At 73.1% G+C, this 57,671-nt stretch carries 43 protein-coding genes (1 of these 43 running past the window's edge); 19 read left to right on the top strand and 24 right to left on the bottom strand.

The genetic code is table 11. From position 1 onward, the window contains the following. The 3 genes from ACIA8F_RS09630 to ACIA8F_RS09620 all read right to left on the bottom strand — a co-directional run. Positions 1 to 95, bottom strand: partial view of a 4'-phosphopantetheinyl transferase family protein gene (locus tag ACIA8F_RS09630; RefSeq protein ID WP_399377724.1) — the beginning only. The gene continues 514 nt to the left of window position 1, outside the view; only the first 95 of its 609 coding nucleotides appear in the window; the start codon lies at positions 93 to 95; its stop codon lies beyond the left edge, outside the window. 16 nt (positions 96 to 111) lie between these two features. Then, positions 112 to 342: an acyl carrier protein gene (locus ACIA8F_RS09625; protein ID WP_399377723.1), complete on the bottom strand. Its 231-nt coding sequence runs from the start codon at positions 340 to 342 to the stop codon at positions 112 to 114. Positions 343 to 424: 82 nt separating this feature from the next. Beyond that, complete coding sequence (locus ACIA8F_RS09620) at positions 425 to 1,288, bottom strand: hypothetical protein (RefSeq protein ID WP_399377722.1); 864 nt, start codon at positions 1,286 to 1,288, stop codon at positions 425 to 427. A gap of 507 nt (positions 1,289 to 1,795) precedes the next feature. Between ACIA8F_RS09620 and ACIA8F_RS09615 the strand changes: the two genes are divergently transcribed. The 3 genes from ACIA8F_RS09615 to ACIA8F_RS09605 are packed head-to-tail and all read left to right on the top strand — an operon-like array spanning position 1,796 to position 7,247. Next, on the top strand, positions 1,796 to 2,926 hold the full coding sequence (locus tag ACIA8F_RS09615) for a phytanoyl-CoA dioxygenase family protein (RefSeq protein WP_399377721.1): 1,131 nt from the start codon (positions 1,796 to 1,798) through the stop codon (positions 2,924 to 2,926). Further along, positions 2,908 to 5,955, top strand: a complete 3,048-nt coding sequence (locus ACIA8F_RS09610; protein WP_399377720.1) for a DUF6271 family protein — start codon at positions 2,908 to 2,910, stop codon at positions 5,953 to 5,955. The genes ACIA8F_RS09615 and ACIA8F_RS09610 overlap by 19 nt, the downstream gene beginning before the upstream one ends. Continuing rightward, the gene (locus ACIA8F_RS09605; protein WP_399377719.1) at positions 5,952 to 7,247 is read left to right on the top strand and encodes an MFS transporter; all 1,296 of its coding nucleotides are present in this window, start codon (positions 5,952 to 5,954) and stop codon (positions 7,245 to 7,247) included. The genes ACIA8F_RS09610 and ACIA8F_RS09605 overlap by 4 nt, the downstream gene beginning before the upstream one ends. A gap of 25 nt (positions 7,248 to 7,272) precedes the next feature. On the opposite strand, the gene ACIA8F_RS09600 is transcribed toward ACIA8F_RS09605, so the two are convergent. From ACIA8F_RS09600 to ACIA8F_RS09565, 8 genes are all read right to left on the bottom strand, one after another. Beyond that, entirely contained in the window at positions 7,273 to 8,559 is a 1,287-nt protein-coding gene (locus ACIA8F_RS09600; protein ID WP_399377718.1) for an ABC transporter substrate-binding protein, read from the bottom strand. Between the two features lie 183 nt (positions 8,560 to 8,742). Then, positions 8,743 to 11,181 carry a glycoside hydrolase family 3 C-terminal domain-containing protein gene (locus ACIA8F_RS09595; RefSeq protein WP_399377717.1) on the bottom strand — a complete coding sequence of 813 codons (2,439 nt, stop codon included), beginning with the start codon at positions 11,179 to 11,181 and terminating at the stop codon, positions 8,743 to 8,745. A 146-nt stretch (positions 11,182 to 11,327) separates the two neighbouring features. Then, complete coding sequence (locus ACIA8F_RS09590) at positions 11,328 to 13,502, bottom strand: discoidin domain-containing protein (RefSeq protein WP_399377716.1); 2,175 nt, start codon at positions 13,500 to 13,502, stop codon at positions 11,328 to 11,330. A gap of 278 nt (positions 13,503 to 13,780) precedes the next feature. Continuing rightward, positions 13,781 to 15,985, bottom strand: a complete 2,205-nt coding sequence (locus tag ACIA8F_RS09585) for a discoidin domain-containing protein (RefSeq protein ID WP_399377715.1) — start codon at positions 15,983 to 15,985, stop codon at positions 13,781 to 13,783. 1,970 nt (positions 15,986 to 17,955) lie between these two features. Further along, complete coding sequence (locus tag ACIA8F_RS09580) at positions 17,956 to 19,332, bottom strand: GH1 family beta-glucosidase (protein WP_399377714.1); 1,377 nt, start codon at positions 19,330 to 19,332, stop codon at positions 17,956 to 17,958. An 11-nt stretch (positions 19,333 to 19,343) separates the two neighbouring features. Then, positions 19,344 to 20,183, bottom strand: coding sequence for a carbohydrate ABC transporter permease (locus ACIA8F_RS09575; RefSeq protein ID WP_399377865.1), 840 nt, complete (start codon positions 20,181 to 20,183; stop codon positions 19,344 to 19,346). A gap of 31 nt (positions 20,184 to 20,214) precedes the next feature. Further along, positions 20,215 to 21,210: a carbohydrate ABC transporter permease gene (locus ACIA8F_RS09570; protein WP_399377713.1), complete on the bottom strand. Its 996-nt coding sequence runs from the start codon at positions 21,208 to 21,210 to the stop codon at positions 20,215 to 20,217. A 14-nt stretch (positions 21,211 to 21,224) separates the two neighbouring features. After that, entirely contained in the window at positions 21,225 to 22,544 is a 1,320-nt protein-coding gene (locus tag ACIA8F_RS09565; RefSeq protein WP_399377712.1) for an ABC transporter substrate-binding protein, read from the bottom strand. Positions 22,545 to 22,728: 184 nt separating this feature from the next. Between ACIA8F_RS09565 and ACIA8F_RS09560 the strand changes: the two genes are divergently transcribed. Continuing rightward, positions 22,729 to 24,111 (top strand): ROK family protein, encoded by a 1,383-nt coding sequence (locus ACIA8F_RS09560; protein WP_399377711.1) that lies wholly within the window; start codon positions 22,729 to 22,731, stop codon positions 24,109 to 24,111. Between the two features lie 125 nt (positions 24,112 to 24,236). Here the strand turns inward: ACIA8F_RS09560 and ACIA8F_RS09555 are convergent, their stop codons facing one another. The 4 genes from ACIA8F_RS09555 to ACIA8F_RS09540 all read right to left on the bottom strand — a co-directional run bounded on the left by ACIA8F_RS09555 (position 24,237) and on the right by ACIA8F_RS09540 (position 27,663). Beyond that, a complete protein-coding gene (locus ACIA8F_RS09555; protein ID WP_399377710.1) occupies positions 24,237 to 25,592 on the bottom strand; it encodes an ABC transporter ATP-binding protein in 1,356 nt (451 codons plus the stop codon). A 284-nt stretch (positions 25,593 to 25,876) separates the two neighbouring features. Next, a complete protein-coding gene (locus ACIA8F_RS09550; RefSeq protein WP_399377709.1) occupies positions 25,877 to 26,575 on the bottom strand; it encodes a 4'-phosphopantetheinyl transferase family protein in 699 nt (232 codons plus the stop codon). Between the two features lie 49 nt (positions 26,576 to 26,624). Next, on the bottom strand, positions 26,625 to 27,104 hold the full coding sequence (locus ACIA8F_RS09545) for an iron chaperone (RefSeq protein WP_399377708.1): 480 nt from the start codon (positions 27,102 to 27,104) through the stop codon (positions 26,625 to 26,627). 103 nt (positions 27,105 to 27,207) lie between these two features. After that, positions 27,208 to 27,663: a carboxymuconolactone decarboxylase family protein gene (locus ACIA8F_RS09540; RefSeq protein ID WP_399377707.1), complete on the bottom strand. Its 456-nt coding sequence runs from the start codon at positions 27,661 to 27,663 to the stop codon at positions 27,208 to 27,210. A gap of 202 nt (positions 27,664 to 27,865) precedes the next feature. Here ACIA8F_RS09540 and ACIA8F_RS09535 point away from each other — a divergent pair, with 202 nt between their 5' ends. Beyond that, positions 27,866 to 30,325, top strand: coding sequence for a tetratricopeptide repeat protein (locus ACIA8F_RS09535; protein WP_399377706.1), 2,460 nt, complete (start codon positions 27,866 to 27,868; stop codon positions 30,323 to 30,325). 25 nt (positions 30,326 to 30,350) lie between these two features. Here the strand turns inward: ACIA8F_RS09535 and ACIA8F_RS09530 are convergent, their stop codons facing one another. After that, a complete protein-coding gene (locus ACIA8F_RS09530; RefSeq protein WP_399377705.1) occupies positions 30,351 to 31,529 on the bottom strand; it encodes an alpha/beta hydrolase in 1,179 nt (392 codons plus the stop codon). A 231-nt stretch (positions 31,530 to 31,760) separates the two neighbouring features. On the opposite strand from ACIA8F_RS09530, the gene ACIA8F_RS09525 reads away from it, so the two are divergent. Next, the gene (locus tag ACIA8F_RS09525; protein WP_399377704.1) at positions 31,761 to 32,585 is read left to right on the top strand and encodes an inositol monophosphatase family protein; all 825 of its coding nucleotides are present in this window, start codon (positions 31,761 to 31,763) and stop codon (positions 32,583 to 32,585) included. Positions 32,586 to 32,787: 202 nt separating this feature from the next. Further along, a complete protein-coding gene (locus ACIA8F_RS09520) occupies positions 32,788 to 34,206 on the top strand; it encodes a phytoene desaturase family protein (RefSeq protein WP_399377703.1) in 1,419 nt (472 codons plus the stop codon). A gap of 188 nt (positions 34,207 to 34,394) precedes the next feature. Here ACIA8F_RS09520 and ACIA8F_RS09515 read toward each other — a convergent pair whose 3' ends face one another. Next, positions 34,395 to 35,567, bottom strand: coding sequence for an aromatic acid exporter family protein (locus ACIA8F_RS09515; protein WP_399377702.1), 1,173 nt, complete (start codon positions 35,565 to 35,567; stop codon positions 34,395 to 34,397). A gap of 46 nt (positions 35,568 to 35,613) precedes the next feature. Next, entirely contained in the window at positions 35,614 to 36,816 is a 1,203-nt protein-coding gene (locus ACIA8F_RS09510) for an anion permease (RefSeq protein WP_399377701.1), read from the bottom strand. A gap of 346 nt (positions 36,817 to 37,162) precedes the next feature. Here ACIA8F_RS09510 and ACIA8F_RS09505 point away from each other — a divergent pair, with 346 nt between their 5' ends. The 3 genes from ACIA8F_RS09505 (at position 37,163) to ACIA8F_RS09495 (ending at position 38,953) form a co-directional block, all read left to right on the top strand. Next, entirely contained in the window at positions 37,163 to 37,411 is a 249-nt protein-coding gene (locus ACIA8F_RS09505; RefSeq protein WP_399377700.1) for a hypothetical protein, read from the top strand. Positions 37,412 to 37,473: 62 nt separating this feature from the next. After that, positions 37,474 to 38,025, top strand: a complete 552-nt coding sequence (locus ACIA8F_RS09500) for an O-acetyl-ADP-ribose deacetylase (RefSeq protein ID WP_399377699.1) — start codon at positions 37,474 to 37,476, stop codon at positions 38,023 to 38,025. 100 nt (positions 38,026 to 38,125) lie between these two features. After that, a complete protein-coding gene (locus ACIA8F_RS09495; RefSeq protein WP_399377698.1) occupies positions 38,126 to 38,953 on the top strand; it encodes a CPBP family intramembrane glutamic endopeptidase in 828 nt (275 codons plus the stop codon). A gap of 68 nt (positions 38,954 to 39,021) precedes the next feature. Here ACIA8F_RS09495 and ACIA8F_RS09490 read toward each other — a convergent pair whose 3' ends face one another. Further along, positions 39,022 to 39,792 (bottom strand): maleate cis-trans isomerase, encoded by a 771-nt coding sequence (locus ACIA8F_RS09490; protein WP_399377697.1) that lies wholly within the window; start codon positions 39,790 to 39,792, stop codon positions 39,022 to 39,024. Between the two features lie 182 nt (positions 39,793 to 39,974). Here ACIA8F_RS09490 and recQ point away from each other — a divergent pair, with 182 nt between their 5' ends. The 3 genes from recQ (at position 39,975) to ACIA8F_RS09475 (ending at position 44,874) form a co-directional block, all read left to right on the top strand. Continuing rightward, positions 39,975 to 42,080, top strand: coding sequence for a DNA helicase RecQ (gene recQ / locus ACIA8F_RS09485; protein ID WP_399377696.1), 2,106 nt, complete (start codon positions 39,975 to 39,977; stop codon positions 42,078 to 42,080). A gap of 91 nt (positions 42,081 to 42,171) precedes the next feature. Next, on the top strand, positions 42,172 to 44,232 hold the full coding sequence (locus tag ACIA8F_RS09480; RefSeq protein WP_399377695.1) for a SpoIIE family protein phosphatase: 2,061 nt from the start codon (positions 42,172 to 42,174) through the stop codon (positions 44,230 to 44,232). Between the two features lie 48 nt (positions 44,233 to 44,280). Beyond that, a complete protein-coding gene (locus tag ACIA8F_RS09475) occupies positions 44,281 to 44,874 on the top strand; it encodes a GNAT family N-acetyltransferase (protein ID WP_399377694.1) in 594 nt (197 codons plus the stop codon). Between the two features lie 22 nt (positions 44,875 to 44,896). Here ACIA8F_RS09475 and ACIA8F_RS09470 read toward each other — a convergent pair whose 3' ends face one another. Beyond that, complete coding sequence (locus tag ACIA8F_RS09470; RefSeq protein ID WP_399377693.1) at positions 44,897 to 47,776, bottom strand: SpoIIE family protein phosphatase; 2,880 nt, start codon at positions 47,774 to 47,776, stop codon at positions 44,897 to 44,899. Continuing rightward, complete coding sequence (locus ACIA8F_RS09465; protein WP_399377692.1) at positions 47,773 to 48,777, bottom strand: GlxA family transcriptional regulator; 1,005 nt, start codon at positions 48,775 to 48,777, stop codon at positions 47,773 to 47,775. Before ACIA8F_RS09465 ends, ACIA8F_RS09470 begins: the two co-directional genes overlap by 4 nt. A gap of 197 nt (positions 48,778 to 48,974) precedes the next feature. On the opposite strand from ACIA8F_RS09465, the gene ACIA8F_RS09460 reads away from it, so the two are divergent. Continuing rightward, positions 48,975 to 49,622, top strand: a complete 648-nt coding sequence (locus ACIA8F_RS09460; protein WP_399377691.1) for a cysteine hydrolase family protein — start codon at positions 48,975 to 48,977, stop codon at positions 49,620 to 49,622. A 376-nt stretch (positions 49,623 to 49,998) separates the two neighbouring features. Here ACIA8F_RS09460 and ACIA8F_RS09455 read toward each other — a convergent pair whose 3' ends face one another. Next, positions 49,999 to 51,147: a glycerate kinase gene (locus tag ACIA8F_RS09455; RefSeq protein ID WP_399377690.1), complete on the bottom strand. Its 1,149-nt coding sequence runs from the start codon at positions 51,145 to 51,147 to the stop codon at positions 49,999 to 50,001. Positions 51,148 to 51,291: 144 nt separating this feature from the next. Here ACIA8F_RS09455 and ACIA8F_RS09450 point away from each other — a divergent pair, with 144 nt between their 5' ends. The 5 genes from ACIA8F_RS09450 (at position 51,292) to ACIA8F_RS09430 (ending at position 55,276) form a co-directional block, all read left to right on the top strand. After that, positions 51,292 to 53,031, top strand: a complete 1,740-nt coding sequence (locus tag ACIA8F_RS09450; RefSeq protein ID WP_399377689.1) for a BCCT family transporter — start codon at positions 51,292 to 51,294, stop codon at positions 53,029 to 53,031. Positions 53,032 to 53,102: 71 nt separating this feature from the next. Next, on the top strand, positions 53,103 to 53,603 hold the full coding sequence (locus ACIA8F_RS09445) for an NUDIX domain-containing protein (protein WP_399377688.1): 501 nt from the start codon (positions 53,103 to 53,105) through the stop codon (positions 53,601 to 53,603). 52 nt (positions 53,604 to 53,655) lie between these two features. Next, positions 53,656 to 54,084 (top strand): hypothetical protein, encoded by a 429-nt coding sequence (locus ACIA8F_RS09440; protein WP_399377687.1) that lies wholly within the window; start codon positions 53,656 to 53,658, stop codon positions 54,082 to 54,084. Between the two features lie 2 nt (positions 54,085 to 54,086). Further along, positions 54,087 to 54,731, top strand: a complete 645-nt coding sequence (locus tag ACIA8F_RS09435) for a CatB-related O-acetyltransferase (RefSeq protein ID WP_399377686.1) — start codon at positions 54,087 to 54,089, stop codon at positions 54,729 to 54,731. A gap of 92 nt (positions 54,732 to 54,823) precedes the next feature. After that, positions 54,824 to 55,276 (top strand): GNAT family N-acetyltransferase, encoded by a 453-nt coding sequence (locus tag ACIA8F_RS09430; protein WP_399377685.1) that lies wholly within the window; start codon positions 54,824 to 54,826, stop codon positions 55,274 to 55,276. 4 nt (positions 55,277 to 55,280) lie between these two features. Here ACIA8F_RS09430 and ACIA8F_RS09425 read toward each other — a convergent pair whose 3' ends face one another. Together ACIA8F_RS09425 and ACIA8F_RS09420 are read right to left on the bottom strand one after the other, a co-directional pair. Next, the gene (locus tag ACIA8F_RS09425; protein ID WP_399377684.1) at positions 55,281 to 55,784 is read right to left on the bottom strand and encodes a methylated-DNA--[protein]-cysteine S-methyltransferase; all 504 of its coding nucleotides are present in this window, start codon (positions 55,782 to 55,784) and stop codon (positions 55,281 to 55,283) included. Positions 55,785 to 55,835: 51 nt separating this feature from the next. Further along, the gene (locus ACIA8F_RS09420; protein ID WP_399377683.1) at positions 55,836 to 57,329 is read right to left on the bottom strand and encodes an AlkA N-terminal domain-containing protein; all 1,494 of its coding nucleotides are present in this window, start codon (positions 57,327 to 57,329) and stop codon (positions 55,836 to 55,838) included. Positions 57,330 to 57,671 lie beyond the last annotated feature (342 nt).

Below are 57,671 nucleotides of genomic sequence, written 5' to 3'. Positions count from 1 at the left end.
CAGGGGGCCAGCAGCGTCTCGTGCAGGCCGGGATGGGCGAGGACCTCCCGGGTGGTCGCCACCACGGCGAGACCCGTGTCCCGGCCGTCGGTCATCGGGGGTGCGGGGTCTTCAGCCGGCGGTGCTCAGGAAGCGTTCCTGAACCCGGCCGAGGGTGCGGAAGTCGTCGATGGTGACCTCCTGGAGGTCGATGGTGCTTCCGGACAGTTCCTCCAGGAGGTCGATGAACTCCAGGAAGTCCATCGAGTCGATGAGCCGTGCCTCGATGAGGTCCTCGTCGGCGTCGATGGGGCCTTCGAGGCCGGGGTTCTTCTCGTGCAGCCATGTCGCTATGCGTTCCATGGGGAGGTCGCTCCTTGCTGTTCTTGCGGATGGCGCGAGGTGACGCGGTACGGGCAGGGGATCGGGGCTCGTGCGGCTCCGCTCAGGGGCGGGTTGCGGTGCGGAGCCGGTCGAGGGCCTGTTCGGGGGTTCCGTGGGCGAGGATCATCGCGTGCACCCAGCGCTCGACGCCGAAGGCGACGCAGGCGCTGTACGCCGGGCCCTCGGAGCCCGCCCGGATGCCGAGCCGCTCGCCGAAGAAGTTGCGGTGGCGGTTCACGGAGGCGATGGCCGTGCCGTCCGGGGCGGAGAACTCGTGCTTGACGGGGTCCAGGGCCATGAGGCGGGCCCGGGAGCCGCCCTTGTCGTAGAAGGGATCGTCGGCCACCGCCCTGGTCAGTTCCAGTCCGAGCAGGTCGGCGGCTTCGAGGATGAACTCGGCTCCGTGGCCGAGGTGTTCGAGGGCGCCCTGCTTGGTCCCGAGGTACAGGACCTCGCGCATGTGGAAGCCCCACAGCCGGCGCAGCCCGTCGTAGTGGGTCTCGTTGCGGAAGCACCGCCCCGTGGCGGAGAGGCGCAGGCCCGCTTCGCCGACGTCCCTGCCCTCCAGGGAGAGCAGCAGTCCGTAACAGGTGGCGGAGGGCAGCAGGTAGCCGGTCGGGCTCAGCGGCAGTTCTCCGGGCGTCTCGCCCGCGGCGAGGGCGTCGAAGGCGTCCGGGGTGAACCGGCCCGCGGAGACGCCGAGATGGGGGAAGTTCCGGAAGAAGTCGAGCCGCGTCAGGCCCTCCGTGGAGAGCAGGGGAGGGCCGACGACCTCGGGTGCGTGGAGCCGTGCGGCCAGCCCGGTGAGCAGCTGGTCCAGGCCGTGCAGGAGTGCGGTGCGTACCGGATCCAGCGTGACCAGGCCCGCACCTGGGCTCTTCAGGCCGCCGTCCGGCAGGGCCGTGGTGGTGCTGGGTGTGCTCATGGAATCCGCTCCCTCTGTGCATGGGCGTGGGCGTCGCGGACAGTCTTCGGATGCCGACCGGACGGCTGGGACGCGTGCGTCACGGTGTCGCCGCGGACCGCGCTGCGGGTGCGGTGGCGAACGGGCCGGTCGGTGTCCCGTGGGCGGGACCGGACTGCGCAAAGGGGACACTAAGCCGTCCGTGCTCCTATTGTCTAGACCAGATTCGGCAGCCATCCGGAGCGCTTCCCCCTCAATCCGTGATCTTTGCTGCAACGCAACTCCGCTGGTTGAGAACCCATTTGGCAGAGGCTATGGTCTAAACCAATCCCGCCGAACGGTGTGGTCCTCCAACCCGCGCCACGGCTCTGTCGTCCGTCGTCCGTACACGCAGTGCCCCATCGGCTCCGCGCCGGGGCCCGCCCCGTGCTGCCCACCGGCCGGGGAAAGAACGCTCGCGGTCCCGCGCCACCCGTGCCCGCTGCCGGGCCGAGCCACCTCCCCCGACTCCCGTTCTGGAGTGACCACATGACGCCTCCCGCCCCCAGCCGACCTCGCCGCCCCCACCTCCACCGGGCGGCATCGGACCTGCCGTACTTCAGCGCGGACGGCGAGTCGTACCTGGCGCAGACGACCCTGCGGGAGATGAAGAAGTCGAGACCGCTGCGGGTCCTGTCCGAGGAGGACTTCGCCCACTGGCAGACCTACGGCTACGTCATCGTCCGCGAGGCGGTCCCGGCGCAGGCCGCGCAACGACTCCTCGACTTCACCTGGGAGTTCCAGGGCCTCGACCCCCACCGGCCGGAGAGCTGGTACGAGGAGCGGCCGATGCGCTCCGAACTGGACCGGCAGCTGCTCGTGTACGGCTTCGTGGAGGCCTACCACCACCAGCTCCTGTGGGACAACCGGCAGGCGCAGCGCGTGTACGACGCCTTCGTCGACGTGTGGGACTGCGAGGAGCTGTGGGTCACCCAGGACCGGCTGAACCTCAACCCGCCCAACGTCAGGAACCGCGACCGCGCCCTCATCGAACCCACGGAGCGCGGTTTCGACATCAACCTCCACTGGGACATCGACACCACCCTCGGGGTGCCCCCGCAGCGGGTGCAGGGGATCATCGCGCTCAACGAGACCAGAGCGGAGTCGGGGGGCTTCCAGTGCTGCCCCGAGCTGTTCCGCCGGTTCGAGGAGTGGAAGGTCGGCCGGCCCGCCGACCGGGATCCGCTGCGTCCCGACGTGGACCGGGCGGAGTACCCCGTGGTGCGGCCCGACCTGCACCCCGGCGACCTGCTGATCTGGAACGGCCTGCTCGCCCACGGGGTGGCGCGCAACGTGTCCGTGGACCAGGTGCGCGCGGTCCAGTACCTGTCGATGATGCCCGCCCTGGAAGAACACGAGCGGCTCAGGCGCTCCCGCGTCGAGTCCTGGCGGCACCTGCGGACCCCGCGATGGAACCGCACCCTGGTCGGTGACCCCGTCCTGCACGAGTCCAAGCGGTACCCGACGGCCGAACTGAACGACCTGGGCAGCCGGCTGCTCGGCCTCACCTCCTGGAAGGACCCGGTCGCAGCCCCGGGCGCGGCGGACACCGTCGGACCGGGGGCCCCGCCGAGCGGCGCGGACGGCAGCGGGGAGGCGGCATGCGCCGTGTCTGTCTGACCCTGCCGACCAACCGGGCCTGCACCGAGACCCTCCTCGCCGTGGCCGAGGAAGCCGCCCACGGGGCCCGCACCTTCGACGTCGAGGTCCACCTCCTGATCCTCGATTCCTCCGATGCCCCGGCGCTCGCCGGGCACCGGGCGGCGGTGGCCGCCCTGCCGCCGGTCCCCGGGGTGGTCGTGCACCACCTCGACGAGGACGAACAGCGCGGCTTCCTGCAGGAGGTGACCTCCCGCTCCGGCGCCGACGCACCGGAGCGGCTGCTCGACCTGATGCTGCCCTCCCGCATCTCCTACGGGGCCTGCACCAACCGCGCCTTCCTCCTCGCCGAGGCCCTGGGATGCACGTCCGTCCACCGCCGGGACTCCGACAGCCGCTACCAGTACCTCGACGGCGAGCCCGTCTTCCCCCTGCACCACGAGCTGACGGCCCTGGGCCGCCCGGCCGCCGAGGTCTCCGGCCTGGTGACCCGCAGCAGGCTCGACCCCGCCTGCGCCCACCGGCCCGTGGCCCTGGTCGGCGGCTCCTTCGTCGGCGAGATGTCCGTCGACGTCGAGGAGATCCGCCGCCTCGACCCGGCCGTGTACGAGGAGGTCATCGGCCTCTCGCTGCCCGCCGGCCTCCCGGAGATCTGGCGCCGGAACCAGATCGCGCAGTCCTTCCGCGGCGCCGGAACCACCTCGTTCACCGGCGACCTCACCACACTGACCAGTGTCTCCCCGACGCACGTCGACATGTGCAACATCGCCCTCGACCGGGAGGTCTACGGCCGGGTCCCGCTGTCACCCGCCACCGACACCATCGGCAGCGACTACGTCCTCACCCACCTGGTCCACGACGCGCGCCTGCCGGGCGTCCTGCACAACCGGCACATCGTCAACTTCCACACCAAGGACCGCCGGACCGACGCCGGTTTCCTCGCCTACCAGATCAGGTTCGCCAAGTTCCTCCTCGCCGGGGGACACCTCCAGAGCGTGTACGCCGCGACGAAGGCGGCCGGAAACGCCCTGCTGGACGCCGACGGCCACCTGCGGGCCGACCTGGTCGCGGGCCTGGTCAGGGACAGCACCCGCGTGGACCCCACGGAGAACGCCGGACGTCTCGACGTCCTCGAACGCTCCTACCGGGCCCTCGGCGGCCGGTACGCCACCGCCGCCGACGCCCTCGCCGGACGCCGAGCCCAACTCCTCGACGAGGCAGTCCGGGACATGGAGGACTTCGCCCTCCTCATCGACTCCTGGGCCGGGTTGACCCGCGCCGCGCGGGCGACGCCCCTCACCGCCGATCCCACCCGTCCGACGGCCGGGAGCATCACCGTCGCGTACGCCGGAGGCGAGGTGCGCCGGGGCCCCCTCACCATGGGACAGGCCAACATGGTCCGCTGCATGCTGAGGGACGAACCCGAGCACATCAACATCCACGACGTGTGGCCGGTCCCCGAAGGCACCGGACCGGACGCGGTGGTCGAGGCCCTGCGCACCCTGGTGGTACGGCACGAGGCCCTGCGCACCACCTTCCCGCACGCCCCCGGGGAAACACCCCGCGAACAAGCCGTCGCGGACCGGGGCACGTTCACGCTCACCCTCCTGGACCACCCGGAACTGCCGGACGACGCCGCCGGATACGCCGACTCGCTGGCCCGCCGGGCGCGCGTCGAACGCTTCCGGCTGGACCGGGACTTCCCCCTCCGCCTGTCCCTGGTGACCCTCCGCGGCGCCCCGGCCTTCGTCACCATGGCCGCCAGCCACGCCCTGACCGACGTCGGCGCCCTCACGGTGCTGCGTCGCGAATGGCTCGCCCTGCTCGCCGGAACGCCGCTCGACCCACCCGCCTCGCTCACCCCGCTCGACCTCGCGGCCCAAGAGGCGAGCCCGGCGGGCCTGCGCACCTCCGCGGCCTCACTGCGTCACTGGGAACGCGTCATCCGCACCGGCCCGCAGGCGATGTTCGCGGAACCCGGCGCCGAAGGCACCGAAGCGCCGATGCCGAGGCTCACCCTGCGCTCACAGCGGGCCGCCCGGGCCCTGGCCCGCGTCTGCGCCCGCACCGGAGCCCTGCCGTCCACCGTGCTGCTGTCCGCCTGGGCCGTGCTCATCGCCCACCGCACGCGGCAGAGCGCGTGCGTCATGGCCGTGCCCACCTCCAACCGCTACCACCCCCGCCTCGCACAGGCGGTGAACACCCTCTCCCAGGACGCCCTGCTCCTCCTCGACGTGCAGGTCCCGACCTTCGACGTGCTGGTCAAGAAGGCATGGGGGGCCGCGCTCAACGCCTACCGGCACAGTCAGTTCGACGCGGTCGCCCTCTGGGAGATGATCGGCGACACCACCTTCGCGCGCGGCAGCCGATTCACCCGCGACGTGGTGTTCAACGACGTCAGCACCCTCCCGGCCGCGCCCTCCCCGCACCCCGCGGAGCCGGGCAACGAACAGGCCGCGCCCGAACTGGAGCTGGCCTGGGGGCCGGAACAGGTCCTGCCGACCCGCGCCCTGGCCTTCGTACGCGCCATCGAACCGGCGGTGCACCTGGACCTGTGGGCCGACCCCGCCCTGCTCGGACCGGCCGGGGCGGAAGCCCTGCTCACCGGCCTCGTACGACTCCTCGAAGAGGCCGCGGACCACGACGTACCGCTCGATTCCCTCACCGAGGTGACCGGCGTCCGGCCGGTCGAACGCGGGCCGGGGTGGCAGCGGATCGACGGCTGCTGGACCTCACCGCAACTGGTGGCGGCCACCTTGAGCAAGGCCCTCGCGGGCCTGCCCGTACACGTCACGGCGGACACCCCCGACGACGGCGCGCCACCCGGAGGGAGCCTCACGGCGTACATCGCCGCCGGCAGCACCCCGCTCACCCCCGAGCAGGCGCACGCCGCACTGATGGACGCACTCCCCGGGCGCCCCGGCGTACTGGCCCCGCACCGGTACGTGATCGTCCAGAACCCGCCCGCGGAGGCGGACCGGAGCAGCGCATGGCTCCGTCAGCACACTCTCACCGAAGGGACCGGCCGGCCTCCGGCGGATACGACATGACGATCGACGAGGCACCCTCGACACCGGAGCACGGCTCCCCGCCCCCCAGCCCGTGGCGGTCGGCCCGCTTCCGGCTGTTCTTCACCGCCCGCAGCACCTCCCTGCTCGGCGACGGCATGCTGATGGTCTCCCTGACCACCGCCGTGCTCGGAGCGGGGTACGGGGCCGGCGGCGTCGGCTACGCGCTCGCCGCATGGATGGCGCCGATCGTCGTGCTCGTCCTGTTCGGCGGGGTCCTCGCCGACCGCTTCACCCCCCAGGTGATGATGGTCGGCGCGGACGTGGTGCGCATGGTGGCCATGCTGACGCTCGCGGTCCTGCTGATCACCACCGACATACGGCTGTGGCACATCATGGCGCTGCTCGCCCTCAGCGGCGCCGCGACCGCCATGTTCCAGCCCGGCCTGGCGAGCCTGGTGCCCCAGGTCGCCGAGGACATCCAGCGGGCCAACGCGCTCCTGCGGGTCTCCGAGGCCATCTGCACCCTGCTCGGCCCCGGCCTCGCCGGCCTGCTCGTCGCCTACTGGGACGTGGCGGGCTCGTTCGTGGTCATCGCGGCCGCCTACGCCCTCAGCGCCCTGGGCCTGGCACCGCTGCGCAAGCTCGGCACCGCCCGGGACGAGGGCAACGATCCGCTGTGGCAGCGGCTGGCGACCGGCTGGCACGAGTTCCGGTCCCGTTCCTGGCTGTGGGGGGTCATCGCCATCTGGGCGGTGTACGGGCTCTTCGTCTTCGGACCGGCCCTCCCGCTGGGCGCGGCCCTGCTGACCGAACAGCACGGAGCGGGCGGATACGGCTGGATCGCCTCCGCCGACGGCGCCGGCACGATCGTCGGCGGCCTGCTCGGCATGCGCGTCAGGCCGCGCCGCCCGCTGGTGGCGGGAGCCTGCGCGATGTTCTTCTTCTCCCTCAACCCGCTCGCCCCCGCGCTGGGCTGGTCCTTCACCATCACCGCCGTGACCGGGGTCGTGGCCGGCTGCGGGTTCGCCTTCTGGGGCGTGATGTGGGCGACGAGCGTGCAGACCCACATCCCCCTGGCCGTCCTCAGCCGCGTCTCGGCCTACGACGTGGCCGGCTCCATCATGGTCATCCCGCTGGGCCGCGCCCTGGCCGGCCCGGCGGCGGACGCCTACGGCGCGGACCGCGTCCTGCTCTTCTCCTCGGTCGTCGGCCTCGTCTGCATCGCCGCGATGCTCTGCGTCCCCGCGATCCGCGCCCTGACCCGCACCCCCGGACACCCCGCCCCGCCCGCCGCATCCACGGTCCCCGCCGTCCCCGCCCAGGGAGGCTGACGGGGACTCCTGCGCCCGCGGGCCGCTAGCCGTCCGCCTTGCGGGCTCCCTCGGCGATGTCGCCGAGCACCTTCGCCGGCTGTGCGTCCCGCCGTACGGCTCCTCCGATGCTCTTCTTGAAGTCGGCGCTCACCCCGGCCCAGGACTTCTTGCCCACCGGGTACAGGCGCGAGGACGGCAGGGCGCGCAGGAACACCTTGAGCGGTGCGATACCGGGATCGTCGGAGTCGAGCATCCGCCGGTAGCCGCTCGTCGTCACCGGCAGCAGCCCGTACTTCGTGGTGAAGGCGGTGACGTTCTTCTCCTCGTACAGGAAGTCGAGGAACTGCCCGGACTCCTTCGGGTGTCCGTTCTTGAAGGCCATGACCCAGTCGGCGACGCCCATCGCCTGCGGCTCGGAGGCGTCCGCGGTGGGCAGGGCGATCATTCCGAGCTTGATGCCCTTCTCGGTCGCCTGCTTCACCAGGGTGGGGTGGCCGTTGAGGATCCCCACCTCCCCGCGGGTGAAGGCGTCGAAGGCCTTCTGGCGGTCGAGCTTTCCCGGTTCGTCCGGCCCGGTCAGCCCGGCACCGACCAGGCCGTCCCGCAGGAACTCGAAGGTCCGCACGTTCGCGGCCGAGTCGATGACGTAGCTCTCGGAGTCGTTCGTGAGACCGCCACCGCCGGCGAGCATCCACTGCATCGCCTCGGCCTGTGCCTCCTCGGGGCCCAGGGGCAGCGCGATCGGCGTGCGCACCCCGTCGCCCTTGAGCTTCTTCGCCGCCGCGGTCAGATCGCTCCAGCTCCGCGGCTGCCACGACGCGCCCTTGGCGATGACCCCGGCGTCCTCCAGGAGCTTCGTGTTGTAGAACATCAGCCGGGTCGAGGCCACGAACGGCAGCCCGTACTGGTCACTGCGGATCCTGCCCGCTTGTGCGAGCGGCGTCAGCAGGTCGGCCTCCGTGCGGACCGAGAGGAGTTCGTCGGCCGGGTACAGCTTTCCGGCCGCCGCGTAGTCGGCGTAGGCGCCTATCTGCGCGATGTCGGGCGCGTGGCCCGCCCGGACCATTTCGGCGACCTTCGCGTCCACGTCGTTCCAGGACAGGACGCTCACCTCCACCCGCACGCCGGGATGCGCCTGCTCGAAGCTTGAGGCCAGCTCCTTCCAGTACGGCTCGGAGGAGTTGGCGGGGCTGTCACCGTAGTCGGCGGCCACGACCCGCAGCACCACCTTCGCCGAGCCCGGATCGGACGACATCCCGCAGCCGGCCAGCACCACCACTGCCAGACAGCCGGCTCCGCATGCCCACAGCCCACGACGCTTCACCCTCATGACCCACCCTTCTTCGCTCCTTCGCAGGGCGTAGGTCTACACCACTTTCGCGCCGTCTTCACAGGGTTCCGCACGAACGAGTCCGCACCGTGGCCTCGGCAAATCCCTTCAGTAGCCAATCAGTTGCAGCCGAACGGAACTTTCCGGTCCACCGCTCCGCCCCAAACCGGACGCCTGCGCGCCTCAGCCCACCCCGTCGTGGAGGTGCAGGGTCCCGCTCCAGGTCAGGTCGCCCGCCGAGCGGCCCACCAGGAGTTCGTACGCACCCGGCTCCGTGCGCCAGGACCGCTCGGCCTCGGACCAGTGCCGCAGGGCACGGGCCGGGACCTCCACGACGGCGCTCGCCCAGGCGCCGGCCTCCGCGTGGACCGCGGCGTACCCCGCGAACCAGCGGGCGGGGCGCTCGACCGCGGACCGCGGCCGGGCGAGGTAGACCTGTACGACCTCGCGGCCGGGCCGGTCGCCCGTGTTGCGCAACCCCACCCGGACCGTGAAGGAGGAGCCCTCCGCGACGGCCGCCGGGGCCTCGACCGCCCCGTACTCCCATGTGGTGTAGCCCAGCCCGTGGCCGAACCAGTACGCGGGCCGCCGGCCGGTGAGGAGCCAGGCCCGGTGCCCGATGTGCACGCCTTCGCCGTAGGAGAGCCGGCCGTCGACCGGGTGGGCGTGGGTGACGGGCGCGTCCGCCAGCGCGGCGGCCCAGGTGGTGGGGAGGCGGCCGCCCGGTTCCGCGTCCCCGAACAGGACGTCCGCGAGCCCGGTGCCCGCCTCCTGCCCGGGGAACCAGGTGAGCAGCACCGCGCCCGCCTCGTCGCGCCAGGGCAGTTCGACGGGTCCGCCGCTGTTCACCACGGCCACGGTGCGCCGGTTGACCGCCGCCACCGCGCGGACCAGCGCGTCCTGGTGGCCGCCGAGGCGCAGGTCACCGCGGTCGTGGCCCTCGGTCTCGGTGTGCTCGGTGGTGCCGACGACCACGATCACCGCGTCCGCGTCACGAGCCGCGCCGACCGCTTCGGCGAGCGCGGCCGCCGCCCCTGGCTCCGGCGGCGCCGCCGCGACGACCGTGGCGCGCCCGGCTCCCGGGACCAGCTCGCGCCGGGCCGTCAGGAGCACGGGCTGCGTCGTGTCCAGGGTCGTCCGCACCGTGTGCAGGGGCGGGTTCACGTGGACGACGGCCGGGTCGTCGGTGGTGCACGGGAACGCGCCGTCCAGCACGGTCCGGCCGTCCAGGGCGAGGGTCATGCGGCCGAAGCCGGCGATGCCGAAGGTCCATTCGCCCGCCGCCTGCGGCCGTACGAGCGCGCTGATCTCCACCGTGCGCGCCGCGGGCACCACGGGCGGCTCCAACTGCCGCCCCGACAAGCGGTGTTCCGCATGCAGCTCGTGGCCCGCCTCGTCCAGGAGGCGCAGCAGTACACCGGGCTCCCCGGAGCGCGGATCGCTGCACCAGCCGGTCCCGAGCGGCGCCGGGGGGACACCGAGCCCCGGACCCGGTACGTGCACCACCCGGGCCAGCCCCTCCAGCCGGGCCCGGATCCCGTCGAGGGGGGTGACCGCGTGCGCGGGGAACACCCCCGCGCTGCCACCGCCCTGGAGGCGCGGGGAGCCGGCGTGCACGCCGATGACGGCGACCGTCGCCAGCGAGGCCGGGTCGAGCGGGAGCACCGCGCGGTTGCTCAGCAGGACGGATCCGGCGGCCACGGTGCGGCGCAGCAGCGTCCGGGTGTCGTCCGGCCCGAACGCCGGAGTGCGCGGGCGCGGGCTCGTACCGAGCGCCCCCACGCGTCCGGCCAGCCGCAGCAGGCGCCGCACCTTCTCGTCGACGGCCCGCTCGGGGACCAGACCGTCCTCCACCGCCCGGACGAGGGACTCCGCCCACGGGCCCTGCGGTCCCGGCATCGCCAGGTCGAGGGCGGCGAGGGCCGGTTCCACGGTGGACCGCAGGGCGCCCCAGTCGGAGACCACCACTCCGTCGAACCCCCAGTCGCCCTTGAGGGGTTCGGCGAGCAGCGGACTGGCGGTCATGGTCGCGCCGTTCACGCTGTTGTAGCCGGCCATCACCAGCCACACGCCGGCCTCGACGGCGGCCTCGAAGGGAGCCAGGTACACCTCCCGCAGCACCCGCTCGGAGACCCGTACGTCCACGTGCATCCGGCCGGTCTCGGAGTCGTTGGCCACGTAGTGCTTGGCCGTGGCCGCCACCCCCGCGGCCTGGATGCCCCGGACCAGCGCCGCGCCCGTGCGGCCCGTCAGTACGGGATCCTCCGAGAAGCACTCGAAGTGCCGGCCGCCCAAGGGTGTGCGGTGCAGGTTGAGCGTCGGCGCGAGGACGACGTCCACGCCCTTGCGGACCGCCTCCGAGGCGAGCAGACCCCCCAGCTCCTCGACCAGGCCCTCGTCCCACAGCGCACCGATCGCCGAGGCCGAGGGCAGCAGCGCGGAGGTGAGCCGCTCGTCCCAGGCCTCTCCCCGCACCCCCGCGGGGCCGTCGGAGGTCACCATCTCGCGCAGGCCGACGGCCTGTTCGCCGGCCGTCCGCCAGGTCGTGGCCCCGGACAGCAGCCGCACCTTCTGCACCAGATCGAGCTTCTCCAGCAGCCGATCGAGCATGTCCTCGCTCATCCCCACCCCATTCACGTCATCCGTTCCTCACCCATGGAAGAAGACCCGGCCCGCCCCGTTGTTCAGACGGGGCGGGCCGGGCCCGTACGGAGGGCCGGCCGGGTCAGGACGGCCGGTACTCCGCGTTCAGTGCCGCGCCGTCACGGTCAGCTGTAGACGCCGAACTCGTGGAGGGAGTAACCCCAGGCGGTGCCGCGGGCGGTCAGGTTCAGCCGTACGTGGCGGGTGTTCGCCGACACGTTGATCGTGTCGATGTCACCGTTGCCGGTCGTCGTGGAGTAGACCGTGCGCCAGTTGGTGCCGTCGTCGGAGAGCTGCACCTCGTAGGACTTGGCGTACGCGGGGTCCCACACCAGCTGCAGGGTGCGGATCGCCTTGGAGGCTCCGAGGTCGACGCTGATCCACTGGGGGTCGCTCCAGTCGCTGGCCCAGCGGGTGGTGGTGTTGCCGTCGGTGGCGTTGGCCGGCCCGCAGGGGCAGTCCCCGTAACTGGTCTGGAAGGAGGAGGCGGTGGTCGGCTTGTTCAGCGCCACGTTCGTGCCGCTCACGGGCGGGGCGATGACCTTGACGGACTTGGTCTCGATGCCCGCGTTGCCGTGGCCGTCCTCGGCCTGGATGTAGACCTTCCACACGCCGAGCTTCTCGGGAGCGGTGACCGCGAAGGTCCCGTTGCCCGTCGCGCGCCACTGCGCCTCGACCAGACGCTTGTCGCCGTTGGCGTAGTTGCCGCTGAGGAAGACCTTGTACGTCAGGGGGTCGTTCTGCGGGTCACTGATGTTGGCGCGGACGGTGAACTCCCCGCCGGCCGGGGCGTTGGAGGCCTTGTCTACGACCATGTTGCTGATGACCGGCGGGGTGTTGTCGCCCGCGGTGGAACCGGTGTACGCCTTCTTCACCGCGTAGTACGACAGCCTCCTGAGCCCGTCGGGCAGCAGGTTGAACCAGATGCCGCCGAAGTCGTGCTCGATGCCGTAGTGGAACATCGTGGCGCCCAGGGCCACGCCCTGGTGCGAGGTGATGCAGTTCCAGGCGGTGGTGTAGCCCTCGGCGGTCTGGACGTCGGTCTTCTGGTCGGGGATGCCGTTCGCGTCGTTCGGCACCTCCCACTCGCCGGCCGGGCCCGTCTCGGTGATGATGTAGGGCTTGTTGTAGCCGCCGTCCACCCAGTCCTGCTTCACCTTGCAGATGTTGCCGTAGGAGTTCATCGAGTACAGGTCGAGGTCCGGGGCGTTGCGCTTGTAGTACGGCCAGGCGCCCGTCCAGGCGTCGGTCGAGGTGACCGGGTGGTCCGGGTCGATGCTGTGGATCTTCTTGGCCACGTCGTTCACGAACGTGGTGTAGGCGTTGCGCTGCGCCTCCAGCTCGGTGCCGCTGTAGCAGTTCTGCAGGCCGAGGACGGACTCGTTGCCCACGTTCCACATGAGCGTGGCCGGGTGCGACTTGTAGGTGTCCACCCACTTCGCGAACTCGGTCAGCATGTTGCTCTTGTACGCGGCGTCGGTCACGTAGTTGACGCAGCCGCCCGAGCCGGGGCCGCCGCCGGGCTGCAGCCAGAAGCCGTTGATGACCCGGATGCCGTTCGCCGCGGCCGTGTCGAGCAGGGGCTTGCTCGACGCGTCCGTGCCCCAGGTGCGGATGGTGTTGACGCCCATGGACTTCACGTCGGGCATGTACTTCGGGGCGTCCGCGAAGGACGGGCCCCAGGTGAGGCCCTTGACCGTGTACGGCTGCCCGCCGACGGTCAGCTGCCAGTTGCCCTGGGAGCCGGCCACGCGCACGGCGCCCTGGGCCGGGGGCTCCGCCGTGGTGCTGCCGTAGACCTGGAACTCCCAGAGGGAGTATCCGTAACCGCTGGAGCGGGTCAGGCCGTTCATCCGCACGTAGCGGCCGCTGCCGGAGATGGCGATCTCGTCGGTGCCGCCGTCGCTGCCGGTGACGGCTTTGGCGGTGCGCCAGTTCGTCCCGTCGTCCGAGACCTGGATCTCGTAGTTCTTGCCGAAGGCGCCCTCCCAGGTGAGGACGACCCGGCTGAGGCTGCGGCTCGCGCCGAGGTCGACCTGGATCCATTCGGCGTCGCGCCACTGGCTGGCCCAGCGGGTGCCGGTGAGGTTCCCGTCGAACGCGGCGGCCGCGGAGTAGCCCTCGCCCTCCTGGGAGGAGGCGGTGGCGGGCTTGCCCTGGGAGAGCAGGGTTTCCGCGGCGACCGCGGTCGGGGCGCCGACCAGGGTGAGCGAGGACGCGAAGAGCGCGCCGAGGGCGACGAGGGCGGCCGCGCCGCGGGTGCGACGGGGACTGGTTCTGGTGGAGGGAGGGGGGAACATTGCGGCTCCTGGTGTCAATTGCGGGGGAATGCCCCTGGGCCGGGGCGCGGAGGTCTGGTCACCCGGCCCAGGGGAGTCGGGCGCGCCTCCGGCGGGTCGGCGGAGACGGCGGAGCGGGGGAGGCGGTGGGGCGGGGGAGGCGCTGGTGACTGTGGTGACTGTGGTGACTGTGGTGCGGTGGTGCCCCGGGCCTCGGCGGCAGGGCGGAAACCGGGCCCGGGGCGTCGTGGGCCGGTTCCGCCGGGTGGGCGGCGGAACCGGTGGGGGAGGCCGGACGGCTAGGGGTACGAGACCACCGTGGAGGGGACCGTCGAGGTGCCGGCCGGGACCGTGGACGCGCCGGTGTCGTTGATGACGTGCTCGTAGTGGCCGTTGCCGCCGAGCGAGACCGTCAGCAGGCTGTGGAACTTGACGCCCGGTTTGACCGGGGCCTTGAAGCCGTGGTCCTGGCGGATGTTCGGGTCCACGTTGTAGTTGCAGTAGCTGCCCAGGCCCCACGCCTCGTGGGTGGTCACCGAGTCGTCCACCCGGTAGGCGGCGTAGCCCTTGGTGCTGCCGTTCTGGATGGCGGCCTGGTTCGGGGCGTCGTACGCCTTCTCGTTCTGGTAGAAGACCGTCTTGCCGCGCTCGCCGTACCACTCCACGTCGTACTTGTTGAAGTGCTCGACGAACAGGCCCGTGGCCAGGACGTCGTCACCGTTGACCCGCACCCCGTAGTCGGCGCGGTTGGTCTCCCAGCCCACGCCCTCGCCGTGGTCGGCGCGCCACACCCAGGTGTGGTCGACGATGGTGTCGTCGCTGTTGACGACCACGCTGGTCGTCGCCTTGCCGGCGCCCGCCCCGCCGACGCGGATGTACACGTCCTGCACGGTGGTGGGATTGGCGGCGTGGTCGGCGGAGGAGTTCTGCGGTCCGAGCTCCAGCAGGGTGGGCGAGTTGACCGGTCCGGCGTCGATCAGGAAGCCGGCGAGGCGGACGCCGTCCACGTCGGCGACCTTCATCGCGGTGACGCCGTTGTCCGGGATGATCGTGGCGAGGCCGAGGCCGAGCACGATGGTGTTCGCGCGGTTCACGTTGATGGTCTGGTCGACGTGGTAGATGCCGGGCGTGAACAACAGGTTCAGGCCCTGCGTCAGCGCCTGGTTGATCGTGGCGGCCGTGGTGCCGGGCTTGACCACGTAGAACTGGCTGAGCGGGACGGAGTCGCCCTGCGGGGTGCCGCCCGCCCAGGTGGTGCCGCGGGCGTTGGTGCGCTTGGCCGGCGCGAACACCTTGTACTCGCTGCCGTCGAGGTAGAGGTAGGGCTTCTCGCGGGAGACCGGGGTGGTGTCGAGGGTGGTGTAACGGGGCTCCGGGAATCCGGTGGCCGGCGCGCCCTCGACACCGGAGAAGGTCTGGTTCCACACGCTGTTGGACCAGCCGCCGATGGTGCTGTCGCGGGTGTACCACTGCTGCTGCGAGTAGTTGCCGACCTGGCCGTCGATCTTGGAGTCGGCGATGTAGCCGCCGCTGGCCCAGCCGTAGCCGTTCGGCGCCAGGTTGAGCGCGCCCTTGACGTGCATGCGGCGGAAGGAGGAAGCCTGTGAGACCGCCCACCGGTTGGTGCCGCTGACCGGGTTCACGGTCAGGCCCTCCGCGCCGCGCCAGAAGTTCTGGGTCGCGTTGCCGTTGAACCAGCCCGCGTCGACCGTCACGTCACCGTTGATGGTGGTGTCGTCCGGGCGCAGGCCGAGGCCGGCGATCTGGGTGTAGAAGCCGATCTGGGCGTTGATGTTGTTGTACGTACCGGGCTTGAGGAGGAAGGCGTGGCGGCCGCTGCCGAACTGCGCCGACTCCTGCTCCTGGAAGACCTGGTCCAGCTTGGCCTGGACGCCGGGGGTCGAGGGGTCCACGACGTGCACGTTCGGGCCGAGGTCGCCGCCGCCCGGCAGGGTCGGGCCGGTTCCTCCGCCGCCGGTGCCGAACACCTTGAACTCCCAGAGCGAGTAGCCGTAGCCGGTGGCCCGGGTGACGCCCTGCATGCGGACGTAGCGGGCGGTCCCGGTGATGTTCACGGTCTCCGTGCCGCCGGCGCCGGTGGTCGTGGAGTGGGCGGTGGTCCAGTCGGTGCCGTTGAGCGACAGCTCGATCCGGTACGCCTTGGCGTAGGCGGCCTCCCACTGCAGGACGACCTTGCTCAGCGCGGTCGCGGCGCCGAGGTCCACCTGCAGCCACTGGGCGTCGGAGGCGGCGCTGGACCAGCGCGAGCCGTCGTTGCCGTCGACGGCGTCGGCCGCCGGGGTGCCGTAGTGCTCCTGGCTGGAGGCCGTCACGGTCTTGCCCTGGGAAACCGGCGCGGCCTCGGCGGAGGCGGCGGGGGCGGCGGGGGTCAGGGTGAGCAGGCTGCCGAAGAGGGCGGTCGTGACCGCCGCGGCGATCCCCTTCCGGGTGGAAGCGGGACGCCGTCCGCGGGGCAACGCATCGACAGGTATGCCAGTAGGCATTGGTGCTCCTTTAACGAACCTGAAACGGGAGAGCGCTCTCCAGACCTTGCCCGTAACGCGATCGGCCGGTCAAGGAGCGTGACGGCTTTTCTTTCATCTTTCATTAAGTTCCGAGGTGGGAATGGGTGGATGCGTGGGCCGCAAGCGGCGGATCGTCCGAAGCGGCACCGCGCGATGCGTACGCATCTCTTACGGACCGTCACCTTCCGTTCCTGCGGCCGGGGTTCGCGCGGGTCCCGTCCGGGCGCGGGCCGCGGTGAGCGGGCCGGCCCGGCGGGGGTCGGGCGGTCCGCGGACCGCCCGGCGCGGGCGGGCAGCCGGAGCGTGTCCCGGGGCGACACCCCGGCGTGCCGCGTGGCGGTACGCGGGCATGCGCTGCACTGGGCGGAGCCGGGCAGGGGCAGGGCAGATCCCGGCCGGGCGGCGCCGGGTTGGGCAGAGCCGGCCGGGGCGGCAGAGTCTGCACCCGGTAGGGAACGGGCAGGCAGGGAAAGCCAGCGGCCGGGCAGGCGCGAGCGGGCGACCGAAGCGCATGCGTGCGGGCACGGCCCGGCCGACCGGGCGCGGCAGCGCAGAGGGCCGGCAGGCGGGCAGGGGCACGGCAAGGCAGAGCGGGAGCAAGCGAGGCCGGGCCGGAGCCGGGCCGGGTCGAGGAGCGATAGGACACCGGGGCCGGGCAGAGGGAGGACAGGGCCGGATGGGGCCGAGGGCGGGCAGTGCCGGGCAAGGCCGGAGCTGACGGGCCGAGGTGGGGCCTTGCCGGACCGGGCAGCGCGGGACCGGGCATCGCCGGAGCTGGCAGGAACGGCCGGCCAGGCAGGGGTTGACCCGGGCCAGGGCAGACCAGGCACCTGCGGGGCGTACTCACCGCGGATCAAGGCGGACGCCTGTAGGCACGGCCCGGCCGGCAGGGCGCGGCAGCGCGGAGCGCCGGCGGCGGGGCAGGGGTCGGGCTGGGCGGGGCCGAGGGCGGGCAGTGCCGGACGAGGCCGGACTTTACGGGCCGAGGTGGGGCATTGCCGGACCGGGCAGCGCCGGACCTGGCAGGGAACCGGCCGGCCAGGCAGGGCCGGACCCGGGCAGAGCAGAGCAGGTGCCTGCGGGGCGTACTCACCGCGGATCAGGGCGGACGCGTGTGGGCGCGACCCGGCAGGCAGGCAGGGTGCGGCAGTGCGGAGGGCCGCCGGCGGCAGGGGTCGGGCCGGGACCGGCCGGGCGGGGCCGGGAAGGGCTGGGCGGGGTCGGGAAGGGCCGGGCGGGGGTCGGGGAGGGCGTGGCGGGGGCCGGAGTTCGGGCAGGAGCACCGGTCGGGCGCGGGCCGGGCATGGCCGGGCTGGGTAGAGCCGGGCAGGCCCGAGGAGCAAGGCCGACCGGACGGGGCCGGGCAGGGCGCGCAGGACCGAGGTCAGGCAGGGCCGGTTAGGGAAAGCCCAGGCTCTGCCCGGGCCGGGTAGAGCCGGGCCGAGGAGCAACGGCCAGCCGGACGGGGCCGAGCAGGCAGCGGCCGGGCAGGGCGCGTAGGACGAGGTGGGGCAGGGCCGGTTGGGGAACGCCCGGGCTCTGTCCGGGCCCGGGAGGTCGGGGAGGCCCGAGCGGGGCTGGCGCCCGGCGCGGCCGTGGGACCGCGTGGCCGGGCGGCCGGGCCGCCGGGCGGCCGTGGGGCCGCGCCGCCGTGGGGCCGGGGCCGGGGCGGCTCGGGCCCAGGCCCCCCGGCCCCAGGCGGCCCAGGCTCGGTGGGGCCGGGCGCGCGGCAGCCCTCCCGTGGGGAGGCGGGAGGGTGCTGGGCCCGGGTGGTCCGGAGCCACACCATAGGCACCGGAACGGGTGGGCCGGTAGGCATATGGCAGGGGGAAGTTCCGGATGCTTCGGCCGGTGGACCGGACGCCCGGCCGGGTGTGCCGGCCGGGCGGGACGTGGGTTCCGTGGGTTCCGACGTCCGTGTGGTGCGGACGGGCTGTCGGGGCCCGGGGTTACGCGGAGAGGGTGCGGTGGCTGCGGATGATGTCCGTGTAGCGGTGGCCGCTGGTCTTCATGGTGCGTCGCTGGGTCGCGTAGTCGACGTGGACGAGGCCGAAGCGCTTGTCGTAGCCGTAGGCCCACTCGAAGTTGTCGAGGAGGGACCAGGCGTAGTAGCCGGCCAGCGGGGCGCCCTGGCGGACGGCGCGGGCGCAGGCGGCCAGGTGCTGTTCGAGGTAGGCGGTGCGGCCGGGGTCGTCGACCGTGCCGTCGGGGCCGACGGTGTCGGGGAAGGCGGAGCCGTTCTCGGTGACGTAGAGCTTCCGCACGCCGTAGTCGTTGGTCAGGCGCAGCAGCAGGGATTCGATGCCGTTGGCGTCGATCTGCCAGTCCAGGCCGGTGCGCGGGACGTCCGGGAGGCGGATCTCGCGGGCGAAGGGGACCGGGCCCTGGGCGTCGTTGGCGACGGTGGCAGGGAAGTAGTAGTTCAGGCCGTGCCAGTCGAGGGGCGCGGCGATGGTCTCCAGGTCGCCGGGGCGCTCGGGCAGCTCCACGCCGTACAGCTCCCGCATGTCGGTGGGGAAGCCGCGTCCGTAGACGGGGTCGAGCCACCAGCGGTTGGTGTGTCCATCCATGCGGACGGCGGCGGCGATGTCCTCGGGGTCGTCCGAGGCGGGCACCACCGTGGAGTGGTTGGTGACGAGGCCGATCTGCGCGCCGGGTGCTGCGGCACGCAGGGCCTGCGCGGCCAGGCCGTGGCCCAGCAGCAGGTGGTAGGAGGCGCGTACGGCTGCGGTCAGGTCGGTGAGGCCGGGGGCCATGCGGCCCTCCAGGTGGCCGATCCAGCCGGAGCAGAGCGGTTCGTTGAGCGTGGCCCACTGGGTGACCCGGTCGCCGAGGCGCTCCGCGACCGCCGTGGTGTAGGTGGCCAGGTGTTCGGCGGTCTCGCGGACGGTCCAGCCGCCGCGGTCCTGCAGGGCCTGGGGGAGGTCCCAGTGGTAGAGGGTCACCGAGGGGGTGATGCCGGCTTCCAGCAGGCCGTCGATGACCTTGTCGTAGAAGTCGAGGCCCCGCGCGTTGACCGCTCCGGAGCCGTCGGGGATGATGCGCGGCCAGGCGATCGACAGGCGGTAGGCGTCGGTGCCCAGCTGCTTCATGAGGGCGATGTCCTCGGGCCACCGGTGGTAGTGGTCGCAGGCCTCGTCGCCGGTGTCACCGTTGTCGATCTTGCCGGGGGTGTGGGAGAAGGTGTCCCAGATGGACGGCCCGCGGCCGTCCTCCTTGACGGCTCCCTCGATCTGGTACGCGGAGGTGGCCGTGCCCCAGGCGAAGTCCTGGGGGAAGGCGCCGAGGTCAATGGAATCCGACACAGCGAACCTTTCTAAGTGCATGGGAAGAGGGGCTACTTCACCGCGCCGGCGGTCAGCCCGGTCACGAGGTAGCGCTGGAGGAGGAGGAAGCCGCCGACGACGGGCAGGCTCACGACGAGCGAGGCGGCCATGACCTGGTTCCAGTACACGTCGTTCTGCGTCGAGTAGCCCTGCAGGCCCACCGCGAGGGTGCGGGTCGCGTCGTTGGTCATGACGGAGGCGAACAGGACCTCGCCCCAGGCCGTCATGAAGGCGTAGACGGCGACGGCGACGATGCCGGGGATCGCGGCCGGCACGATGACGCGGAAGAGGGCGCCGAGCGGACCGCAGCCGTCGACCTTGGCGGCCTCGTCGAGGTCTCGGGGGACCGAGTCGAAGTACCCGATCAGCATCCAGATCGAGAACGGCAGCGAGAACGTCAGGTACGTGAGGATCAGGCCGGCGCGCGAGCCGAACAGCGCGATCCCGGTGGCGTTGCCGATGTTGACGTAGATGAGGAACAGCGGCAGCAGGAAGAGGATGCCGGGGAACATCTGCGTCGACAGCACGGTGACGGTGAAGACCCGCTTGCCGCGGAAGGAGTACCGGCTGACGGCGTAGGCCGCGAAGATCGCGATGATGACGGAGAGGACGGTCGCCGAACCGGCCACGATCAGCGAGTTCATGAAGTAGTCGCCGAGGGGGACGGTCTTCCAGATGTCGAAGTACGGCTGGACGGTCAGGCCCGAGGGGATCCACTGGAACTTCCCCGACACGTCCTGCAGCGGTTTGAGCGAGCTGGAGATCATGACGTACACCGGCAGCAGGACGAAGCCGGTGAGGAGCGTCAGGAACACCAGACGGCTCACGAGGAACGACGTGGGCGGCGCCATGGGCGACCGGGAGGCGACCGCCTGAGTGTGCCTAGGCATCGGTGGCGCTCCTTCCTCGGGAGGTGAGCAGGAGGTAGAGGCCGGTCACCACGAGCAGGAACAGCAGCAGCAGGACGGACATCGCGGAGCCGGTGCCGAAGTTCCAGGTCTGGAACGAGGACTGGTAGATGTGGATGGAGATGAGGTCGGCCGAGGCCGGCGCCGATTTGCCGAACAGGACGAACGGCGTGTTGAAGTCGTTGAACGTCCACAGGAACAGCACCAGGATCAGGACCTGGTTGACCGGGCGCAGCGAGGGGAGCGTGATGCGGCGGATCTGCTGCCAGACGCCCGCTCCGTCCAGGGCCGCGGCCTCGTAGATCTCGCGGGGGATGTTCTGCAGGCCGGCCATCATGATGAGGAAGGCGAAGGGCCAGCCCTTCCAGACGGAGACGACCAGCAGGGTGATGAAGGCGTTGTCGCCGATGAGCCAGAACGGCGGGCTGTCGGTCAGTCCGAGCTGGTCGTGGATGACGTGGTTCACCAGGCCGTTGTCGCGCTGGAACATGAAGGCCCAGGTGATGACGGCGGCGTAGACGGGCAGTGCGTACGGCACCAGGAAGATGGTGCGCAGGATGCCCCGGCCCCTGAACGTCTCCTGCATGAAGATCGCGGCGGCCGTGCCGATCAGCCAGCACAGGCCCACCGAGAAGAAGGTGAACAGGCACGTGGTGAAGAAGGAGCTCAGCAGCGCCTGGCCGACCGGTGCGTCGAAGTCGACGGTCAGGGAGTAGTTGTCCAGGCCGGACCAGGGGGCGTTGCCCCAGTCGCGGAGGTAGAACTGGGTGAGCTCCTTGAAGCTGACCACGATGCCGATGACCATCGGGATCAGGTGGACCAGGAGCTCGAGGACGAGTGCGGGGAGCAGCAGCAGGTACGGCAGGGAGATGCGGCGGAGCCGCCCGGAGCGGCGGGTGCGAGGCGCCGCTCCGGGCTGGTTCTTCCGTACCGTCCGCTTGCCCGTACGAGGGGGTGCGGTGGTCGTCATGAGGTGTCCGTGCCCTACTTCTTGGGCATCTGCTGCTGGGCCTTCTCGAGCTTGGCCTTGACCGATTCCGCCGTCACCGGCCGGCCGGCCGCCGCGTCGGCGAAGAGCTCCTTGACCGCGGTGCCCACCACCGTCTCGAACTGCGACTCCTCGGGGACCTGCGGGAGGGCGGACGCGCTCTTGGCGAGGGTGTCGCGCAGGACGGCCAGGCCGGGGGTGTTGAAGGCGGGGTCCGTCTGCGCGGACTTCACCGGCGGGATGGAGCCGTAGGCCTTGTTGAGGACCTTCTGCTCCTCGTCACCGGTCATGAAGTTCACGAACTTCGTGGCGCCGTCGATGTTCTTGGTGTTCTTGAAGACGGCCATGTTGATGCCGGCGACCATGGAGTTGGTGGACGTGCCCGTCCCCGGCGCACCGGACTGCACGGGCGCGGGGACCACGCCCCACTCGTCCTCCTTCATGCCCTGCGCGGCGAAGGTGGCCGAGGCGGTCTGCCACAGCACCATGGCGGTCTTGCCCTTGGCGAAGTCGCTCAGCGACTGGTTCTGGGAGTACTCGGCGTTGCCCTTGGCGACGATCTGCGCGTCGGCCATCAGGTCGACGTACTGCTTCACGGCCTTGACCGCGCCGTCGGAGGTGAAGTCGGCCTTGCCGTCCGCGGTGAAGAAGTCCGCACCGTGCTGCTTGCCCAGGACGAAGACCTGGTGGATGTTGTTCGACAGGTTGGAGCCCTCGACGCCGAGCCCGGCCTTGCCGTCCTTGGTCAGCTGCTTGCCGGTGGCGACGAGCTCGTCCCAGGTGGTCGGCGGCTTGGTGACGCCCGCGTCGGCGAAGGCCTTCTTGTTGTAGTAGAGCGCGTACGCCATGGAGTACAGCGGGACGGCAGCCGGGTCCTGGCCCTGGACGCCGGTGGAGCCCAGCGCCGACTCCACGAACCGGTCCTTGCCGCCGATCTTCTCGAAGTTCTTGGCGTCCCACGGCAGCAGCGCGCCGCTGGCCTGCAGCGAGGCGCTCCAGGTGTTGCCGATGTTCAGGACGTCGGGGCCCTGGCCGGAGGTGGTCGCGGTCAGGATGCGGTTGAGCAGGTCGCCCCACGGCACGACCTCGAGCTTGACCTTGATGCCCGTCTGCTTCTCGAACTTGTCGAGCTCGGGCTGGAGGACCTGCTTGTCGACCTCCAGGCTCGATCCCTGGTTGGAGGCCCAGTAGGTCAGCGTCTTCGGCTGCTCGTTGGACCCGCTCCCGTCGGTGGAGCCGCCACCACCACAGGCAGCCGCCCCGAGGACGAGGGAGAGGGTGACGGCGCCGACCGCTGCGACTCTGATTCTGCGCATGGCTCCATGGGCCTTTCAGGAAGGAACGGGATGCCGACTGCGGGGTGGGGGGCGGACGTTCCGCGGTTCGCCCCCAAAACCACATGGCTTAATTTAGGATGTGAGTTAAACCTCAAGCGAAGGACTCGTCAAGAGCGTTCACGCAGGTATCTTGCAGGTACGGGCATCGACGACAGGGGACAGAGTGCGAGTACGCAGCGGCCGAACAGTGCGTGACCTGCGGCGGGAGAACCGGACCGCCGTATTGCAACGGTTGTATTTCGACGGTCCCCTGAGCCGCTTCTCGCTGGGTCCCGCCACGGGGCTGAGCTCCGGATCGATCAGCAACGTGGTCGCGGAGCTCGTCGCCGACGGCCTGGTGGAGGAGGCCGGGAGCGTGGAGTCGGCGGGCGGGCGCCCGCGGACCCTGCTCCGCGTCAGCCCGGACAGCGGCTACATGATCGGCGTGGACGTCGGCGAGACCCGTATCCGCATCGAGCTCTTCGACCTGACCCTGACCGAACTCGCGCGCGTGGAAAGGCCCCTGGAGGCGGCAGGACCCCGCCGCATCGACCGCTACGAGGTCGGCGTCGTCGTGCGGCACCTGCGCGAGGGCATCGCCGAGGTCCTGCACCGGGCCGGCATCGCCCCCGAGCGGCTCCTCGGCGTCGGCATCGGCGTCCCCGGCATCGTCGCCCGGACCGCGGGCGGCGCCGTCGTCCACGGCCAGACCATCGGCTGGGACGCGGTCCCGCTGGAGCGCATGCTGCGCGACTCCCACCTGCTGCCCGAATCCGTCCCGTACTACATCGACAACGGGGCCAAGACCCTCGGCCAGGCCGAGATGTGGTTCGGCGCCGGACGCGGGGCGCACAACGCCGTCGTCGTGCTCTTCGGCTCCGGCGTCGGCGCCTGCGTGGTCAGCGACGACACCCGCACCGGCCGCGCCATCGAGTGGGGCCACCTGACCGTCCGGGTCCGCGGCCGCCGCTGCCGCTGCGGGGCGCAGGGCTGCCTGGAGGCGTACGCGGGGGCCGAGGCCCTCCTCGAGCGCTGGGCCGAGGCCGGCGGGTGCCCGCCCGCCGACGCCGACGAGGAGACGGCCCTGACCGCGATGCTCGCCGCCGCGTACCCCGGTGAGGGGGGCGGGCAGGGCGCTGAGCCGGGCATCGGGCAGGGCTCCGAGCCGGGTTCCGAGTCGCGCCCCGACGGCGGCGCCGTCCCCCTGGCCGACGCGACCGCCCTGGCCGTCCTGGAGGAGACCGCCGAGTACCTCGGCGCCGGGTTCGCCGACCTGATCAACCTCTTCCAGCCCGAACGCATCCTCGTGGGCGGCTGGGCCGGCCTGCAGCTCGGCACCCGCTTCCTGGACTCCGTACGGTCCTACGCCACCTCCTACGCCCTGTCGTACCCGGCTGCCAACGTCCGCATCGACCTCGGCACCTTCGGCCCCGACGCCGTCACCGTCGGCGCGGGAATCCTGCCCCTCGCCGACTTCTTCGCCCGCGGCGGGCACCGCACGGAGCCCGAGCGAGAGGAGCCCCTCCCGGCCTGGCGCACCACGCTGCAGGAACGGGCGGCCCACTGAGCCCCCGGCCGGGCATTCCGGCCCAGCACCCCGGCCCAGCGCCCCGCCCGAGCCCCTGGCCCACCCCGCAGCCTGCGCGGTGGGCCGACCCGTACCGGCCTGCAACTCCCCGCCGTACCCGGGCGCTACCTCTCCAGCGGCGCGATCCCGTCCCCCGCCGGAGACACCCGGCGGCCCGCGTGGTCGAAGACGTACAGCTGCGCGAGGTCGACCAGCAGCGGGATCTGCGCCCCGACCCGGACCCGGACGTGCGGTCCCGTACGCACCACGAGGTCGCTGCGCACCGCCCCCAGCCGTTCCGGTGAGGCGCCCGCGTCGGGCCCCCGGCGGGATGGCGGCGGCGCGTCCAGGACCGCCACCGGCCCGGACAGCCGCTCCGCGGCCCGGTCCCTGAGCCGGGCCAGGCCGCTGCGCTGCCGCCTGAGGCCGCGCCCGGGAGCGGCCGCCGGCTGCCGGGCCGACTCCAGCTCCGCCACCACGGCGGGGCGCGAGCCCGTGTCCACGTGCACCAGCGCCTCGTGCCCCTGGTACTCGACGTGCTCGACGATGCCCGTCATCGCCACCTCGCCCGGCCGCGCCTGGCTCGGCGGAGCGATCCGCACCGCCTCCGAGCGCAGCCCGACGATGACCGGACGGCCCTGCTGGATCCGGAGCAACTGGTGGTCGGGGCTCAGTGGTTGGGGAAGAGCGAGCCGGTGGCGCCCCAGATCGATCCACATGCCGGCGTCCAGCGGCGCGTGCACCACGGCCTGGAGCAGGCTGATCCGGGGCGTTCCGATGAACGCCGCGACGAACACGTTCGCCGGCAGGGCGTAGGTGTCCCGCGGCGAGCTGACCTGCTGCAGGACGCCGCCCCGCATGACCGCCACGCGGTGCCCGAGGGACATGGCCTCGGACTGGTCGTGCGTGACGTAGACGGTGGTGACGCCGAGTTCGGAGGTCAGCCGGGCGATCTCGGCCCGGAGGTGGCCGCGCAGCTTCGAGTCCAGGCTGGAGAGCGGCTCGTCCATCAGGAACACCGAAGGCCGCCGCGAGATGGCCCGGCCCATCGCGACCCGCTGGCGCTCGCCGCCGGAGAGCTGACCCGGGAAGCGGTCGAGGAGGTCCTCGATGCCCAGCATCCGGGCCGTGGCCTCCACTTGCGGTTCGTGGTCCCCGCGGGGGTCGCGCAGCTTCAGCGGGAAGCCGATGTTGGCGCGGCCCGTCATGTTCGGATACAGCGCGAAGCTCTGGAACACCATCGCGATGTCCCGCTCGCTCGGCGGCATGTGGTTGGCGTACTCGCCGTCGAGGAACAACGAGCCCTCGGTGATGTCCTCCAGCCCCGCGATCATCCGCAGGACGGTGGACTTGCCGCAGCCCGAAGGGCCCAGCAGCACCAGGAACTCGCCCGGCTCGACGGTGAGGGAGACGCGCTCCACGGCAAGGGAGTTGCGCCCGTATCTCTTGCTGACATCGCGCAGCGCGATGGAACGACTCATAGCGATCCGCCCGGACTGGGATTGGGGAGACAGAGGGGGGTGGGGGAGTTGAGGTCAGAAGCTAGCCCAGGGCACCCCGCTAGGGAACCGCTCTGCACAACATCGGGTGGAATCGGGCCCCCAGCGCCCTCGCCGGGGGAAAACGTCGTCCCTGCGGGCGAGTTGACCGCTCCGTTCCTTGACCCCGGCCGAGAACGCGCGCTAGGTTTCCGCCATCGGAGAGCGCTCTCCCTTCGGTGGCCCGCCGACCGGATCCGCCGGCCGTGCCGTGCCGGTCCCGCCGCTCAGAGCGCCACGGCCACCGCGGCGGTGAAGCCCGGGGGGACGGCCACGTTCGTCAGGGACCAGCCCGGCAGACCGCTCGCCGGGGTGTCGCCGGTCCCCACGTAGTCGAGGGAGAGGCCCCGGGCCAGCCCGATGCCCAGGCCCTTGAGGTACGCCTCCTTGCGCACCCAGACGCGGCCGAGGGCGGCGGGCCGTCCGGCCGGGTCCAGGGCCGCCAGCTCCGCGGACTCCCGGGGGTGCAGCTGCCCGGCGAGCTCGGCCACGGCGGCTTCCGGGAGCAGCGCCTCCACATCGGCTCCCACCGGCTTCGGGCCCAGTGCGACCAGCGCGAGCCGGTCGCTGTGCGAGAGCGAGAAGTGGACGGGACCGTCCTCGGTCACCGGCCGTCCGTGGGGCCCGCCGCACGAGGGGCACGGTGCACGGGTGATCCGCACCCGCCCCGGCGCGAGGTCCAGCCGGGACCCGAGCAGCACCCGCAGCGCCACGTGGGAGGCGATGTAGCGGCGCCGGTCCTTCTCGCGCTTGAACCCGGCCGCCCGCCGGTGCTCGTCCTGGTCCAGGACCTCCGGGGCCAGCCGGGCCGCCGCGCCGTCCCGGTCGTCGGTGTCGACCAGCCACACGGAAGCCGAGGCGGCCGGCTGCGCTTGCGCGGCGGGCGGGAGCTGCGAACCGATCGTGAGGACATGGGGTTCGAGCACGATCGATCGTTCTCCTCGGTACTGCGCCGGCTGTCGGCGGTTGTGCGTATCAGTGTGCCGCCTTCTTCACGAGCACGGCGATCATCGTCTCGTCCGCGTGCGTCAGCTGCGTCAGGGCCCAGGACGTCGGCCACATGGAACCCTCGTCCAGGTGCGCCTGGTCGCTGAAGCCGAGCGTCGCATAGCGCGCCTTGAACTTCTCCGCGCTCTGGAAGAAGCAGACCACCTTGCCCTCCCGGGCGTACGCGGGCATCCCGTACCAGAGCTTCGGTGCGAGGCCGGGCGCGCTCTCCTTGACGATCGCGTGGATCCGCTCGGCCATGACCCGGTCGGAGTCCTGCATTTCGGCGATCTTCGCGACCACCGAGGCCTCCTCCTCCGCCGCCTTGTCGGCGCGGGACCCGCGCCGCGCCGCCGCCTTGAGCTCCTTGGCGTGCTCCTTCATCGCGGCACGTTCCTCTTCGGTGAAGCCCTCGAACGTGCCGGAGGCCGGGGTCGTGCTCTTCGCGGGCTTGCGGGTGTTCGTCATGGCGGTTTTTCCTCAAGGGTGCTGGGGTGTTGGGGAGCTGGGGTGCTGGGCCGGATCGTCGGACGGGAGAGGAGGGTGCTGCGCTCCCTTCCGTCCCCACGCTCTATCCCCACGCGCCGGCGATCTGGCGGGTCGTGGCGTTGAGCCGGTTGAACAGGTTGGTGACACCGATCATCAGGACGAGCGCGGCGAGCTGCTTCTCGTCGTAGTAGGTGGCGGCGGTGTCCCAGACCTCGTCGCTCACCGCGTCGGGACGGTCGGCCAGCCGGGTCGCGGCCTCGGCCAGCAGCAGGGCCGCCCGCTCCTCCTCGGAGAAGTACGGGGCCTCGCGCCAGGCGGCGACCGTGGCCAGCCGCTCCTCGCTCACCCCGGACTTGCGGGCCGCCTTGGCGCCGGCGTCGACGCAGGCGCTGCACCCGTTGATCTGGCTCACCCGCAGGTGGACCAGCTCCAGCGTCTGCGCGTCCACTCCACCGGAGTGCACGGCCTTGAAGATCTCCTGGATGGGCTGCATCGCACCGGACAGGACGACGGCGGGGTTCTGCATGCGGGACTGCATCTCGGTGTGCTCCTCTGCTGGTGTCCGGACCGCCGGGCTCCCGGCCTTCCGCTCCCCCCTCGGGGTGTGACTCCATGACAGCCGCAGCGGGCCGCCGCGGCGAGGCCGGTGGGACACCGTGGGACAGGCGGAACATCCTTGACCAGCGGATATGCGGACCGGGATAATTCCGGCGCGGCGGGACAGGGATACGGGGGGAACCGTGGACAGGGAACGGCGGACGGCCGGAGCCGGCCCGCAGGACGAGCTGACCGCACGGCTGCGGCAGCTCCAGGAACTCTCCGGGCTCGGCGTACGGGCCCTCGCGCGGGACGCCGGACTGAGCTCCTCCTCGCTCTCGCGCTACCTCGCGGGCCAGACCCCGCCGCCCTGGCCGGCGGTCGTCGCCCTCTGCAAGCTGGTCGGACGCGATCCGCGCCCGCTGCGCCCCCTCTGGGAACTCGGCGCCGCCAACCCGCTGCCGGCGCCCCCGAAGGCCGTCCGCCAGGTCCAGCCGAAGCCCCGCAACGATCTGCCGCGCGACGTACCGGACTTCACCGGCCGGGAGTCCCAACTCGCGTCCGTGCTCGCCGCAGTGGACAGCCACCGGGGCGTGGCCGTCGACGGCATGGCGGGCGTGGGCAAGACCTGCCTGGCGGTGCACGCCGCACACCGGCTCGCCGCCGCCTACCCGGACGCCCAGCTCTACGTGGACCTGCACGGCTTCACCGAGGGCCGGGACCCGCTCGATCCCGACTCGGCGCTGCGGATGCTGCTCGGTGCGCTCGGCGTGCCCTCCGAGCGGGTGCCGCAGGAGGGCCTGGAGCAGCTGGCGGCCTGCTGGCGCGCGGAACTGGCGGACCGGCGCGCCCTCCTGGTCGTCGACAACGCGGCCGACGCGGAGCAGGTCCGCCCGCTGCTGCCCGGCGCCGGTGACTCCGTCGTCCTGATCACGAGCCGCAACCGGCTGCTCGGCCTGGACGAAGTGCCCCCGGTGTCGCTCGACGTGCTCAGCCCGGAGGAGAGCGCCGAGCTGCTGGCCCGGGCCAGCGGAGACCCGGGCGGCCCCGAAGGCCGCCTCGCCCGCGAACCGGAGTCCGCCGCCGAGGTGCTGCGGCTGTGCGGACACTTGCCGCTGGCCCTGCGGCTGGCCGCGGCCCGGCTGCGGCACCGGCCGGGCTGGACGGTGGGCATCCTCGTGGAACGCCTCGCGGAGGGCGTGAGCGAGTTCGACACGGCGTTCGCCATGTCCGTACGCCAACTGGACCGGGCCCGGGCCCGGTTGCTCCGGATGCTGGGCCTGCTGCCCGGCGGTTCCTTCGACGCCTACGCGGCCGCGGCCCTGGCCGACGTACCGGTGCGCGCGGCCCGGGAGATGCTGGAGGATCTGGTCGACGCGCACCTGGTGCAGCAGCCGACGGCGGGCCGCTACCGGCTGCACGACCTCGTGCACCAGCACGCCCGCGGCGCCTGCGCCCAGGAGGACTCCCCGGCCGAGCGGGAGCGCGCGCTGGGCCGCTTCCTCGACTACTTCGTGCACGCCGCGGCCGCGGCGGACGCCGCAATGCCGGTGCTCTCGCCGGGCCGGCCGCCCGCCGCGGGACGGCCCCCGGCCGAACTGCCGCGGTTCGCCGACAAGCACGCGGCCTGCGCCTGGCTCGTCTCGGAGTACGAGACGATGATCGCCGTGTTCGAGACGGCGGTCGCCGTCGGGGCGGACGCGCACGTGTGCGAGCTGCCGCACTTCCTGCGCGCCTACTTCGCCCGGCGCTGCGGCACCACCCACCTCAACCACCTCTTCGAGCGCTCGCTCGCCGCCGCCGAACGCCTGGGAGATCCGCTGCGCCTGGCCGAGGCCTACAGCGACCTGGGCTTCGCGCGCTACAACGCGGGCCGCCCGGCCGAGGCCGACGCCGCGTACGAGGAGGCCGGGCTACGGCTCGCCCGGGCCGGGGACACCCGCTCGGAAGCCGAACTGGCCCTGCGCCGCGGCTTCCTGAGCTGGGACCGGGGGAACGCCGAGGAGCCGCTCGAACTGTTCCGGCTGGCCGGGAAGCTGTACGAGCAAGCCGGCCTCCCCGCGGGTGCGGCCCACTCGGCCGCCTCCGAGGCCTGGGCGCTGCTCCAGCTGGGCGACCGCGAGGAAGCGGCGCGGCGGGCCCGGGAGGTCCTGGAGGTGTCCCACCCCGACCCGGCGTGGCCGCCCACCCTGACGGCCCGCATCACCCTCGGCGTGGCCATCGCCGCGGAGGCGCCCGAAGAGGCGTCCGAGCACCTGCACCGGGCGCTGGCCCTGGCCCGAGAGGACGGGCACGTGAACAACGAGGCCTGGTCCCTCAACTGCCTGGGCGTGGGACTGCGCCGGATGGGCCGCTACGAGGAGGCGCTGGCCAGCCACCGGGAGGCGTTCGCGCTGCTGGACGCACTGTTCGAGGAGCACTGGAAGGTCCGCTTCCTCGGTGCCTACGCCGAGACCTGCCGGCTCGCGGGACGGCCCGAGGAGGCCCTGCGCCTGCACCGGCAGACCCTGGAGCTGGCCCCCGGGCTCGGGTACCGGCACGAGGAGGCGCTGGCCCACGAGGGGATCGCGGTCCTGCTGGACGGCACGGACCCGGCGGCCGCAGCCGGGCACCGCGCGGCCGCCCGCTCGCTCCTGGAGCACCCCGGGGCCGGGGCGCGCTGAGCGCGGCGCCCCGGCCCCGGCGCCGTCACGAGCTCTGCGGTCCCCAGCCGTTGGGGCACGGGGCCGGGGCCTGCGGGGCGGGACCGTAGGCGTAGGCCACGAAGTCCTTCAGCTCCGGGCCCCAGTAGGGCCAGGAGTGGTCGCCCGCGCCGCGGCAGTAGCGGTGGGGGACCGCGCGTTCCTTCAGGTCCTGGTGGAGCGCCTCGGCCATGGCGCCGATCTCCTTCTCGCCCGTACCGCCCGTGCCGCCCGCGTACAGGGCCATCTTCCCGCCGTACGAGGCGTACTTGCCGTCGAGCGCCAGGTTGACCGGGTTCTGCCCGGGCCAGGTGTCCGGCCGGCCGAAGACCGTGGCCAACCGGTACGGGGTGTCCCCGGTCACCCGGAACTTCCCGTCGAACAGGCCCGTCCACAGGATCGAGGCCCCGACCTGCCAGGTGGAGTCGGCGATGATGCTCTGCGCGCCCGGGTCGTAGATGTCGGTGCCGGGCGAGAAGGCGCCGACGGCGGAGAACAGCTCCGGGTGGCGTCCGGCGTAGCGCAGGGCCCCGTAGCCGCCCATCGAGACACCGGCGACCGCCCGTCCGGAGGCCGCGCGCACGGTGTTGAAGTTGGCGTCGATCCACGGGACCAGCTGCTCGACGTGGAAGGTCTCCCACTGCGGGGCGAAGAACCCGTCCGTGTGCCCGGGCCAGTCGCTGTACCAGCCGGCCTTGCCGCCCTCCGGCATCACGACGATGCCCTTGAAGGCCGAGTCCTTCAGGTTCGCGGTGACGTTGCCCTCGTCTGTCTTCGACCACTGCTCCACGTCGCCCGAGCCGCCGTGCAGCAGGTACAGCACGGGGTAGGGGTGGGCCGGGTCCCGCTGGTAGTCCTCCGGCAGCAGGACCCGTACCCGCACGGGCACCTGGACCGGATCGATCGAGGGGGCGGCGCCGTGCGCGGCGAAGACCGCGGCGGTGGTCACGGAGGCGTCACCCATGCGTTCGCTCTGTTCCGCGGCCACCGACCAGCTCCGCAGGGTCAGCCCGGCGGCGTTCGGCGCGGGCAGCGAGGGCAGGACGGACGCGGCGCCCACGGGGGCGGCGGGGGCGCCGACCACGAGCACGGCCGCGGCGGTGGCGGCGGTCGCGAGCAGGGCCGCGGCCCGCCGCAGGGAGCGGGGGCCGGCGAGGAAACGGGGTGCGGGGGCGGGGCGGCGCATGAAGGACTCCCAGACGGTGGTGTGGGGGAGGGAAATGGCCGGGCCCGGCCGGTCTAGCACGGGCGGGCGGAGCCCACCAGGAGGTGGCCGGGGTTCCGGTCCTGGTTGCGGTCCGGTCCCGGTCCGCACCGCCCGCGCCCGGCTGCGCGTTCATCCGCGGTCCACCGGGGGTCCGGCCGCCCGCCGGGTCCGGCAGTGGGGTTTGTCAGCCGGGCGTGCTTTGCTGGAGGCATGATCGATGAATTCCTCGCCCGGAACCTGTCCGACGTCGACGAAGCCGTGCGCAAGGCGGCTGCGATCGAGATCATGCCGAGGTTCCGCCGGCTCGCCGAGCACGAGGTGGACCAGAAGAGCGGCCCGCACGACCTGGTGACCGACGCCGACCGCAAGGCCGAGGAGTACCTCACGGCGGCCCTGACCGGGCTGCTGCCCGGCTCGGCCGTGGTGGGCGAGGAGGCCGTGCACGCGGACCCCGGGGTGTACGGGGCACTGCGCGGCGACGCCCCGGTGTGGATCGTGGACCCGGTCGACGGGACCCGGCAGTTCGTGCACGGGGAGCCGGAGTTCTGCACCCTGGTCGCCCTCGCGCACCGCGGGGAGCTCCTCGCCTCCTGGACCTTCGCCCCGGCGCTGGACGAGATGTCCACCGCCGTGCGCGGACAGGGCGCCTACGTCAACGGAGAGCGGATCCGGAGCGGTTCGCCGGTTCCCGGCGCCGACCTGCGGGTCGCGACCGCCCACCCGCTCTACACCACCGAGGCGGAGCGGCGCGTCCTGGCGCGCCTCGACGTCCCCGGGGTGGCCTCCCGTGCCTGCGGTTCGGCGGGCCTGGAGTACCTGAAGGTGGCCCGCGGAGAGATGGACGGCCTGGCCTTCAACTGGCCCTCGGCCTGGGACCACGCGGCCGGGCTGCTGCTCGTCGCCGAGGCGGGCGGCTCCCAGAGCACCGTCGACGGGGTTCCCTTCCGGGTGGACCGGGACAACGCGCTGCCCTTCGCGGTCGGCCGGGACGAGGCCACGGCCGTACGGATCCGGGAGCTGCTGCGGGGCGAGTGAGACGACGGCGGGCCCGCGCCGGGGACCCCGGCCGGGTCCACGGCCGCAGCCCGGCCGGGTTCACGGCCGGGGTGCCCGGCCGGTCCACCTCCCGCCCCGATGCTCCTCCCAGAGCGAACGGAGTCGGCGCGGATCGCGGAGCCGCCTATGGACAGGCGCAATACCCTGGGGGCGGTGGCGCCGCCGGACGAAGGAGTCGCAAGTGCCGTCGATCCTCGATGCGGTCGTGGTGGGGGCCGGGCCCAACGGGCTGACGGCCGCCGTGGAACTGGCCCGGCGCGGCTTCTCGGTGGCCGTGTTCGAAGCCGCGGACACCGTCGGCGGCGGTGCCCGGACCGAGGAGCTCACCCTCCCCGGCTTCCGGCACGACCCCTGCTCGGCCGTGCACCCGCTCGGCGCCGGCTCCCCGGTCTTCTCCACGATGCCCCTCAAGCAGTACGGGCTGGAATGGCTGCACCCCCCGCTGCCCATGGCGCACCCCTTCGACGACGGCACGGCGGCGGTGCTGTCCCGCTCCGTCGCGGAGACGGCCGCCTCCTTCGGGCCCCGCGACGCGGGCACGTACCGGCGGCTCGTGGATCCGTTCCTCGGCAAGTGGGACACCCTGGCCCGGGACTTCATGTCGCTGCCGGACACCGCACTGCCCCGTGACCCGCTCACCCTCGCCCGCTTCGGGCTGGCCGGGCTGCCGCCCTCCACCTGGCTGCTGAGCCGCTTCCGCGAGGACCGGGCCCGCGCCCTGTTCGCGGGACTCGTCGCGCACGTCATCGCCCCGCTCGGCGGGATCGGGACCAGCGCCGTCGGCCTGGTCTTCGCGCTGGCCGCGCACGCGAACGGCTGGCCGATGCCGCGCGGCGGCTCGCAGTCGGTCTCCGACGCCCTCGCCGGGTACCTGCGCGACCTCGGCGGGACCGTCCACACCGGGTTCGAGGTCAAGCGGCTCGACGACCTGCCCCCGGCCCGGGCGTACGTCTTCGACACCTCCCCGACCGCGCTGGCCCGCATCGCCCGCCTGGGCCGGGTCTACGACGGCTACCGCTACGGCGCCTCCGTGTTCAAGCTGGACTACGCCCTGGACGGCCCCGTCCCCTGGACCGCCGAGGAGCCGCGCCGGGCCGGCACCGTACAGATCGGCCCGCGCACCCGCGACATCGACGCGGCCCTGCAACTGGCCTCCGGCGGGCGGGTCCCGCGCACCCCCTTCCTCATCGCCGCCCAGCCCAGCCTGGTCGACCCCGGCCGGGCGCCCGAGGGGAAGCACACCTTCTGGGTGTACGGGCACGTCCCGGCGGGCTGGGACGGCGACCTCACCGAAGCCGTCGAACGCCAACTGGAGCGCTTCGCACCCGGGTTCCGCGACCTGGTGCTCGCCCGCGCCACGGCCGGCCCGCCGCAGCTCGCCGCCCGCAACCCGAACTACGTCGGCGGCGACATCGCCTGCGGAGCCGCCTCCGGGCTCCAGCTCCTGCTGCGCCCCAAGCTCACCCTGTCCCCGTACAACACGGCCCATCCGGCCGTGTTCCTGTGCTCCTCGGCCACCCCGCCCGGACCCGGAGTCCACGGCATGTCGGGACACAACGCGGCCAAGGCCGTCTGGCGCCACCTGCGGGCGAAGGCCTAGGCCGTCTCTTTCGGATCTTGTCGGCCGAGCCCGCGGCGTCCGGTGCCGTGCCCGGGCGTGCTGCCGGGGCGTTCGCGTACTGGGCGTACGTGGTCGCCCCGGCAGTGCGGCCGGGCACGGTGCCGGGCGTCGCGGGCCCGGCAAGATCCGAAAGAGACGGCCTAGACGGCTCGGGGAGCCGCGCCGCGCTACCCGAAGGCGGCCTTGTGGGGGCCGATCGCGGGGTCGAGTTCGTGGAGCATCTTCCGGGCGTCCTCCAGGATCCCGGCGGTGCACAGGACCCGCCAGTCCGCGTAGCCGGGGGACTGCCCCAGTGCGGTCCGCAGGAAGCGGGTCTCGGCCTCGCCGAGCAGCTCCGCGAGCCGGGCCCGCACCTCGGGCGCCGGGGCCTCCTCCCGCACGTGGACCCCGGCCAGGTCGTCCAGCATCGCGGCGAGCGCGGCCAGCACCCCGTCCAGCCCGGCCGGGGCCTCGGCCCGCAGGGGCAGCAGCGGCGTCTCGTGCTGCGCCCAGTGCAGGGCGGGCGGGCGGCCTTCGCGGAAGGTCAGGTTGTACAGCCCGCGGGTGATCCCCCGGACCTGGTGTCCGACGTGGTCCAGGCACTGGGTGGCTTCGGCGAGCCGGTCCAGCCGGGGCCGCGCGAGCCGGCCGCGGGGCCGCCAGCGGATCGCGTCCTCGGCTTCGCGGACGGCCTGGCGCACCGTGTCGAGCTCCCTGGACAGGGAGCGGGCCCGTCGCACCCAGTCCCCGGTGCGCGCGGCCCAGTCCTCCTCGGCCAGGCCGCGGGCGATCTCGGCCAGCAGATCGGCCATCTCCCGGTTCAGGCGGGCCAGTTCCTCACCGGCGCGGCGGGTGAAGCCGGGGGCGGGCAGCGCGAGGCCGATGCACGTGCCGACGAGGACGCCGACGACGTTGTCCTCCAGCCGGGAGGCTCCGTAGCCGAAGGTGGTGGCGGCGCCCATCACGAGCACGGCGGTGAGCGCGATCTGGTGCATCTGCGAGCCGAGGTTCATCGCGCGTCCCGCGTACATCCCGACCAGCACCACGAGGAGGACGCTCACCGCGTTCGTGCCGATCGACGCGGTGGCCGCCACGCCGAGCAGGAAGCCGAACAGGATGCCCGCCGCCCGCTGCAGGCTCTTGCGCGCGGTGGCGAAGGGCGTGGCCTGCGTGGCGAGGATCGCGCCGGCGGGGGCGAGCGAGGCCGCATCGGAGTGCAGCAGGGCGGAGGCGATCCACCAGGAGAGCCCCGCCGAGACCGCGGCCCGCAGGACCGTGCTCCCGTCGCCGAAACCGGCGGTCATCCGGGACCGCAGGCCCGCTGTTCCCACTGCTCCCACCACGCTGCCGGGTACCTTCATTTTCGGGACCTTACGTCAGGAACCCTCCCGAAAGGGAGAGCGCGGCTCAGGCGGCGGCCGTGGTGGCGGCCGTGGTGGAAGCCGTGGCGGCGGCCGCCTCCGGGGCGACGCTCCGCGCGGTGACGGCCGTACGGCGGGACCGGACCCAGAAGGCGAGGGTCGCGCCCAGCAGCAGGGCGGCCGTGGTGTCCTGGCCCCAGGCTCCCTGCTCCGTGAGCAGCACGGCCAGGGCGGCGACCAGCCCCGCCGCGGGCAGCGTGAGCACCCAGGACACGAGCATCGACCGCACGGTCGCCCGGTTCAGGACCCCGCCGGGGGTGGCGAGCCCGGCCCCGGCGACGCTCCCGGTGACGGCGTGCGTGGTGGACACCGCGAAGCCCAGGTGCGAGGTGGTCAGCAGCACGGCCGCCGCGCTCGTCTGGGCCACGCAGCCCTGCCGCGGGCCGAGCCGGGTCAGGCCCGTGCCGAGCGTACGGATGATGCGCCAGCCGCCCGTACAGGTGCCCAGGGCCATGGTGAGCCCGGCGGCCGCGATGACCCACAGCGGGGGAGCCGACCCGGCGGGCAGGGAACCCGCGGTGACCAGTGTCAGCGTGATCACGCCCATGGTCTTCTGCCCGTCGCCGGTGCCGTGCGCCAGGGACACGAGGGCCGCCGCGAGCACCTGCCCGGCCCGGGCCCCGCGGCCCGCGCCGTGCCCCGCCGCAGGGCCCGTCCCGTGGACCGCTCCGTGGCCCGCCCCGTCCCCGCCGGGTTCCGGACCGCTCAGCCGGCCCGCCGCCCGCGTGGCCGCGTACGCCACGAGTCCGCCGATCAGCGGGGACAGCGCGGCCGGGACGAGGATCTTGCCGACCACGGCCGTCCCGTTCACTCCGTGAAGGCCCACCGAGGCGACGGTGGCCCCGATCAGCCCGCCCACGAGGGCGTGCGAGGAACTGCTGGGAATTCCGAGCAGCCAGGTCACCAGATTCCACAGCACGGCCCCCGCGAGGGCGGCGAGGATGACCGGCGGGCGAATTCCGGCGTGCTCGTCGATGATGCCCCCGGAGATCGTTTTGGCGACTTCCACCGAAACGAACGCACCGGCCAGATTGCACACCGCGGACATGGCCACGGCGACCTTGGGGCGCAGGGCGCCGGTGGCGATGGCCGTGGCCACCGCGTTCGCCGTGTCATGGAACCCGTTGGTGAAGTCGAAGAGCAGGGCCACGGCGATGGTGACCGCGATGAGCGTCGTGGAGGAGTCCATGAGTTCGTGCCTCTGCGCGTCCGTGCGAGTGGAGGGGGACGACAGAACCATAGGCGCGCCGAAGGGGCCGGATCGTCTTCCCCGGTGAACGGAAGACGAATAAGGCGGCGTTAAGTATAGGGGGTCAAAAATGACGGGAAAGTCCGTAAAGAATTCCGGCGCGAATTCCCCGAACGGCCGTGCTGGGAGGGGGTTCCCGGTCTTATGTCCCGTACGGGGCGGGCCTTTCTCCCTTTTCTTCGGCGGCGGGTGCACCGGTGTCCGATGCCCTCTCGGAGCGGCGCGGGCTCCCCAAGCGGTGCCGGAGCCGGCCGGGCCGCGGCGGAGCGCGAGTAGCGTGGACGGCGTGGCACCCATGCCGGGCACGCCCGGCGCCCCGGACCCGGGCGCCGGTGCGGGCTCGCCCGAAGCCCGGGCGCGCGCCACCGACGCCGGCCGGCTGCGGCTCGCCGCCTGGGCGCACGCCCACGAACGCCGTCTGGAGCAGGCCCTGACGGCCCTGCCCGACGCCGACCGCGCGGCGCTGCGCGCCGTCCTGCCGGCCCTCGCCCGCCTCGCCGCCCGCCTGGAGGACGCCGACGGCGCGGGCCCATGATCGCTCCGCTTCCTTGAGTCGCGGGACAATCCCCCGACTCAAGGAAAGAGGAAGGGAATCCGATGCCGCGGATCACACTCGTTCAGGGCGACATCACGGCCGAGCCGGCCGATGCAGTGGTCAACGCCGCGAACTCCTCGCTGCTCGGCGGCGGCGGGGTCGACGGGGCCATCCACCGGCGCGGGGGACCGGAGATCCTGGCCGCCTGCGAGGACCTGCGCCGCTCCCACTACGGCAAGGGCCTGGCGCCGGGACGGGCCGTCGCCACCACGGCCGGCCGGCTCCCGGCGGAGCACGTGATCCACACGGTCGGCCCGGTCTGGTCGCGCGACGAGGACCGCTCCGAGCTCCTGGCCTCCTGCTACCGGGAGTCGCTGCGGATCGCCGACGAGCTGGGAGCCCGTACGGTCGCCTTCCCCGCGATCTCCACCGGCATCTACGGCTGGCCCATGGACGACGGAGCCCGCATCGCGGTGGAGACCGTACGGGCGACCCGGACCGGAGTGGAGGAGGTGCGCTTCGTCCTCTTCGACGCCGCTGCGTACGCGGCCTTCGCGGCAGCCGCCGAGGAGCCCCCGTCGGCACCGGGCCGGGACGGGGACGCGCGGCAGTAGGACCGGATTGGGGGAGCTGCGCAGCATTTGTTCGATTCCGTGTGAGATTCTTCTCCGGTGGGCGGGCAGGCACGCCCGCCGCCGAGGAGAAGGAGCAGCAATGGGGGACAGGCCGGACCCGGCAGGGGCGGACGCGATACGGACCGACCGGCCGGGGCGAAGGCTGCCGTGGCCGTGGTTCCTGGCCGTGGTCCTCGTGTACCTGGGCATCATCCAGGGACTGGGACTGCTGGTCGGGGTGGACACCGGCGACTCCGCGAGCGAGTTCCCCACCACGGAATCCCTCGTGCGCAACGCGCTGATCCCCATCGGGGCGTCGATCGTGTTCGCCGCGGGCCTCGTGACCTGGCTCGGCTGGTGGCGCGAAGTCCTGCACTACCGCGTGCCCGTGCGGCGCTGGGTGCGCTGGGTACCGCTCTCGATGCTCGCCGTCGCCCTGCTCGGCCTGAACTTCCGGCACCTCGCCGACCAGAGCCTCTCCCTCGTGGCCTGCCTGCTGCTGCTCGGGCTGTTCGTCGGGGTCGGCGAGGAGCTCATGTTCCGGGGCATCGGCGTCCACGCCTTCCGCCGGGCCGGATTCTCCGAGGGCAAGGTCGCCCTCTACTCCTCCCTCGTCTTCGGCCTCGCGCACGTCAGCAATGCCATCGGCCAGGGAGCCCAGGCCCTCGTGCAGGCCCTCATCGTGTCCACCTCGGGCTACTTCTTCTACCTGTGCCTGCGCGTCGGCGGCGTCATCCTGCTGCCGATGCTCGTCCACGGCCTCTGGGACACCGGCCTGATCTCCAACCTCGTGGGCGAGGAGCCCCGGGGATCCCTGGGCATGGCCCTGATGATCGTCCTCCAGGCCGTCCTCATCGTGGTCCTGCTCCTCAAGCGCCGCACGATCGAGCCCGCCCCGGCGGCCCCGGCCCCCACCGTCCCGGCCTGACGGCCTCCCGGCCTCCCACCGTCCCGGCCTCCCGGCCCGACGGCCTCCCGGCCCGACGGCCCGGAGGGCTAGGCGACCGAGAACAGCCGGCCGTAGCCCTCGACCGGGGTGGCCGGGGTGGCCGCCGCGCGCAGGGCGGCCCAGAGCAGGGCCTGGTTCGCGGTCAGGACCGGGCGGCCCAGGGTGGCTTCCAGGGCGGCGATCGCCCCGACGGCACGGAAACCGTTGCCGCCGATGACGACCGCGTCCGCCGTGTCGGGGACGTGCGCGGCCACCCAGTCGTGCAGGGCCCGCGGCCCGATGAGGGTCTGCCCGCTGGGCAGGCCACAGGGGGCGGCGTACGGGACCTCGAACCCGGCGTCCTCGTAGTAGCCCCGGCCCAGGTCGCTCAGCGTCTCGTCGAACCAGGGCGGGTCCACGAGGGCGGGCCGGCCGGCCCCCAGGGCCCGCAGTGCCTCGGCGGTGGCGGCGCAGGTGGCGACCACGGGAAGCCCGTGGGTGCGCTCGCGCAGCCGTTCCAGCATGTATCCCTCACCGCGGGGGCCGATGACGTAGGCGGAGCTGGTGAAGGCGTAGGCGATCACCGACACCGGCGCGGCCGCCAGCAGCTCGGCGGCATCGTCCACGTGCGGGGGCTCCGCGAAGGCCCGTACGGGGGCGAGCGGGATGGTGGGGTCCATCGCACCGCCGCGCCCCATCGCGCGGAACGGCACCCGCGCGGCGTGCAGGCCCACGTCCGCCGGAGCCATGGCGCGCAGCTCCGACTCGGGGCCGACATCGGCGTGCGGGGTGAGGACGCCGAGGCGGACGCGCACGTCCCACCCGTCGGGCTGCCACATCGCGTGTTCCTCTCGGAAGCCGGATGTACCGGGAGATACGGAAGATCTCCTACTGTGACACCGGTCGGGCCGCCGGGGCGCCCGGCCGCGCCGCCGCGCACGGGGCCTTCGGGTCCTCCCGGATATCCACAGGCCGACGGGATCCGGGCGGATGTGTCCGAGGAGGTCGCTAGGCTTCTGGGATGACCCCTTCGGAAGCAGCCGTCGAGATCCCCGACGCCCAGCAGGTGCTCCACCGCGTCTTCGGGTACGACTCGTTCCGCGGCGAGCAGCAGCAGATCATCGAGCACGTCGCCGGCGGTGGCGACGCGCTGGTGCTGATGCCCACCGGCGGCGGCAAATCGCTCTGCTACCAGATCCCGGCACTGGTCAGAGCGGGCACCGGAGTGGTGATCTCCCCGCTGATCGCCCTGATGCAGGACCAGGTGGACGCCCTCAACGCGCTCGGAGTGCGGGCCGGGTTCCTCAATTCGACGCAGCTGTCCGACGACCGCCGCGCGGTCGAGCAAGCCTTCCTCGCCGGCGAGCTCGACCTGCTCTACCTGGCACCCGAGCGGCTGCGCACCGAAGGGACGCAGCGCCTGCTCGACCGGGGCACGGTCTCGCTCTTCGCCATCGACGAGGCGCACTGCGTCGCCCAGTGGGGCCACGATTTCCGGCCGGACTACCTCGCGCTGTCCATGCTGCACGAGCGCTGGCCGAAGGTGCCCCGGATCGCGCTGACCGCGACGGCCACCGAGGCCACGCACGCCGAGATCGCGGCGCGCCTCGGCCTGGAGGAGGCCCGCCACTTCGTGGCGGGCTTCGACCGGCCGAACATCCAGTACCGGATCGTGGCGAAGAACAACCCGGTCAAGCAGCTGCTGGAGCTGATCCGCACCGAGCACCCCGGGGACGCCGGCGTCGTCTACTGCCTCTCCCGGGCCTCGGTGGAGAAGACGGCGGCCGCCCTGGTCGAGCAGGGCATCGACGCGGTGCCGTACCACGCGGGCATGGACTCCCGGACGCGCGCGGCGAACCAGTCGAAGTTCCTGCGGGAGGACGGGGTCGTGGTGGTGGCCACGATCGCCTTCGGCATGGGCATCGACAAGCCCGACGTCCGCTTCGTGGCCCACCTCGACCTGCCCAAATCGGTGGAGGGCTACTACCAGGAGACCGGCCGTGCCGGCCGCGACGGTGAGCCGGCCACGGCCTGGCTGGCGTACGGGCTCCAGGACGTGGTGCAGCAGCGCAAGATGATCGAGGGCTCCGAGGGCGACGAGGCGCACCGCCGCGCGCTGGCCGGACACCTGGAGGCGATGCTCGCGCTCTGCGAGACGGTCGGCTGCCGCCGCGTGCGGCTGCTGGCGTACTTCGGGCAGACCGGCGCTCCGGACTGCGGGAACTGCGACACCTGCCTGACCCCGGCCGAGTCCTGGGACGGGACGGTCGCGGCGCAGAAGCTGCTGTCCACGGTGTGGCGGCTGGCCAAGGAGCGCCGGCAGAAGTTCGGCGCCGGCCAGATCATCGACATCCTGCAGGGCAAGAAGACGGCCAAGGTCATCCAGTTCGACCACGACGGGCTCTCGGTCTTCGGCATCGGGGCGGACCTGGGCACCAACGAATGGCGCGGGGTCGTCCGGCAGCTGCTGGCCCTCGGCCTGCTCGCGGTGGAGGGCGACTACGGCACGCTGGTGCTGACCGAGGCCAGCGGCGAGGTGCTCGGCGGGCGCCGGAGCGTCGCGATGCGCAAGGAGGCGGCTCCGGCGGCCGGTTCCTCCCGCAGGGAGTCCGGCGGATCGCGCTCCGGGAAGGGCGGCCGGGTACCGGTCGACCTGCCGGCGGCCGCCGTGCCGGTCTTCGAGTCCCTCCGCACGTGGCGCGCCGAGACCGCGAAGGAGCAGGGCGTGCCGGCGTACGTCGTCTTCCACGACGCGACGCTGCGGGAGATCGCGACGCAGCTGCCCTCGACGGTCGCGGAGCTGGGCACCATCAGCGGGGTCGGCGAGGCGAAGCTCGCCAAGTACGCCGAGGGCATCCTGAAGACCCTGGACGGTGCGCGGCCCGAGCCGGGCGCGGGGGACCCGGCGACGGCACCCGGAGCCGCCCCGGCGAGGTCCGCCCCGCCCGCGTCCGCGTCGCCCGCGCCGGCCCCGTCCGCGCCGGCCCGCGTCGCCCGGGCGGCCGCGGCCGCCCCGGCCGCCCCCGCCGCCGTGCCCGCCCAGGCCGCTCCGGCCCCGCGGGCGGAGGAGTCGCTCTTCGGCCCGGAGGACGAGGACATCGACCCGCCGTGGGACGACTGGGAGTAAGGGGCTTCGCCGCCCGACACAGCGCCGGGCGGCGAAGGCTCGGATAGGGTGAATCGGTAGGAATCGGGCCCCCTGGGGTGAGGTCGGCGCATTGGACACGTACCAGGAGACGAGCGAGGTACCGGACCAGCCGGTGGCTGCTGTCGGGTACGCGGGCGTGCTGACCGAACTGCTGCCGATCGCCCTGTGGCGCGAGGACGCCGACGGCCGCGTCGTCGAGTGGTCGCTGGCCGCACAGGACCTGCTCGGCCACCGCCCCGAGGACATCCTCGGCCGGCCGGGCTCCGAGGTCCTCGTCCCCGACGCCAACCACGAGCTCGCCGACCAGCTGACCCGCCGGGTCCAGGCCGGGGAGACGGTCGTCGGCACCCTGCCCGTGCGCCACCGCGACGGGCACCAGGTCCCCATGGAGATGTGGATCCTGCCGTCCCCCGATCCGCAGGGGCGCACCGGTTCCATGCTGATCGCCGTGGAGACCTCCGAGGTCCTGGGGATGCGCGATTCGCTCGCCGCGCTGCAGAGCCTGTTCACTCAGTCGCCGATCGGCCTCGGCACCCTCGGTCCCGACCTGCGCTTCCTGCGCGTCAACGACGCCCTGGCCCGGATGAACGGCGTGTCCGCCGCCGAGCACGTCGGCAAACGGCTCACCGAAGTCGTCCCCGGGGTCAATGCCGCCGCGCTCGAACGGCTCATGCGCAAGGTGCTGGAGTGCGGCTCCGCCGTCGTGGACGTCCGCCGCACCGGCCGCACCCCCGCCGACCCCGACCACGACCGGACCTGGTCCTGCTCCTACGCCCCGCTGCTGGACGGCTCCGGGCGGCGGCTCGGCCTGATCGCCTCCCTCATCGACATCACCGACGGGCAGCGCGCCCAGGCGGAGGCGGAGCGGGCCCGCAGCCGGTTCGCCCTGCTCTCCGAGGCCGGTACCCGCATCGGCACCACGCTCGACCTCGGGCAGACGGCCCAGGAGATCGTGGAGGTGCTGGTACCGCAGCTCGCGGACTCGGCCGACGTACAGCTCCTGGAGGCGGTACTGGATCCGGACGAGGCCGGCGCGTCCACCCGGGGGCTGCTGCGCCGCCTCGCCGCCGTCTTCCCGGACCCGGCCGCCCCGACCGCCAAGCTGGTCGCCGGGCAGACCTTCCAGATCCCGGCGCACACCGCCTACGAGCTGGTCATCACCGAGGGCCAGGCCATGAACCTGTTCACGGCCGACATCCCGGCCCTGATCAGGGATCCGCGCGCGGCCGCCCTGCGCGCCTACCTCGCCACCCTGGGCTGCGCCCGGATGGTCCCGCTGGTGGCCCGCGGCCGGGTGCTCGGGGTGGTCGTGGTGACCCGGCTGCGCGGACGCGAGCCCTTCGACCACGAGGACTGCGTGCTGATCGACGAGGTGGTGGCCCGGGCGGCCCTGAACATCGACAACGCCCGGATGTACACGACCCAGCGCGCGGCGGCCCTGACGCTCCAGCGCAGCCTCACCAACAACGCGCTGCCCGAGGTCGCCGGGCTGGAGCTGACCGGCCGGTACCTGCCGGCCAGCGACCACGACGTCGGCGGCGACTGGTTCGACGTGATCGAGCTGCCGGACGGCCGGACCGGCCTGGTGATCGGCGACGTGATGGGCCACGGCATCCACGCGGCCGCGGTCATGGGCCAGCTGCGCACCGCGGTACGGACCCTGGCGCGGCACCAGGTCACCCCCGAGGAGATGCTCCGCTCGCTGGACGCGGTGGTGGCCGACCTCGGCGAGGACGAGATGGCCACCTGCGTCTACGCCGTCCACGACCCGGTGACGGGCGTCTGCGTCATCGCCCGGGCCGGCCACCCGCCGCCGGCCGTGGTGACGGCCGCCGGAGCCGTGACCTTCCTGGACGGCCCTCCGGGAACCCCCCTCGGCACGGGCGGGCGGGAGTTCCGCACGCAGGAGGTCCGGCTCGATCCGGGCAGCCTGCTCGTGCTCTACACGGACGGGCTCATCGAGTCCCGGGACCGGGACCTGGACGAGGGCATGGCCGGGCTCGCGGGCGCCCTGAGGGGTGCGGGGGAGCCGTTGGAGGCCCTGTGCGACACGATCCTGGAACGCCTCCTCCCGGAGGCCCCGCAGGACGACGTGGCGGTCCTGCTGGCCCGGATGCTCCCAACGCACTAGCGCAATAATTGTTTGTGCCTAGTGCAGAATGCGATTATCTTCTCTCCCATGTCTGCCAAGTCGCCGTCCCCCGTCGTCCTCACGGGCCGCCACGTCCGCCTGGAGCCCCTGACCCGGAGCCACCTCCCCGACCTGTACGAGGCCGGCGGCCGCGACGAGGAGGTCTGGCGCTGGCAGGGCGGCCCCGCGCCGCAGTCGCAGGAGGAGATGGGCGCCAGGCTCGACACGGTGCTCGGAGGCGACTACCTCCCCTTCGCCGTCATCCACCTCGCGAGCGGCAAGGCCGTCGGCTGGACCACGTACCTCGACATCAGCCCGGAGCACGAACGCCTGGAGATCGGCTGGACCTGGTACGGGCGCGCGTACTGGCGCAGCGCCGTCAATACGGAGTCCAAGCTGCTGCTGCTCACCCACGCCTTCGAGGACCTCGGCATGGGCCGGGTCCAGCTCAAGACGGACCACCTCAACACCCGCTCCCAGGCCGCGATCGCCCGCCTCGGGGCGCAGCGCGAAGGCGTCCTGCGCCGCCACCGGCGCCGCCCGGACGGCACCTGGCGCGACAGCGTGTACTTCTCCCTGCTGGCCGACGAATGGCCGCAGGCCAAGGCCCGGCTGGCCGCCCGGCTGGCCGCCCGGCTCTGAGCCGTCCGCCGCGGCCCTCCCGCTACCAGGCCAGGTCCTCCAGGGCCTCCAGGTCCACCTCGGCCGGGGGCGCCGGCTCGGCCGCGCCCGTCAGGGGCAGCTCCGCCCAGATCACCTTGCCGCGGTCCGTGTAGCGGGTGCCCCACCGCTCCGCGTACTGGGCGACGAGGAACAGGCCGCGCCCGCCCTCGTCGGTCGTGGCCGCGTAGCGCAGGTGCGGAGAGGTGCTGCTGCCGTCGGCGATCTCGCAGATCAGGGTGCGGTCGCGGAGCAGCCGGACCCGGATCGGCGCGCTCCCGTAGCGGATGGCGTTGGTGATCAGTTCGCTGAGGATGAGCTCGGCGGTGAAGGTGACGTCGCCCAGGCCCCAGGCGCTGAGCTGCGCGGAGCCCGCGCGGCGGACCCGGGACACGTCCGCGGGGTCCGGGAGCACCTCCCACTCCGCGATCTGCCCGGCCGGGAGCCGCCGGGTGTCGGCGACGAGCAGGGCGATGTCATCGCTCGGCGCCGGGAACAGCAGCGCGGCCAGCACGTCGGCGCAGGCCTGGTCGGGGCTGCGGCCCGGCCGGGACAGGGCCTCGGTCAGCAGCGCCAGGCCGGTGTCGAAGTCCCGGTCGCGGTCCTCCAGCAGCCCGTCGGTGAACAGCACGAGCCGGCTCGCCTCCGGCAGCTGCAGCTCGACGGCCTCGAAGGGCATCCCGCCGACGCCCAGCGGCAGCCCGATCGGCAGCTCGGGGTACTCGACCCGCCCGTCGGGCCCGACCAGTGCCGGGCCGGGGTGGCCGGCGCTGGCCATGGCGCAGTGGCCGGACACCGGGTCGTACACCGCGTACAGGCAGGTGGCGCCGGTGACGCCCGCGGACTCGCCCTCCCCGAAGCCCTCGTCGGCCGAGGACTCGTCCTGGTCGATCCGGTCGATCAGCTCGTCGAGGTGGCCCAGCAGCTCGTCGGGAGGCATGTCGAGCGTGGAGAAGTTGTGCACCGCGGTCCGCAGCCGGCCCATGGTGGCGGCGGCGTGCACCCCGTGCCCCACCACGTCGCCGACGACCAGGGCGACCCGGGCCCCGGCGAGCGGGATCACGTCGAACCAGTCGCCGCCCACCCCCGCCTTAGCGGGCAGGTACCGGAAGGCGACGTCCACGGCGCTCAGATCGGGCAGCACCCGGGGCAGCAGGCTGCGCTGGAGGGTCACCGCCACCGCGTGCTCGCGCGTGAAGCGGCGGGCGTTGTCGATGGAGACCGCAGCCCGCGCCGCCAGCTCCTCGGCGAAGGACAGGTCCTCCTCGTCGAAGGGCTCGGGGGTGTCGGCCCGCCAGAAGTTGGCCATGCCGAGGACCACCCCGCGGGCCTGGAGCGGTACGGAGATCAGCGAGTGCAGCCCGTAGTCCAGGGCCACCCGGGTGCCGTCGTGGTCCTGGGCCCGCCAGCCGACGGCAGCGGTCAGATCGGCCGCGAGGACCCCCCTCCCGCTCTCCAGGGCCGCCGACATCGGCGCGGTCGCCACGACGAAGCGGATGACGTCGCCCACCGGCTGGAGCGGGGACTCGGCCCGGATCCCGCTGATGGCCGCCCGGCGCATCTCGGTGTGCGTGCCGCCGCCGGGCTCCTCGCCGCGCAGCACCGGCTCCAGCAGCTCGACGGTGACGAAGTCCGCGAACCGCGGGACCGCGACCTCGGAGAGCTCCTCGGCGGTGCGCACCACGTCCAGGGTGGTCCCGATGCGCACCCCGGCGTCGTAGAGCAGCTGGAGCCGGTCGCGGGCCACCGCGGCCCGGCCGGAGAGCGCGGCGAGCTCGGTGGAGTCGCGCAGGGTGGTCACGGTGCCGGACGGGCGGCCCCCGTAGGGCGTGGTGGGGCGCACGTTCACGGCGAGGAGCCGGTCGCCGGCCCGGTGGACCTCGTCGGTGGCGGACCGCCCGGAGGCCAGCAGCGCGGCCGTGGGCGGATCGAGGCCGAGCTCGCCCACGTGCCGCAGCTCGGCGTCGGCGGGCAGGTCCAGGAGGCGGCGGGCCTCGTCGTTGGCGAGCAGCAGCCGGCCCTCGGCGTCGATGATCAGGACGCCCTCGCGGACGGCGTGCAGAACCGCCTCGTGGTGTTCGTTCATCCGGGTCATCTCGGCCTCGCCGAGGCCCCGGGTCTGGCGCCGCAGCCGGCGGCTGACGAGGGCCGCGCCGCCGGTGCCGAGGAGCAGGGCGCCGGTGGCCGCGCCGAGGAGCAGGGGCAGCTGGCCCTCGACCCCGTCGCCGACGTTCGCGACCTCGATGCCGGTGGAGACCAGGCCGACCACCGCGCCCGCGGAGTCCCGTACGGGCACCACGGCGCGGACCACGTCGCTCGGCTTGCCCTCGAAGGTCTCGGTGAAGGCCTGTCCGGCCGCGGCGCGGGAGAGGTCACCGGTGGCGCGCTGGCCGATCAGCTCGGGGCGGGAGTCGGTGTACCGGATCCCGTCGGTGGTCATGACGGCTATGAAATCGACGCCCGAGGCCCGGCGGGCGGCCTCCGCCAGCGGCTGGAGCACCGCGGTGGGGTCGGTGGACTCCAGGGCGGCCGGGAGGCCGGGGGCGTGCGCGAAGGCCTCGGCGGCGGCGAGGGAGCGGTTGCGGGCGTCGCGCTGGCTGTCGTAGCGGGCCTGGAAGAACAGGGCCGTGGCGGCGGCGGTGATCAGCACCAGCACGAGGACGGCCTGGAGGGCGAAGACCTGGCCGGCGACGCTGCGGGCGCCGAGCGAGAGGTGGGAGAACAGCCGGGAAAAAGGGCGGGCGAGGCGGTGCGCGAGGCGCCGCACGCGACTGCGGCCGGGTCCGTCCGCCGGCCCGGCTCCGGGTGGGGACCCGTCCTCGGGCGGGGGCCTGTCCTCGGGCGCTCCCTCAGAGCCCCTCGGTGGGCCAAAACGTCCGGTCATGAGCCATTTCTAACACTGTCGGCGGGGTTTGGGGGAGGCGCCGGGGGGCCCGGTGCGGTGGCGGCCGCACGGTACGCGCGGGGACTCGTGCCGACGTACGAGGTGAAGTGCTGGCGGAAGGTGACCTCGCTGGCGAATCCGGCCCGCCGGGCCACCTCGGTGACCGGATGATCGGTGCGCTCCAGCAGTTTGCGGGCTTCGTCCAGACGGTGGCCCAGCAGCCATTTGTGCGGGGTGGTCCCGGTCGCCGCGGCGAAGTGCCGGGCGAAGGACCGCGGCGACATCCCGGCCCAGCGGGCCAGGGTGGCCACGTCCAGCGCCTCGTGCAGCCGCCCGAGCGCCCGCTCCCGTACGAGGGCCAGCGCCTCGGCGGTCCGGTCGGCGACCGGGGTCGGGCGGTCCAGGTATTGGGCGTGCTCGCCGGTGCGGAAGGGGCCGGTCACCATCGCGCGGGCGATGGCGGCGGCCGTCTCGGAGCCGTGGGCCTCGCGGACCAGGTGGAGGCAGAGGTCGATCCCGGAGGCGACTCCGGCGGAGGTCCACAGCCCCGCGTCCCCGACGTAGAGCGGGGCCTCCTCGACGCGCACGGCGGGGTACCGTCCGGCCAGGGCCGGGGCCAGCGACCAGTGGGTCACGGCCCGGCGGCCCGCCAGCAGCCCGGCCTCGGCGAGGATGAAGGCGCCGGCGCACAGGGCGGCCACCGGGATGCCGCGGGCGTGGGCGTCCCGCAGGGCGGCGAGGACCGGTTCGGGCGTCGGATCGCAGGGCCGGTCGAGCGCGGGAACCACGACGAGGTCGGAGCCGGCGAGCCAGTCGAGCCCGCGGTCCGGGGTCAGGGTCAGCCCTCCGGGGAGCGGGATCGGGCCGGTCTCCAGGGCGCACCGGCGCAGATCGAAGGGCGGTACTCCGCGGTGGCCGCGGTCATGCCCCCAGACCTCGGTGATGACGGCCAGGTCGAAAGCGCGGATGCCGGGCTGAACGACGATCGCGACGCGGTGCATGGCGTGAGTCTGCCACGCAGGCCCCGCGGAAGGGGAGGGCCGAGCCCCCTGCGGAATCGGCCGCGAGGCCCCCGACCTGCGACGGAGCCGGGCTCCGGGCCTCGTCGGGCCCGATGCTGCCAGGGGTGGCAGGATCCCATCGGTTCGCGGGCCCGGTGGTGCTGTTCCGGGGAGGCGCGGCCGCCCAGGATGAGGGCATGACGAACGAGAACGAGACCACGGCCACCACCGAGACGGCTACCGCCACCGCGCCCCTGGTGGAGATCGCTCCGAACAGCGCCCTGCTGATCATCGACGTCCAACAGGGCTTCGACGACGCCGACTTCTGGGGGCCGCGCAACAACCCGGCGGCCGAGGCGAACATCGCCGCGCTGATGGACGCCTGGCAGGAGACCGGCCGGCCGCTCGTGCTCGTGCAGCACGCCTCCCGCACCCCCGGCTCGGTCCTCGCGCCGGACCGGCCCGGCTACGCCCTCAAGGAGTTCGTCGCCGAGCGGGCCGGGCGGGCCGCGCTGCACGTCACCAAGTCCGTGAACTCCTCCTTCTACGGCACCCCGGACCTCGCCGACTGGCTCACCGCCCAGGGCGTCGGCCAGCTCGTCGTCGCGGGGATCCAGACGAACATGTGCGTCGAGACCACGGCCCGGATGGCCGGGAACCTGGGCTACGAGGTCCTCGTGCCGCTCGATGCCACGCACACCTTCGACCTGGCCGCCGAAGCCGGCCCGGACGCCCCCCGCCTGACGGCCGACCAGCTCGCCACCGCCACCGCGGTGAACCTCCAGGGCGGCGGCTTCGCCCGGATCGTCACCACGGAGTCCCTGGTCACCGCGGCCCGGGCCTGACCCTGCGGGGCTGTCCCCTACCCGCCCTTCCACCGTTCCCCGGGCTCCGCCCGGACCCGTTCCGGGGGCCAGCCCCCGGACCCCCGCTCCTCAAACGCCGGAGGGGCTGGATTTTGGCCGGTGTCCGGCTTGATGTGCGCGGAGCGGGCTGGATGGCGCGGAGCGCCATTTCAGCCCCTCCGGCGTTTGAGGAGCGGGGTCTGGGGCGGAGCCCCAGAAGGGGTCCGGGGCGCAGCCCGGGGAACGGTGGAAGGGCGGGTAGGGGACATCCCCCCCGGGCCACCCGGCCCGGCTCGGCCCCGCGCCGCCGGGGAAACGCCGGCGGCCCGGACCCCCCGTCGGGGGATCCGGGCCGCCGGACAGGGCGGACGCCTCGTCAGAGGACGTCGGCCGCGATGTTCTCCGCCACCCGCTCCAGCAGCGGCCCCGCGTTCGGGATGCTCACCGCCGGGTCCGGCTCCAGATCCGTCAGCGGGTAGGCCCGCCGGATGCCGGCGGCCTCGAGCGCCTCCTGCGAGAGCAGCAGCCGGCCGCAGACCGCGACGACGGGCTTGCCGGCCGCACGGGCCGCCGCCGCGACACCGGCCGGAGCCTTGCCGTGGAGGGTCTGCTCGTCCAGCGAACCCTCGCCGGTGATGACCAGCGTGGCCCGCTCCAGCGCCGGCGCGAAGCCGAGCACCTCGAGCATCAGCTCGATGCCGGGCCGGAACGAGGCGCCGAGCAGCAGCGCACCGTAGCCGATGCCGCCCGCGCCGCCCGCGCCGGGCGAAACCGCTGCCTCGGCGGCCAGGGAGCCGATCGACTTCTCGAGGACGACCGCGAAGTGCGCGAGCGCCGCGTCGAGCGTCGCGACGTCCTCGGGCGACGCCCCCTTCTGCGGGCCGTAGACCGCCGGAGCGCCCTTCGGACCCGTCAGCGGGTTGTCCACGTCGCTCGCCAGGACGAAGTCGATCTCCTTGATGCGGGGGTCGATGCCCGACAGGTCGGCCGAGGCCAGCCCGGCCAGCGCGCCGCCGCCCGGACCGACCGGTTCACCGTTCGCATCCAGGAACACGGCGCCCAGCGCGGCCAGCATGCCCGCGCCGCCGTCGGTGGTGGCGCTGCCGCCCACGCCGAAGACGATCGAGCGGGCTCCCGCGTCGAGTGCGGCCTTCAGCAGTTCGCCGGAGCCGTAGGTGGTCGCCGTCAGCGGGGCGAAGACACCCGCCGGCAGCAGCTGGAGCCCGGAGGCCTCCGCCATCTCGACCACCGCGGTGCCCTCGCGCAGGGCGAAAGCGGCCGTGACCTGGTCACCGAGCGGTCCGGTGACCCGTACCTCCCGGCGTTCGAAACCGGCCGCCACGGCGGCCGCGACCGTACCGTCGCCGCCGTCCGCGACGGGGAGGGTCTCGATCTCCACGCCCGGTACGGCCTTGCGAAGGCCGGCCGTCACCCGCTCCGCGACCTGAACGGCCGTGAGCGAGCCCTTGAATTTGTCCGCGGCGATGAGCACGCGCGCGGTCTCAGTTACTGCTCCGTCCGTCACCTTGCTAATCCCTTGCTATCGAACAGTGCAGTCGCGCCACCCCTGAGCCTATCCGGAGGATCCTCCTATGCCCATGCGTGGCCTGGGCCACACGCGGCGCGCCATACCCCTAAATAGGGATATACGCCTGCATAGTGTGGCCGCATGAGCACGGATTCACTGGAACAGCCACGTCCGGATTCCCCAGGTGGAGGGTCCGCAGGTCCCGCCGACGGCCCCGACGGCACTCCCGACGGCACCGTCGTCACCATCGGAGTGATCGCCGTCCTGGCCGTGGTCGCCTGGGCGGCGCTCGGGAAGAGTTCCTTCGACTCGGCGTCGAGCACCGCCCTCGCCTGGGTGCTGAGCAACTTCGCGTGGCTCTTCGTGATCGCCGCCGATGTGTTCCTCGTCATGTGCGTCGTGCTCGCGATCAGCCGCTTCGGCCGGATCCGCCTCGGCAGGGACGACTCGGAGCCGGAGTTCACGAACCTCGCGTGGATCGCGATGATGTTCAGCGCGGGCATGGGCATCGGGCTCATGTTCTACGGCGTGGGCGAGCCGCTCACGCACTACCTGAACCCGCCCCCGGCCTCCGGCGCGGCCCCCGGCACCGGCGACGCCGCCCGCGCCGCGCTCGACTACTCCTTCTTCCACTGGACCCTCACCCCCTGGGCGATCTACGGCATCGCCGGCCTCGCCCTCGCCTACGCGACCTTCCGCAAGGGCCGCGGCAACCGCCTCAGCTCCGCCTTCGTCCCCCTCATGGGCGAGGAACGGGCCGACGGCTGGCCGGGCAAGGCCATCGACCTGCTCGCGGTCTTCGCGACCGTCTTCGGCACCGCCACCAGCCTCGGCCTCGGCGCCCTCCAGGTCGCCAAGGGGCTCAACATCACCACGGGGATCGAGGACTCGACCACGGTCGAGCTGATCATCATCGGCTCCCTGTCGGCTGCCTTCGTCCTGTCCGCCTTCTCCGGGCTGCACAAGGGCGTCAAATGGCTCAGCACGATCAACATCGTGCTCGCCGCGGCCCTGATGACCTTCGTCTTCGTCCTCGGCCCGACCGTCTACATCCTCGACGTGATCCCGGCGAGCGTCGGCAGCTACCTGCACGAACTGCTCCCGATGGCCACCCGCACGGGAGCCTTCACCGACAGCGAGTGGCTCGGCGCGTGGACGATCTTCTACTGGGCGTGGTGGCTCTCCTGGGCACCCTTCGTCGGCACCTTCATCGCCCGCATCTCGCGCGGCCGCACGATCCGCGAGTTCCTCGTCGGCGTGCTCCTGGTGCCCAGCGGCGCCACCGTCGTCTGGTTCTGCGTCATGGGCGGCACCGCGATCCGCCTCGACGCCACCGGCGTCGCCGACATGGCGGCCAAGGCCAAGGAGGGCACCGAGGCCTCGCTCTTCGCGATGCTCGACGCGCTCCCGCTCGGCACCGTCACCTCGTGGATCGCCATGCTCCTGGTGATGACCTACTTCGTGACCAGCGCCGACTCCGCCTCCCTCGTCATGGGCTCCCTCACCAGCCGCGGCTCCCTGCACCCGCCGACGTGGCTCGTGGTCACCTGGGGCGTGCTCATGGCCTCCGTGGCCGCCGTACTCCTCGTCGCGGGCGGCCTGAAGTCCCTCCAGACGGCCACCATCCTCGTCGCGCTGCCGTTCGTGGTCGTGATGCTGCTCCTGTGCTGGGCCCTGGTGAAGGAGCTCCGCGAGGACCCGGGGGCGGGGCCCGTCCGCCACCACGCCCTCCACGGACTCCGGGACGCGGTCAAGGCCATGGTCGGCGACGCCATCACCGAACAGGGCCCGGCCCGCCACCCGCGGCTGCGCCGCGTGGCGGAGTCGAGGAACCGCGACCGCGAGGACGGCCCGCCGGGCGGCGGCCCCACGGAGGAGTGACTCCCGGGGAGGAGCGCCCCCTGGCGAGGAGCGAGCCCCGGGCATCCGGGGCGGCTGGGTAGGGTTGCGGCGTGACCACCACCGATGACTACGCCACCTACATCGCGAGCCTGCCCCGGGTGCTGGCCGGAGCGGCCGCCCTGTTCCGGGACGCCGAGGGCCGGGTGCTCCTCGTCGAGCCCAACTACCGGGAGGGCTGGGCCCTGCCGGGCGGCACCATCGAGTCGGACACGGGGGAGTCCCCGCGCACGGCCGCCCGCCGGGAGAGCGCCGAGGAGATCGGCATCGACGTGCCGCTCGGCCGGTTGCTCGCCGTCGACTGGTCCACCGGCGAGGGCCGGCCCCCGCTCGTCGCCTACCTCTACGACGGCGGCGTGCTCGATGCCGCGCAACTCGCCTCCATCAAGCTCCAGGAGGAGGAGCTGCTCTCGTGGCGGCTGGTGGAACAGGCCGAGCTGACGGACCATCTGCTCGGGTCCCTGGGCCTGCGCACCGTGGAGGCGTGCCGGGTCCTGCGGACCGGCGAAGGCGCCGCTGAGCTGGAGAACGGCCGCCGGCCGCAGGCCTCGTAGGCGGTCCCGCTCGTTATTCCTTGCCTACACCGAGCAGGACAGAATTCAGCGAATGATCACGATGTACGCCTGGCCCAGCACCGCCGACGGGCCCGACGCCCTGCCCATGGTCCACTTCACCACCGATCAGCAGGAGGGCGGCGAGGTCACCCCCGAAGGGGTTCCGGTCTGGATGTTCGACGCCGCGATCCGGGACGGCGGCTGGGCCCAGTTCACCGACTTCGAGGCCTGGTCCGTACCGGCCGAGGGCTGGCAGGCCTTCTACCGCCGCTCGGACGACGTCCTTGCCGTCACCGGCCCCGGCGCCTGCGAGGGCTGGTACCAGGGCGGCCTCGGCGCGGACGCCGAGTGGGTGGGCGCGGCCGCCGTCCAGCAGAGCGTGGTCCTGCTCGCGGCCCCCGTCCAGCACCCGTCGCTGTACGCCTACGCGGTCGAAGCCGGCGCCGCCTTCGCGCTGCTGGTCCCGCTGGTGGTCATCTAGCCGTGGACCTCCTGCCCGCAGACCCGACGGTGCTCCACCCGATTCCCGGGCAGCCGCGCGTGGTCCTGCTCAAGCCGCTGGTGACCTCCCCGCTGATCGAGGCGGGCGAGTACGCGTACTACGACGACCCGGACGACCCCACCGCCTTCGAGACCCGCAACGTGCTCTACCACTACGGGCCCGAGAAGCTGGTCATCGGGAAGTTCTGCGCCCTGGGCACCGGGGTCCGGTTCCTCATGAACGGCGCCAACCACCGGATGGACGGCCCCTCCACCTTCCCCTTCCCGATCATGGGCGGGTCCTGGGCCGTCCACGCCGACCTGCTGACGGGCCTCCCCGGCCGGGGCGACACCGTCGTCGGCAACGACGTCTGGATGGGCTACGGGGCCATGGTCATGCCCGGGGTGCGCATCGGGCACGGCGCGATCGTCGCCGCCGGAGCCGTCGTCGTGGACGACGTCCCCGACTACGGGATCGTCGGCGGCAACCCCGCCACCCTCATCCGCACCCGCTACACCGACGAGGACGTCGCCCGCCTGCTCGCGCTCGCCTGGTGGGACTGGCCCGCGGAACACCTCACCCGCCACATCCGCACCGTCATGTCCGGCACCGTCGCCGACCTGGAAGCGGTCGCCCCTCCGGCCTGAGCCGGACCACCGGCGGCGCCGGGCCGCGGGAACGGCGAGGCGGGCGGGAATTGACGTGCCGAGCGGCCGGAGCGGCTGACATACTCCGCGCCGTGACGACTGACCACGGCCGCGGCCCGACACTGACCACCGGCGAGGGCGACACCGCGCTCGACGACCGGCTGACCGAGGAACTCACCGCCTTCAACACGGCCGCCACCGGCGTGTCCGACCGCGGCACGTTCTCGGTCAAGGCCACCGACGAAGCGGGCGGACTGATCGGCGGCCTCTCCGCGTCGACCTGGGGCGGTCTGTGCGGCATCGAGCTGCTGTGGGTCCGCGAGGACAGCCGCAAGGACGGCTGGGGCGGCAGGATCCTGCGGGCGGCAGAGGCGGAGGCCCGGCGACGCGGCTGCGATCGCGTGGCCGTCTCCTCGTACACCTTCCAGGCCCCCGGCTTCTACGAACGCCACGGCTACGTGGAGACCGCCCGGATCCCGGGGATCCACGGAACGCACGCGGACGTGCACCTGCTCAAGCCGCTGACCGGGCAGGACACCGCCTGAGGGCCTAGAGCTGCTCCGCCCCGGACTCGAAGGCCAGCAGGCGCACCTTGCGGTCGATGCCGCCGCCGTAGCCCGTCATGGAGCCGGAGGCTCCGATGACGCGGTGGCACGGCACCACGATGCTGACCGGGTTCTTCCCGTTGGCCAGGCCCACCGCGCGGGAGGCGTTCGGCTTGCCGAGCCTGGCGGCCAGCTCCCCGTACGACCAGGTCTGCCCGTAGGGGATCCGTACGAGCTGCTCCCACACGCTGCGCTGGAACTCGGTGCCCTCCAGCCGCACCGGCAGGTCGAACTCGGTGAGCTCCCCGGCGAAGTACGCGGTCAGCTGCCGCACCACCTCCGGGAAGGGGGCCTCGCCGGCCGCGACGCGCTCCCCGAAGGCCTCCTCGGCCGGACGGTGGCGCTGGTCGGTCATGTAGAGGCCGCACAGGAACCCGTCGGCGGCGACGAGGGTGAGCGGTCCGTAGGGACTGTCCACGACGGTGTGCTGCCTGGTGCTGCTGCTCATGATGCTCGTACTCCTCGGAGGTCGGAAGTCGGAAGGCGGTCGATGCCGGGGTCAGGCGGGCAGGACGTTGATCGCGTGGTCCTCGGTGGCCCACAGGTACTGCACGGCGTACGCGCGCCAGGGCCGCCAGTGCGCCGCCCGGGCCGTCAGCGCCGCGGGCGTGGAGGGCAGCCCGAGCCCCTTCGCGGCCCGCCGGATGCCCAGGTCGGCCGGGATGAAGGCATCCGGATCGCCCAGGGCCCGCATCGCGATGATCTCGGTGGTCCACGGCCCGAAGCCGGGCAGCGCCCCCAGCCGGGCCCGGGCCGCCTCCCAGTCGCTGTCGATGCCGAGCGGGAGCGAGCCGTCGGCGAGGGCCGAGACGAGCGTGGTGAAGGTGGTCCGCCGGCTGCGCGGCAGGGCCAGCGACTCCGGGTCCATGCCGGCCAGCGCCTGCGAGGTCGGGAACAGGTGGGTCAGCCCGCCCTCGGGGTCGGGGTCGGCCACCGGCTCGCCGAGGGCCCGCACCAGACGGGCCGCGTGCGTACGGGCCGCCGCGGTGGACACCTGCTGGCCGAGCACCGCCCGTACGGCGAACTCCTCCGCGTCGACGGTGCGCGGCACCCGGCGGCCGGGAGCCTTGGCCACGAGCGGGGCCAGCAGCGGGTCGGAGCTCAGCTGCTCGTCCACGGCCTCGGGATCCGCGTCGAGGTCCAGGAGCCGCCGGCAGCGGCTGATGGCGATGGTGAGGTCGCGCAGGTCGGTGAGGGCGAGCCGGCAGCCGATGTGGTCGGGCCGCGGGGTCAGGGCGACGACGCCGGTGCCGTACGGGAGCCGCAGCGTGCGGCGGTAGGCGCCGGCCCGCCACTCCTCGACCCCGGGGACGGCGGTCGCGGCGAGGTGCCCGAAGAGGTTGTCGGGGGTGAGCGGGGCCCGGAAGGGCAGCCGCAGGCTGATGGTGCCCGGTACCTGCGCGGCGCCGGGGCCCGGGGCCGCTCCCCGGCCGGCCGCCCGCGCCCGGAGCTCGCTCGGAGCCAGGGCGAAGACCTCGCGGACGGTGTCGTTGAAGGTCCGGATCGAGGAGAACCCGGCGGCGAATGCGATGTCGCCCATCGGCAGCCCGGAGGTCTCGATCAGCAGCCGGGCGGTCTGCGCGCGCTGGGCCCTGGCCAGGGCGAGCGGCCCGGCGCCGAGCTCGGCGCCCAGCTGGCGCTCCACCTGCCGGGCGGAGTACCCGAGCCGCGAGGCCAGCCCCGGGACGCCCTCGCGGTCGACGACCCCGTCCTGGATGAGGCGCATGGCGCGGGCGACGGCATCGGCGCGGGCGTTCCACTCGGGGGAGCCGGGGGAGGTGTCGGGGCGGCACCGCTTGCAGGCGCGGTAGCCGTTCTGCTGGCAGGCGGCTGCGCTGGGCAGGAAGGTCATGTTCTCGACCTTGGGCGGTACGGCGGGGCAGCTGGGGCGGCAGTAGATTCCGGTGGTCCGGACGGCGGTGAAGAACCAGCCGTCGAACCGTGCGTCCTTCGACTGGACGGCCCGTACGCAACGCTCCGTATCGGTGTACATGGCTCCATCCTCCCGGCGGGCCGCCCCCGGGGCTGGCGGTTTTCCGACACCAAGCCTACGGGGACGCCCCCGGCCCGGGCCGCGCTGCGGGTGCGCCGCTGCGCGGGGCTGGCTGGGTCCCCTACCCGCCCTTCCACCGTTCCCCGGGCTTCGCCCGGACCCGCTTCCGGGTGCGGCGCCGTTGCCGGGGGCCAGCCCCCGGGCCCCCGCTCCTCAAACGCCTGAGGGGCTGAGTTTGGCCGGCGTCCGGCTGGATGTGCGCGGGGCGGGCTGGTGTGCCGCGCAGCGGCACAATCCAGCCCCTCCGGCGTTTGAGGAGCGGGGTCTGGGGCGGAGCCCCAG

It is taken from the genome of Streptomyces sp. NPDC051563 (assembly GCF_044454225.1).
In the GTDB taxonomy this organism is placed as follows: Bacteria; Actinomycetota; Actinomycetes; order Streptomycetales; family Streptomycetaceae; genus Streptomyces.
The sequence above is the reverse complement of the archived record's forward strand: the minus strand, read 5'-3'. Positions and strand labels throughout refer to the sequence as shown.

What these genes read in the sequence shown, in the direction of transcription:
- ACIA8F_RS09460 (WP_399377691.1), top strand. Translation starts at nt 48,975, where the DNA reads ATGACGAACGAGAACGAGACCACGGCCACCACCGAGACGGCTACCGCC.
- ACIA8F_RS09465 (WP_399377692.1), bottom strand. Translation starts at nt 48,777, where the DNA reads ATGCACCGCGTCGCGATCGTCGTTCAGCCCGGCATCCGCGCTTTCGAC.
- ACIA8F_RS09585 (WP_399377715.1), bottom strand. Translation starts at nt 15,985, where the DNA reads ATGCCTACTGGCATACCTGTCGATGCGTTGCCCCGCGGACGGCGTCCC.
- ACIA8F_RS09425 (WP_399377684.1), bottom strand. Translation starts at nt 55,784, where the DNA reads ATGAGCAGCAGCACCAGGCAGCACACCGTCGTGGACAGTCCCTACGGA.
- ACIA8F_RS09515 (WP_399377702.1), bottom strand. Translation starts at nt 35,567, where the DNA reads ATGAAGGTACCCGGCAGCGTGGTGGGAGCAGTGGGAACAGCGGGCCTG.
- ACIA8F_RS09620 (WP_399377722.1), bottom strand. Translation starts at nt 1,288, where the DNA reads ATGAGCACACCCAGCACCACCACGGCCCTGCCGGACGGCGGCCTGAAG.
- recQ (WP_399377696.1), top strand. Translation starts at nt 39,975, where the DNA reads ATGACCCCTTCGGAAGCAGCCGTCGAGATCCCCGACGCCCAGCAGGTG.
- ACIA8F_RS09490 (WP_399377697.1), bottom strand. Translation starts at nt 39,792, where the DNA reads ATGTGGCAGCCCGACGGGTGGGACGTGCGCGTCCGCCTCGGCGTCCTC.
- ACIA8F_RS09530 (WP_399377705.1), bottom strand. Translation starts at nt 31,529, where the DNA reads ATGCGCCGCCCCGCCCCCGCACCCCGTTTCCTCGCCGGCCCCCGCTCC.
- ACIA8F_RS09595 (WP_399377717.1), bottom strand. Translation starts at nt 11,181, where the DNA reads ATGAGCGAGGACATGCTCGATCGGCTGCTGGAGAAGCTCGATCTGGTG.
- ACIA8F_RS09615 (WP_399377721.1), top strand. Translation starts at nt 1,796, where the DNA reads ATGACGCCTCCCGCCCCCAGCCGACCTCGCCGCCCCCACCTCCACCGG.
- ACIA8F_RS09565 (WP_399377712.1), bottom strand. Translation starts at nt 22,544, where the DNA reads ATGCGCAGAATCAGAGTCGCAGCGGTCGGCGCCGTCACCCTCTCCCTC.
- ACIA8F_RS09525 (WP_399377704.1), top strand. Translation starts at nt 31,761, where the DNA reads ATGATCGATGAATTCCTCGCCCGGAACCTGTCCGACGTCGACGAAGCC.
- ACIA8F_RS09600 (WP_399377718.1), bottom strand. Translation starts at nt 8,559, where the DNA reads ATGAGGGTGAAGCGTCGTGGGCTGTGGGCATGCGGAGCCGGCTGTCTG.
- ACIA8F_RS09605 (WP_399377719.1), top strand. Translation starts at nt 5,952, where the DNA reads ATGACGATCGACGAGGCACCCTCGACACCGGAGCACGGCTCCCCGCCC.
- ACIA8F_RS09470 (WP_399377693.1), bottom strand. Translation starts at nt 47,776, where the DNA reads ATGACCGGACGTTTTGGCCCACCGAGGGGCTCTGAGGGAGCGCCCGAG.
- ACIA8F_RS09475 (WP_399377694.1), top strand. Translation starts at nt 44,281, where the DNA reads ATGTCTGCCAAGTCGCCGTCCCCCGTCGTCCTCACGGGCCGCCACGTC.
- ACIA8F_RS09580 (WP_399377714.1), bottom strand. Translation starts at nt 19,332, where the DNA reads ATGCACTTAGAAAGGTTCGCTGTGTCGGATTCCATTGACCTCGGCGCC.
- ACIA8F_RS09500 (WP_399377699.1), top strand. Translation starts at nt 37,474, where the DNA reads ATGCCGCGGATCACACTCGTTCAGGGCGACATCACGGCCGAGCCGGCC.
- ACIA8F_RS09575 (WP_399377865.1), bottom strand. Translation starts at nt 20,183, where the DNA reads ATGGCGCCGCCCACGTCGTTCCTCGTGAGCCGTCTGGTGTTCCTGACG.
- ACIA8F_RS09495 (WP_399377698.1), top strand. Translation starts at nt 38,126, where the DNA reads ATGGGGGACAGGCCGGACCCGGCAGGGGCGGACGCGATACGGACCGAC.
- ACIA8F_RS09570 (WP_399377713.1), bottom strand. Translation starts at nt 21,210, where the DNA reads ATGACGACCACCGCACCCCCTCGTACGGGCAAGCGGACGGTACGGAAG.
- ACIA8F_RS09440 (WP_399377687.1), top strand. Translation starts at nt 53,656, where the DNA reads ATGATCACGATGTACGCCTGGCCCAGCACCGCCGACGGGCCCGACGCC.
- ACIA8F_RS09610 (WP_399377720.1), top strand. Translation starts at nt 2,908, where the DNA reads ATGCGCCGTGTCTGTCTGACCCTGCCGACCAACCGGGCCTGCACCGAG.
- ACIA8F_RS09450 (WP_399377689.1), top strand. Translation starts at nt 51,292, where the DNA reads ATGAGCACGGATTCACTGGAACAGCCACGTCCGGATTCCCCAGGTGGA.
- ACIA8F_RS09555 (WP_399377710.1), bottom strand. Translation starts at nt 25,592, where the DNA reads ATGAGTCGTTCCATCGCGCTGCGCGATGTCAGCAAGAGATACGGGCGC.
- ACIA8F_RS09625 (WP_399377723.1), bottom strand. Translation starts at nt 342, where the DNA reads ATGGAACGCATAGCGACATGGCTGCACGAGAAGAACCCCGGCCTCGAA.
- ACIA8F_RS09545 (WP_399377708.1), bottom strand. Translation starts at nt 27,104, where the DNA reads ATGACGAACACCCGCAAGCCCGCGAAGAGCACGACCCCGGCCTCCGGC.
- ACIA8F_RS09510 (WP_399377701.1), bottom strand. Translation starts at nt 36,816, where the DNA reads ATGGACTCCTCCACGACGCTCATCGCGGTCACCATCGCCGTGGCCCTG.
- ACIA8F_RS09590 (WP_399377716.1), bottom strand. Translation starts at nt 13,502, where the DNA reads ATGTTCCCCCCTCCCTCCACCAGAACCAGTCCCCGTCGCACCCGCGGC.
- ACIA8F_RS09420 (WP_399377683.1), bottom strand. Translation starts at nt 57,329, where the DNA reads ATGTACACCGATACGGAGCGTTGCGTACGGGCCGTCCAGTCGAAGGAC.
- ACIA8F_RS09540 (WP_399377707.1), bottom strand. Translation starts at nt 27,663, where the DNA reads ATGCAGTCCCGCATGCAGAACCCCGCCGTCGTCCTGTCCGGTGCGATG.